The 49,748-nt window shown below is 62.2% G+C and carries 52 protein-coding genes; 27 read left to right on the forward strand and 25 right to left on the reverse strand.

The window, feature by feature from the left end:
- Positions 1 to 320: 320 nt before the first annotated feature.
- The 8 genes from hisD to ABN482_RS15150 all read right to left on the reverse strand — a co-directional run bounded on the left by hisD (position 321) and on the right by ABN482_RS15150 (position 6,270).
- A complete protein-coding gene (gene hisD / locus ABN482_RS15115) occupies positions 321 to 1,616 on the reverse strand; it encodes a histidinol dehydrogenase (protein WP_349504759.1) in 1,296 nt (431 codons plus the stop codon).
- Positions 1,617 to 1,644: 28 nt separating this feature from the next.
- On the reverse strand, positions 1,645 to 2,334 hold the full coding sequence (gene hisG, locus ABN482_RS15120; protein ID WP_109062859.1) for an ATP phosphoribosyltransferase: 690 nt from the start codon (positions 2,332 to 2,334) through the stop codon (positions 1,645 to 1,647).
- Positions 2,331 to 3,599 carry a UDP-N-acetylglucosamine 1-carboxyvinyltransferase gene (murA, locus tag ABN482_RS15125; RefSeq protein ID WP_349504760.1) on the reverse strand — a complete coding sequence of 423 codons (1,269 nt, stop codon included), beginning with the start codon at positions 3,597 to 3,599 and terminating at the stop codon, positions 2,331 to 2,333. The genes hisG and murA overlap by 4 nt, the downstream gene beginning before the upstream one ends.
- Positions 3,592 to 3,849, reverse strand: a complete 258-nt coding sequence (locus tag ABN482_RS15130) for a BolA family protein (protein ID WP_349504761.1) — start codon at positions 3,847 to 3,849, stop codon at positions 3,592 to 3,594. The genes murA and ABN482_RS15130 overlap by 8 nt, the downstream gene beginning before the upstream one ends.
- Before the next feature lie 9 nt (positions 3,850 to 3,858).
- Entirely contained in the window at positions 3,859 to 4,638 is a 780-nt protein-coding gene (locus ABN482_RS15135) for an ABC transporter permease (protein WP_349504762.1), read from the reverse strand.
- Positions 4,635 to 5,432 (reverse strand): ABC transporter ATP-binding protein, encoded by a 798-nt coding sequence (locus tag ABN482_RS15140; RefSeq protein WP_109062855.1) that lies wholly within the window; start codon positions 5,430 to 5,432, stop codon positions 4,635 to 4,637. Before ABN482_RS15140 ends, ABN482_RS15135 begins: the two co-directional genes overlap by 4 nt.
- A gap of 64 nt (positions 5,433 to 5,496) precedes the next feature.
- The gene (locus ABN482_RS15145) at positions 5,497 to 5,823 is read right to left on the reverse strand and encodes a TehB family protein (protein ID WP_349504763.1); all 327 of its coding nucleotides are present in this window, start codon (positions 5,821 to 5,823) and stop codon (positions 5,497 to 5,499) included.
- A gap of 42 nt (positions 5,824 to 5,865) precedes the next feature.
- The gene (locus tag ABN482_RS15150) at positions 5,866 to 6,270 is read right to left on the reverse strand and encodes a group III truncated hemoglobin (protein ID WP_349504764.1); all 405 of its coding nucleotides are present in this window, start codon (positions 6,268 to 6,270) and stop codon (positions 5,866 to 5,868) included.
- 102 nt (positions 6,271 to 6,372) lie between these two features.
- Between ABN482_RS15150 and ABN482_RS15155 the strand changes: the two genes are divergently transcribed.
- Positions 6,373 to 7,086: a Crp/Fnr family transcriptional regulator gene (locus tag ABN482_RS15155; RefSeq protein ID WP_349504765.1), complete on the forward strand. Its 714-nt coding sequence runs from the start codon at positions 6,373 to 6,375 to the stop codon at positions 7,084 to 7,086.
- 79 nt (positions 7,087 to 7,165) lie between these two features.
- Here the strand turns inward: ABN482_RS15155 and phnE (ABN482_RS15160) are convergent, their stop codons facing one another.
- The 4 genes from phnE (ABN482_RS15160) to phnD form a co-directional block, all read right to left on the reverse strand.
- Positions 7,166 to 7,963, reverse strand: coding sequence for a phosphonate ABC transporter, permease protein PhnE (gene phnE, locus ABN482_RS15160; RefSeq protein ID WP_349504766.1), 798 nt, complete (start codon positions 7,961 to 7,963; stop codon positions 7,166 to 7,168).
- Positions 7,960 to 8,784 carry a phosphonate ABC transporter, permease protein PhnE gene (gene phnE, locus ABN482_RS15165; protein WP_349504767.1) on the reverse strand — a complete coding sequence of 275 codons (825 nt, stop codon included), beginning with the start codon at positions 8,782 to 8,784 and terminating at the stop codon, positions 7,960 to 7,962. Before phnE (ABN482_RS15165) ends, phnE (ABN482_RS15160) begins: the two co-directional genes overlap by 4 nt.
- A gap of 73 nt (positions 8,785 to 8,857) precedes the next feature.
- The gene (gene phnC, locus ABN482_RS15170; protein WP_349504768.1) at positions 8,858 to 9,694 is read right to left on the reverse strand and encodes a phosphonate ABC transporter ATP-binding protein; all 837 of its coding nucleotides are present in this window, start codon (positions 9,692 to 9,694) and stop codon (positions 8,858 to 8,860) included.
- A gap of 31 nt (positions 9,695 to 9,725) precedes the next feature.
- Positions 9,726 to 10,682, reverse strand: a complete 957-nt coding sequence (phnD, locus tag ABN482_RS15175) for a phosphate/phosphite/phosphonate ABC transporter substrate-binding protein (RefSeq protein ID WP_349504769.1) — start codon at positions 10,680 to 10,682, stop codon at positions 9,726 to 9,728.
- 187 nt (positions 10,683 to 10,869) lie between these two features.
- Here phnD and ABN482_RS15180 point away from each other — a divergent pair, with 187 nt between their 5' ends.
- Positions 10,870 to 11,289 (forward strand): hypothetical protein, encoded by a 420-nt coding sequence (locus ABN482_RS15180; protein WP_349504770.1) that lies wholly within the window; start codon positions 10,870 to 10,872, stop codon positions 11,287 to 11,289.
- Positions 11,289 to 11,651, forward strand: a complete 363-nt coding sequence (locus ABN482_RS15185) for a hypothetical protein (protein WP_349504771.1) — start codon at positions 11,289 to 11,291, stop codon at positions 11,649 to 11,651. The genes ABN482_RS15180 and ABN482_RS15185 overlap by 1 nt, the downstream gene beginning before the upstream one ends.
- A gap of 18 nt (positions 11,652 to 11,669) precedes the next feature.
- Here ABN482_RS15185 and ABN482_RS15190 read toward each other — a convergent pair whose 3' ends face one another.
- Positions 11,670 to 12,071: a cupin domain-containing protein gene (locus tag ABN482_RS15190; RefSeq protein WP_349504772.1), complete on the reverse strand. Its 402-nt coding sequence runs from the start codon at positions 12,069 to 12,071 to the stop codon at positions 11,670 to 11,672.
- A 271-nt stretch (positions 12,072 to 12,342) separates the two neighbouring features.
- Between ABN482_RS15190 and sstT the strand changes: the two genes are divergently transcribed.
- The 5 genes from sstT (at position 12,343) to ABN482_RS15215 (ending at position 18,688) form a co-directional block, all read left to right on the forward strand.
- On the forward strand, positions 12,343 to 13,548 hold the full coding sequence (sstT, locus tag ABN482_RS15195; RefSeq protein WP_349504773.1) for a serine/threonine transporter SstT: 1,206 nt from the start codon (positions 12,343 to 12,345) through the stop codon (positions 13,546 to 13,548).
- A 153-nt stretch (positions 13,549 to 13,701) separates the two neighbouring features.
- Complete coding sequence (locus ABN482_RS15200; protein ID WP_349504774.1) at positions 13,702 to 15,654, forward strand: sigma-54-dependent Fis family transcriptional regulator; 1,953 nt, start codon at positions 13,702 to 13,704, stop codon at positions 15,652 to 15,654.
- A gap of 156 nt (positions 15,655 to 15,810) precedes the next feature.
- Positions 15,811 to 17,628, forward strand: a complete 1,818-nt coding sequence (locus ABN482_RS15205) for an NAD(P)-binding domain-containing protein (RefSeq protein ID WP_349504775.1) — start codon at positions 15,811 to 15,813, stop codon at positions 17,626 to 17,628.
- Between the two features lie 203 nt (positions 17,629 to 17,831).
- Positions 17,832 to 18,176, forward strand: a complete 345-nt coding sequence (locus ABN482_RS15210) for a hypothetical protein (protein ID WP_349504776.1) — start codon at positions 17,832 to 17,834, stop codon at positions 18,174 to 18,176.
- Positions 18,177 to 18,310: 134 nt separating this feature from the next.
- Positions 18,311 to 18,688, forward strand: a complete 378-nt coding sequence (locus ABN482_RS15215; RefSeq protein WP_349504777.1) for a DUF1622 domain-containing protein — start codon at positions 18,311 to 18,313, stop codon at positions 18,686 to 18,688.
- 33 nt (positions 18,689 to 18,721) lie between these two features.
- On the opposite strand, the gene ABN482_RS15220 is transcribed toward ABN482_RS15215, so the two are convergent.
- The 3 genes from ABN482_RS15220 to ggt all read right to left on the reverse strand — a co-directional run bounded on the left by ABN482_RS15220 (position 18,722) and on the right by ggt (position 22,368).
- Positions 18,722 to 19,843, reverse strand: coding sequence for a Fic family protein (locus tag ABN482_RS15220; protein ID WP_349504778.1), 1,122 nt, complete (start codon positions 19,841 to 19,843; stop codon positions 18,722 to 18,724).
- Positions 19,844 to 19,953: 110 nt separating this feature from the next.
- Positions 19,954 to 20,400: a hypothetical protein gene (locus ABN482_RS15225; protein ID WP_349504779.1), complete on the reverse strand. Its 447-nt coding sequence runs from the start codon at positions 20,398 to 20,400 to the stop codon at positions 19,954 to 19,956.
- 168 nt (positions 20,401 to 20,568) lie between these two features.
- Positions 20,569 to 22,368: a gamma-glutamyltransferase gene (gene ggt / locus ABN482_RS15230; RefSeq protein ID WP_349504780.1), complete on the reverse strand. Its 1,800-nt coding sequence runs from the start codon at positions 22,366 to 22,368 to the stop codon at positions 20,569 to 20,571.
- Between the two features lie 311 nt (positions 22,369 to 22,679).
- On the opposite strand from ggt, the gene ABN482_RS15235 reads away from it, so the two are divergent.
- From ABN482_RS15235 to ABN482_RS15265, 7 genes are read left to right on the forward strand one after another with little or no spacing between them, the layout of a single operon-like run.
- Entirely contained in the window at positions 22,680 to 23,354 is a 675-nt protein-coding gene (locus tag ABN482_RS15235) for an RraA family protein (RefSeq protein WP_349504781.1), read from the forward strand.
- A gap of 1 nt (position 23,355) precedes the next feature.
- A complete protein-coding gene (locus ABN482_RS15240; protein ID WP_349504782.1) occupies positions 23,356 to 24,558 on the forward strand; it encodes an aminotransferase class I/II-fold pyridoxal phosphate-dependent enzyme in 1,203 nt (400 codons plus the stop codon).
- 47 nt (positions 24,559 to 24,605) lie between these two features.
- Positions 24,606 to 25,427: an ABC transporter substrate-binding protein gene (locus tag ABN482_RS15245; protein ID WP_349504783.1), complete on the forward strand. Its 822-nt coding sequence runs from the start codon at positions 24,606 to 24,608 to the stop codon at positions 25,425 to 25,427.
- Between the two features lie 21 nt (positions 25,428 to 25,448).
- Entirely contained in the window at positions 25,449 to 26,132 is a 684-nt protein-coding gene (locus tag ABN482_RS15250; protein ID WP_349504784.1) for an amino acid ABC transporter permease, read from the forward strand.
- On the forward strand, positions 26,125 to 26,820 hold the full coding sequence (locus tag ABN482_RS15255) for an amino acid ABC transporter permease (RefSeq protein WP_349504785.1): 696 nt from the start codon (positions 26,125 to 26,127) through the stop codon (positions 26,818 to 26,820). The genes ABN482_RS15250 and ABN482_RS15255 overlap by 8 nt, the downstream gene beginning before the upstream one ends.
- Positions 26,821 to 26,842: 22 nt before the next feature.
- Entirely contained in the window at positions 26,843 to 27,571 is a 729-nt protein-coding gene (locus tag ABN482_RS15260) for an amino acid ABC transporter ATP-binding protein (RefSeq protein ID WP_109062831.1), read from the forward strand.
- A 51-nt stretch (positions 27,572 to 27,622) separates the two neighbouring features.
- Positions 27,623 to 28,540: a LysR family transcriptional regulator gene (locus tag ABN482_RS15265; RefSeq protein ID WP_109062953.1), complete on the forward strand. Its 918-nt coding sequence runs from the start codon at positions 27,623 to 27,625 to the stop codon at positions 28,538 to 28,540.
- A gap of 24 nt (positions 28,541 to 28,564) precedes the next feature.
- Here the strand turns inward: ABN482_RS15265 and asd are convergent, their stop codons facing one another.
- A complete protein-coding gene (gene asd / locus ABN482_RS15270; RefSeq protein WP_349504786.1) occupies positions 28,565 to 29,434 on the reverse strand; it encodes an archaetidylserine decarboxylase in 870 nt (289 codons plus the stop codon).
- A gap of 80 nt (positions 29,435 to 29,514) precedes the next feature.
- Between asd and ABN482_RS15275 the strand changes: the two genes are divergently transcribed.
- A complete protein-coding gene (locus ABN482_RS15275; protein WP_349504787.1) occupies positions 29,515 to 30,237 on the forward strand; it encodes a hypothetical protein in 723 nt (240 codons plus the stop codon).
- 6 nt (positions 30,238 to 30,243) lie between these two features.
- Here ABN482_RS15275 and ABN482_RS15280 read toward each other — a convergent pair whose 3' ends face one another.
- Entirely contained in the window at positions 30,244 to 31,428 is a 1,185-nt protein-coding gene (locus ABN482_RS15280; RefSeq protein WP_349504788.1) for a DNA cytosine methyltransferase, read from the reverse strand.
- Positions 31,429 to 31,547: 119 nt separating this feature from the next.
- Positions 31,548 to 32,180: a GIY-YIG nuclease family protein gene (locus tag ABN482_RS15285; RefSeq protein ID WP_349504789.1), complete on the reverse strand. Its 633-nt coding sequence runs from the start codon at positions 32,178 to 32,180 to the stop codon at positions 31,548 to 31,550.
- A 239-nt stretch (positions 32,181 to 32,419) separates the two neighbouring features.
- Between ABN482_RS15285 and queC the strand changes: the two genes are divergently transcribed.
- Positions 32,420 to 33,166 carry a 7-cyano-7-deazaguanine synthase QueC gene (gene queC, locus ABN482_RS15290; RefSeq protein ID WP_502877314.1) on the forward strand — a complete coding sequence of 249 codons (747 nt, stop codon included), beginning with the start codon at positions 32,420 to 32,422 and terminating at the stop codon, positions 33,164 to 33,166.
- On the opposite strand, the gene ABN482_RS15295 is transcribed toward queC, so the two are convergent.
- Positions 33,108 to 33,707 (reverse strand): LysE family translocator, encoded by a 600-nt coding sequence (locus tag ABN482_RS15295; RefSeq protein ID WP_109062821.1) that lies wholly within the window; start codon positions 33,705 to 33,707, stop codon positions 33,108 to 33,110. The genes queC and ABN482_RS15295 overlap by 59 nt on opposite strands.
- 117 nt (positions 33,708 to 33,824) lie before the next feature.
- Between ABN482_RS15295 and ABN482_RS15300 the strand changes: the two genes are divergently transcribed.
- The 3 genes from ABN482_RS15300 to ABN482_RS15310 all read left to right on the forward strand — a co-directional run bounded on the left by ABN482_RS15300 (position 33,825) and on the right by ABN482_RS15310 (position 37,269).
- A complete protein-coding gene (locus ABN482_RS15300; protein WP_502877316.1) occupies positions 33,825 to 35,237 on the forward strand; it encodes an aminotransferase-like domain-containing protein in 1,413 nt (470 codons plus the stop codon).
- A gap of 73 nt (positions 35,238 to 35,310) precedes the next feature.
- The gene (gene modD / locus ABN482_RS15305) at positions 35,311 to 36,183 is read left to right on the forward strand and encodes a ModD protein (RefSeq protein WP_349504791.1); all 873 of its coding nucleotides are present in this window, start codon (positions 35,311 to 35,313) and stop codon (positions 36,181 to 36,183) included.
- A gap of 90 nt (positions 36,184 to 36,273) precedes the next feature.
- The gene (locus tag ABN482_RS15310; RefSeq protein ID WP_349504792.1) at positions 36,274 to 37,269 is read left to right on the forward strand and encodes an Rpn family recombination-promoting nuclease/putative transposase; all 996 of its coding nucleotides are present in this window, start codon (positions 36,274 to 36,276) and stop codon (positions 37,267 to 37,269) included.
- 81 nt (positions 37,270 to 37,350) lie between these two features.
- Here the strand turns inward: ABN482_RS15310 and ABN482_RS15315 are convergent, their stop codons facing one another.
- The 5 genes from ABN482_RS15315 to ABN482_RS15335 all read right to left on the reverse strand — a co-directional run bounded on the left by ABN482_RS15315 (position 37,351) and on the right by ABN482_RS15335 (position 43,464).
- Positions 37,351 to 37,980, reverse strand: a complete 630-nt coding sequence (locus tag ABN482_RS15315; RefSeq protein WP_143859516.1) for a biliverdin-producing heme oxygenase — start codon at positions 37,978 to 37,980, stop codon at positions 37,351 to 37,353.
- Between the two features lie 140 nt (positions 37,981 to 38,120).
- The gene (locus ABN482_RS15320; RefSeq protein ID WP_349504793.1) at positions 38,121 to 39,425 is read right to left on the reverse strand and encodes a YncE family protein; all 1,305 of its coding nucleotides are present in this window, start codon (positions 39,423 to 39,425) and stop codon (positions 38,121 to 38,123) included.
- A 35-nt stretch (positions 39,426 to 39,460) separates the two neighbouring features.
- A complete protein-coding gene (locus tag ABN482_RS15325) occupies positions 39,461 to 41,824 on the reverse strand; it encodes a TonB-dependent receptor (protein ID WP_349504794.1) in 2,364 nt (787 codons plus the stop codon).
- Between the two features lie 108 nt (positions 41,825 to 41,932).
- Positions 41,933 to 42,940, reverse strand: a complete 1,008-nt coding sequence (locus ABN482_RS15330) for a FecR domain-containing protein (RefSeq protein WP_349504795.1) — start codon at positions 42,938 to 42,940, stop codon at positions 41,933 to 41,935.
- Positions 42,941 to 42,948: 8 nt separating this feature from the next.
- On the reverse strand, positions 42,949 to 43,464 hold the full coding sequence (locus ABN482_RS15335) for a sigma-70 family RNA polymerase sigma factor (RefSeq protein WP_349504796.1): 516 nt from the start codon (positions 43,462 to 43,464) through the stop codon (positions 42,949 to 42,951).
- 147 nt (positions 43,465 to 43,611) lie between these two features.
- Here ABN482_RS15335 and ABN482_RS15340 point away from each other — a divergent pair, with 147 nt between their 5' ends.
- The 7 genes from ABN482_RS15340 (at position 43,612) to ABN482_RS15370 (ending at position 49,580) form a co-directional block, all read left to right on the forward strand.
- On the forward strand, positions 43,612 to 44,523 hold the full coding sequence (locus ABN482_RS15340) for a heme/hemin ABC transporter substrate-binding protein (protein WP_349504797.1): 912 nt from the start codon (positions 43,612 to 43,614) through the stop codon (positions 44,521 to 44,523).
- The gene (locus tag ABN482_RS15345) at positions 44,520 to 45,557 is read left to right on the forward strand and encodes a FecCD family ABC transporter permease (RefSeq protein ID WP_502877315.1); all 1,038 of its coding nucleotides are present in this window, start codon (positions 44,520 to 44,522) and stop codon (positions 45,555 to 45,557) included. Before ABN482_RS15340 ends, ABN482_RS15345 begins: the two co-directional genes overlap by 4 nt.
- Entirely contained in the window at positions 45,554 to 46,351 is a 798-nt protein-coding gene (locus ABN482_RS15350) for a heme ABC transporter ATP-binding protein (protein WP_349504798.1), read from the forward strand. The genes ABN482_RS15345 and ABN482_RS15350 overlap by 4 nt, the downstream gene beginning before the upstream one ends.
- A 188-nt stretch (positions 46,352 to 46,539) precedes the next feature.
- The gene (locus ABN482_RS15355; RefSeq protein ID WP_109062816.1) at positions 46,540 to 47,208 is read left to right on the forward strand and encodes a response regulator transcription factor; all 669 of its coding nucleotides are present in this window, start codon (positions 46,540 to 46,542) and stop codon (positions 47,206 to 47,208) included.
- Positions 47,195 to 48,679: a sensor histidine kinase gene (locus ABN482_RS15360; protein ID WP_349504799.1), complete on the forward strand. Its 1,485-nt coding sequence runs from the start codon at positions 47,195 to 47,197 to the stop codon at positions 48,677 to 48,679. The genes ABN482_RS15355 and ABN482_RS15360 overlap by 14 nt, the downstream gene beginning before the upstream one ends.
- A gap of 123 nt (positions 48,680 to 48,802) precedes the next feature.
- Positions 48,803 to 49,009 carry a Flp family type IVb pilin gene (locus ABN482_RS15365; RefSeq protein ID WP_349504800.1) on the forward strand — a complete coding sequence of 69 codons (207 nt, stop codon included), beginning with the start codon at positions 48,803 to 48,805 and terminating at the stop codon, positions 49,007 to 49,009.
- A 19-nt stretch (positions 49,010 to 49,028) separates the two neighbouring features.
- Entirely contained in the window at positions 49,029 to 49,580 is a 552-nt protein-coding gene (locus tag ABN482_RS15370) for an A24 family peptidase (protein WP_349504801.1), read from the forward strand.
- The last annotated feature ends 168 nt before the right edge of the window (positions 49,581 to 49,748 follow it).

Below are 49,748 nucleotides of genomic sequence, written 5' to 3' on the forward strand. Positions count from 1 at the left end.
GTTAAGTGCACATTATGACGAAAAAGCCAAAAAATGAGAAATATGCTGCACTTCAAGAGGAAGTTCTCTCTCCCTCTTGTCCGCAGACTGCAACCGCAACCCGTACGCGCCTGAGGCGAGGCGGCATTTTGGTGGCACGCCGCAGCAATACAGCATAGACGGGAGCCTTCAGCGGGACCTGTCTGAACGAAGCGAAGCGCAGTGAGTTCGTCCCGTTGCCCGGCTATGCTGTATTGCTGCGGGTAGTCCGGCACCGTTCAGGCACCCGGACCGTGTCACAGATGCCGCCTCGCCTCAGGCGCGAACGGGCGTGTCAGCAGTCAGCACTTTACCCGATAGCGCGCACTGGCCGCATGCGCCTGCAATCCTTCTCCCAGCGCCAGCGTCTCTGCCAGCGGCCCCAGTGTCTGCGCGCCTGCCTGCGACACATGGATGATGCTGGAACGCTTCTGGAAGTCATAGACCCCCAGCGGCGATGAGAAGCGTGCCGTGCGTGCCGTAGGCAACACATGGTTGGGACCGGCGCAGTAGTCCCCCAGCGACTCGGAGCTGTGGCTGCCCATGAAGATCGCGCCGGCATGACGGATCAGGGCGGCCCAGCGTTCAGGCTGCTCGGTGGAGAGTTCCAGATGCTCTGGAGCGATGGTGTTGGCAATGTCGCAGGCTTCCTCCAGGTCGCGGACGTGAATCAGCGCTCCCCGGTCCTTGAGGCTGGCAGCGATGATGGCGGCGCGCGGCATGTCGGGCAGCAGCCGGGCAATGGCCTCGGCAACGGCGTCGAGATAGGCGGCATCCGGGCTGAGCAGGATGGCCTGGGCCAGTTCGTCGTGCTCGGCCTGCGAGAACAGGTCCATGGCAACCCAGTCGGGTGGCGTGGTGCCGTCGGCGATGATCAGGATCTCGCTGGGGCCGGCGATCATGTCGATGCCCACCGTACCGAAAACGCGGCGCTTGGCAGCGGCCACATAGGCATTGCCGGGGCCGGTGATCTTGTCCACCGCCGGGATGGAGGCTGTGCCGTAGGCCAGCGCACCGACGGCCTGGGCCCCGCCGATGGCCCAGACCCGGTCGATGCCGGCAACGGCTGCGGCAGCCAGCACGATGGGGTTGCGCACACCGCCGGGTGTCGGCGTGACCATCACGATTTCCGGCACACCAGCCACCTTGGCCGGGATGGCGTTCATCAGCAGCGAGGACGGATAGGCGGCCTTGCCACCTGGCACGTACAGGCCGACGCGATCCAGCGGCGTGACTTTCTGGCCCAGCACCGTGCCGTCGGCTTCGGTGTACTGCCAACTGTGCATGATCTGGTGCTCGTGATAGCTGCGGATGCGGGCAGCGGCGCGCTCCAGCGCATCGCGCTGATCGGCGGGCAGTGCGGTCAGCGCGGCTGCACAGTCGGCGGGCGGGATCTCGAGCGCCGCGATCGTGTCGGCCTCGACCCGGTCGAAACGACGGGTGTATTCCAGCAGGGCCGCATCGCCACGCTGCTGGATATCGGCCAGGATATCGGCCACGGCCTGTTCGATGGCAGCATCCTGCGAGGATTCGAAAGCCAGCAGGGTGCGCAGGCGGGTATCGAAGTCAGGGGCGGTGGTGTTCAGGCGGTGGATCATGATGGGTATGAAGCGAAAGTCTGGTGGATCAGGCCGTACCGGCATCGGCTGTCGATGCACGTTCGAAGGCATCCAGCAGCGGCTGCAGTCGTGCGCCGCGCGTCTTGAGTGCTGCGCGGTTGACGATCAGGCGCGAGGAGATCGGCATGATGTCCTCGACGGCCACCAGATTGTTGGCACGCAGGGTGCCGCCGGTCGAGACCAGATCGACGATGACATCCGAGAGGCCGACCAGCGGAGCCAGTTCCATCGAGCCGTAGAGCTTGATGATGTCGACGAAGACGCCCTTGGCAGCAAAGTGCTCGCGCGCCGCCTGGACGTACTTGGTGGCCACGCGCAGGCGTGCGCCCTGGTAGACGGCACCTGCGTAGTCGAAGTCGGCACGGCAGGCCACAGACAGCTTGCAACGGGCAATGTTCAGATCGATAGGCTGGTACAGGCCGCCGGGATGCTGGGCGGTATGCTCGATGAGCACATCGCGGCCGGCAATGCCGAAATCGGCGGCACCGTACTGGACATAGGTCGGCACATCGGAGGCCCGGACGATCAGCAGGCGCAGGCCGGGATCGCTGGTAGGCAGGATCAGCTTGCGCGAACTGTCGGGGCTTTCCGTGACATGGACACCTGCCGCTTCGAGCAGCGGCAGCGTGTCTTCGAAGATGCGGCCCTTGGACAGGGCCAGGGTCAGCGGGGCATCCGGGGTGAAATCGGGACTCATGCGGCTTCCTTGCCGGTGATGCGTTCGATGGCTGCGCCCAGGCTGCGCAGCTTGACTTCCATTTGCTCGTAGCCGCGATCCAGATGATAGATGCGGTCGATCAGAGTTTCGCCTTCGGCGGCCAGACCGGCGATCACCAGGCTGGCCGAGGCGCGCAGGTCGGTGGCCATGACGGCGGCACCCGATAGCGTCTCGACGCCTCGCACCACGGCGGTGTAGCCATCGATGTCGATGTCGGCACCGAGCCGGCACAGTTCCTGCACGTGCATGTAGCGGTTCTCGAAGATGTTTTCGACGATCAGTGCGGCACCGTCGGCCAGCGTGTTCAGCGCCATCAACTGGGCCTGCATGTCGGTGGCCACGCCGGGATATTCCTGGGTGCGCACATCGAAAGACTTGGGCCGCCGCTGCATCACGGCACGGATCCAGTCATCACCCACAGTCAGTTCCAGGCCGGCTTCGCGCAGTTTGTCGAGGGTCGCGCCCAGGTGTTCGGGGGTGACGTTGCGCAGGGTGATATCGCCGCGTGCTGCGCCCACGGCGCACAGGAAGCTGCCGGCCTCGATGCGGTCGGGGATCACGGTGTGTTCGGCACCATGCAGGGCTTCGACGCCATCGATCACGATACGATCGGTGCCGTGACCCTGGATGCGTGCCCCCATTTTGATGAGCAGTTCGGCCAGATCAATGATCTCGGGTTCGCGAGCGGCGTTTTCCAGCACGGTCTGGCCTTCGGCCAGGACAGCCGCCATCAGCAGGTTCTCGGTCCCGGTGACGGTCACCATGTCGGTGCGGACTACGGCCCCCTTGAGGCGGCTGGCGCGGGCCACGACGAAGCCGTGTTCGATCTGGATGTCGGCCCCCAGTGCCGCCAGACCCTTGATGTGCTGGTCGACGGGACGCTGCCCGATGGCGCAGCCGCCGGGCAGGCTGACCCGGGCCTCGCCAAAGCGTGCCAGCAGCGGGCCCAGCACCAGGATCGAGGCTCGCATGGTCTTGACCAGATCATAGGGGGCTTCGAGGCTGGTGACCTGATCGGCGCGCAGCTCGACCGTGCCGTCATCGAGACGCTGCGTGTGCACGCCCAACTGGTCCAGCAGCCGCAGTGAGGTGCGGATGTCGTTGAGGCGCGGCACGTTGTGCAGTCTGAGCGTATCGGCAGTCAGCAGGCTGGCGCACAGGATCGGCAGGGCCGAGTTCTTGGCACCGGAAATCGTGACTTCGCCGTGCAACGGGCGACCGCCAGTGATGAGGAGTTTATCCATTGAACTGCTCTTGGTATTCGGCTGGCGTGAGCGTGGTCATTGCCAGCGCGTGGATTTCGGCATTGCTGCCCTGGATGCGGTCGCCCAGGGCGGCATAGACCAGTTGGTGGCGGGCCACCGTGCGCTTGCCTTCGAAGGCCGTGCTGACGATCAGCGCCTGGAAATGTGCGCCATCGCCTTCGACCTGGACGTGGGTACAGGACAGGCCTGCTTCGATGTAGCTCTGGACTTTTTCGGGAGTGGGCAGCATGGCAGTGACTCAGTAGCGCAGTTTGTAGCCCCGCGCCATCAGGCGCAGCGTCAGGGCCGAAAGGACGGCAAAGACGCCAGCCGTGACGCCCAGGCTGTGCCAGGGCGAGACATCGGACTGTGCGAAGAAACCGTAGCGGAAACCGTCGATAGTATAGAAGATGGGGTTCCAGTGCGAGACGCTCTGCCAGAAGGGCGGCAGGGTATGAATGGAGAAAAAGACGCCTGACAGGAACGTGGCCGGCATGATCAGGAAATTCTGGAAGGCAGCAAGCTGGTCGAATTTCTCGGATACCAGCCCGGCCAGCAGGCCCAGCACGGCCATGATGCCGCAGGCCAGTACGGCAAAGATCACCATCCACAAGGGGCGGGCCAGCGGCAGATCGACGAAGGCCATGGCCACCAGTCCGACGCACAGCCCCACGATCAGGCCACGCAGGACGGCAGCCAGGACGTAGGCCCAGAAAATCTCGCGATGCGACAGCGGCGGCAGCAGCATGAAGACCAGATTGCCGGTGATCCGGCTCTGGATCAGTGATGAGGAAGGATTGGAGAAGGCATTCTGCAGGATGCTCATCATGATCAGGCCCGGCACCAGGAAGGTGGTGTAGGGAATGGTGCCATAGACCTGCAGGCGGCCTTCGAGAACCTGGGCAAAGACGGCCAGGTAGAGCAACACCGTGACCAGCGGGGCCACGATGGTTTGCAGGCCCACTTTCCAGAAGCGCAGGACTTCCTTGCGCAGCAGGGTCGGGAAGCCGGAGCCGGCGTCGAATTGCGGGGTAATCATGCGGGCAGCTCCATGGTTGCGCCGGTTTCATCGTGCATGATGCGCACGAAGGCTTCTTCCAGATCCTGGCTGCCGAGACGGGCCAGCAGCGAGGCGGTGCGGTCCAGGGCCACGATGCGGCCGGCCTTGAGCATGGCAATGCGGCCGCACAGCTCCTCGGCCTCTTCCAGGTAATGGGTGGTCAGCACGATGGTGTGGCCTTCACGGTTGAGGCGGCTGACGAAATCCCAGAGCGTGCGGCGCAGATCGACGTCAACCCCTGCCGTGGGTTCGTCCAGCACGATGACCGGTGGTCGGTGTACCAGGGCCTGGGCCACCAGCACGCGGCGTTTCATGCCCCCCGACAGCGCGCGCATGTTGGCTTCGGCCTTGTCGAGCAGGCCGAGGTTGGCCAGGATTTCGTCGATCCAGTCGTCGTTGCGGCGCAGGCCGAAATAGCCGGACTGGATGCGCAATGTTTCGCGTACGGTAAAAAAGGGATCGTAGACCAGCTCCTGAGGGACCACGCCCAGGGCGCGGCGTGCCTGCCGATACTGGCTCTGGACGTCATAGCCACAGACCGAGGCGCGGCCGCTGGTGGCGTGGGCCAGACCCGCCAGGATCGAAATCAGCGTGGTCTTGCCGGCACCATTGGGACCCAGCAGGCCGAAGAACTCACCGTGCTCGATATCCAGGCTGACGTCGCTGAGCGCGCGCAACCCGGGCGACAGCGGTGGCTTGCCCAGCAGGCGACGCAGCGCGGTGGTGTGTGCGGGATAGGTTTTGGAGATGGACTCTAGACGGACGGCAGACATGGCATGACCTGTGGCCCGCTTCGGCATTGAAGCGGGCAGGTCATTATAAGGTGATCGCCAGGGCCTAGGCGGATTCACCCTGGCGGGGCAGCCGGCAGAACTCGATATGGAACTGACCCGGCTCGATGAAGGCGACGCGATGGCGTACCTCAGGCGCGATGATGAGGGATTCGCCGGCGGCAAGCTCCACGCTGACATCCGGCGACTGTGCCAGTTGATAACGCAGTCGTCCGGCCTGGACCTGCAATCGTCCCCAGACGCCTGCTGCCGTGGCATGGTCTGTCTGGAGTGCTGTCGGCAGCGTGTCCGGCGTGAAGTCGGGCGAGCGGCTGTAGGGTTCTACGCCGGGGGGAAGCGTGAGCGGGAGGTCAGGATGTCGAGGATGCGTCATGCGAGGGTTCTGTCTCCATCATGATGATGCCGTTGGCATGGTTTATTGTACTGGGGAGGGCTCGCCCGGGTGCCTGGTGCCGTGGACACCCTGGTAATTGGCCCAGAGCTTGTTGGCGATCCGCCCGGCCATGGCCTCGACTTCATTGCGCATGGCGGTATTGTCGAGTTCGGCGGTGCACTGGTGGAAAATGGCCAGCCAGCGGCGGAACATGTCGGCAGTAAGGTCGGGCAGGGCCGCGTGCTTGGTCATGGGCGAGCCACTGAAGCGGCGGGTGCCGCGCAGCAGCGAGGACCAGAAATCGACCAGCAGGACGAGATGGGCGTCCCAATCATCGACGCTGGCCTCGAAAATCGGCCCCAAGGTTTCGTCGGCACGGATACGGCCGTAGAATTGATGCACCAGGCCGGTGATTTCCTGTTCGGTGCAGAGTGTCGGATCGGGCATGTGTTCTTGTATGGAATATATGTAAATTGTATGTATAAAACCGCTGGGCAATCAGGACGTCAGATACACTTCTGATCGTGGCAAATAAACTCACCGACGTAAATGACAAACATCAATCATGATATGGCGCAGGTCCATGCCCGGCAGTTGCTGGGGGCCTATGCGCTGTTCAAGGACTTCGAGCCTGCCGTGCTGGATGCCTTGCTGCAGCTTTCCCGCGTGGTACGGGCGAGCGCTGGCGACATCCTGTTTCGCGAGGGGGCACCCGCTTCGTCCTACCTGCTGGTGATGCAGGGCAAGGTCGAGATCCTGCGCTTCGGTGCCAATGGTGATGAAAAAATCTTCGGCTTGCTGGGCGAAGGTCAGGTCGCGGCCGACGCGGCCATGTTCATGCCGCACGGACGCTATCCGATGACGGCGCGGGCCCAGGGCAGTGCCCAGGTCTGCCTGCTGGGTCGGCAGCAATTGCACGAGTGCTGCCGGCGCTACCCGGATCTGGCCCTGCGCCTGCTTGCGCAGCTCAGCCAGCGGGTCTATCAGCGGGTCAACGAGGTCGATTGGGTCATCAGCAGTTCTGCCGCCCAGCGGCTGGCGGTGTACATGCTGAATCTGGCCGGGCCGGTCGGACGCGAGATCAACATGCCCGTCAACCAGCGGCAACTGGCGGCACGCCTGGGCATGCGCCCCGAAACGCTCAACCGGTTGTTTTCCAAGTGGCAGGAAGACGGCTGGATCTCAGGCCGCCAGCGCGACTGGACGCTGCTGGATGCAGAGGCGCTGCAGCAGGTGGCGGGGGACAGTCGCCGGCTGTTCTGATTGCCGGTGGTGCATAAATAGGTTGGCGGTACGACACCGCCTTCAAAGAGACGACTTGGCGTCGAGGCGACGCCGTGACTCAGATCAGCTTGCGTCGTACCTGCGCCGTTACCCACTCACTGACAATGACTGTGGCCAGGATGACCAGCAAGAGCAGCGTGACCTTGGGCCAGGCCAGCGTGCCCAGTGCGGCTTCCAGTTTGACCCCGATGCCACCTGCGCCGACCAGCCCCAGCACGGTGGATTCACGGATGTTGATGTCCCAGCGGAATACGCTGACACCGGCCAGCGTGGGCGCGATCTGCGGTACGACACCCCAGGCCATGACCTGGGCAGGCGATGCACCGGTGGACGCCAGAGCCTCGGTCTGTGCAGGATCGATTTCCTCGATGGCTTCGTAGATCAGCTTGCCGATGAAGCCGACCGAGCGTAGCGCGATGGCGATGATGCCGGCCAGCACGCCGGGGCCGAGGATGGCAACCAGCAGCAGGGCCCAGATCAGGGAGTTGATCGACCGCGAGGCCACGATGGCCAGCAGGGCCACGGGACGAACGAAGCGGACGCTGGGCGTGGTGTTGCGGGCGGCCAGGAAGGCTACGGGTATGGCGATGGCGGTGCCGATCAGCGTGCCGAGGGTGGCGATGTTGAGCGTCTCCCACAGGGGTAGCCAGAGTTCATTGATGAAACCCCAAGCCGGCGGCAGCATGCGGCTGCCGATATCGGCGAATTGCGCCGGTGCATCGCTTACGAAAGCCCAGATCGTGTCCTGGGTCATGACCTGGAAGGCCCAGGAGACGAAGGCCAGCGCCAGGACCCAGCCGGTGAATACGGCCAGGTTGGCGGATGAGGTGCGCTTGTGCCAGGTGGTGGTGGTCATTGGATCCTCTCACGCAACCAGCCCGACAGGTATTCCGCCAGCATGACGATGGCGATGATGACCAGGATCACGGCGGCTGCGGTATTGAATTCGTAGCGATCCATGGCTGTATTGAGAGTGGCACCGATGCCACCGGCACCGACGATACCGATGACGGCCGATTCCCGGAAATTGATGTCCAGGCGGTACAGCGACAGTCCGACCAGACGGGGCAGCACCTGCGACAGCACGGCGAAGTCCAGGACCTGCAGGGGGCTGGCACCGCTGGCGCGCAGGGCTTCCAGCTGGCCGTGGCTGATTTCCTCGATATCTTCGGCCAGCAGCTTGGCCATGAAGCCGATGGTGGCCAGGGTCAGTGTCAGGAAACCTGCAAACGGGCCGAAGCCGAACATGGCGACCAGGAAGATGGCCACGATGATTTCATTGAGTGTCCGGGCGGCGGCGATCATGGCCCGGCAGCACAGATAGACCGGCTTCGGGGCCAGATTGGCGGCTGCACCCACGGCGACCGGCAGGGACAGCAGCACGCCGACGGCAGTGGCCGTCACGGTCATTGTCAGGCTTTCCCGGAAGCCGATCACGATGTCGCCCCAGCGTGAACTGAAATCCGGTTGCGCGAAGGCGGCGACAAAACGCCAGCCGCGCATCAGCCCTTCGCTGACTCGGCTCCAGTTGACGTCGAGGGACGCCAGCGCCAGCATCAGGTACAGCAGCGTGCCCAGGATCAGGGTCCAGCGCAGCAATCGACTGCGGATGAAGGGCGGGCGCTGCCAGGGGGCCGATGATCCAGGCTTGCCGGCAAGGGAGGGAGAGGACGGCATACAGGGTAATCCGAGGACCTGTTGATGGAGACCTGCGACGCTGCTCAGGCCAGGTGACGCCGCAAGTCGGTGTTCAGGAGTTGGCAACAGCCAGCGCAGCCGTCGGTACCAGGGCCTCTGCGCGATGCGGACTGGCAGCGGCAGGTTCCATCCGCTGGGTCAGGGCGCTCCAGTCTTCGTCGCCATAGATGCGTGTCAGCGCCGATTCGTCCACGCCGGTGGCCGGGCCGTCGTAGACGATCTGGCCGCTGCGCAAGCCGATGATGCGGGGCAGGAATTCCGTGGCCAGCACGACGTCGTGGATGTTGATGATGGCCGCCAGTTGATGCTCCCGGCACAGTTCCAGCAGCAATCGCATGATCTGGCGCGACGTCTTCGGGTCCAGGCTGGCAGTGGGTTCGTCGATCAGCAACAGTCTGGGCTGCTGCATCAGGGCGCGGGCAATGCCGACGCGCTGGCGCTGGCCGCCGGACAGGGCATCGGCGCGCTTGTTTTCCATGCCCGCCAGTCCGACCCGTGCCAGCAGTTCGTAGGCCCGGCCGATGTCGGCCGCATCGAAGCGGCGAAACCAGCTGGCCCAGAAGGCGGTATAGCCCAGGCGCCCGGACAGCAGGTTTTCCATGACGGTCAGCCGTTCGAGCAGGGCGTATTCCTGGAAGATCATGCCGATCTCGCGACGGGCTGCCCGCAGTTGCCGGCCCGAGAGCTGGTTCATGTCGCGACCGAGAAAGGCGACTTGTCCGGCGCTGGGCGTGACCAGCCGGTTGATGCAGCGGATCAGGCTGGACTTGCCGGCACCCGACGGGCCGATCAGGCCGACGATCTCGCCGGGGGCGAGATCCAGGCTGATGCCCTTGAGCGCCCGGTCGCCTGTGGCATAGCGTTTTTCCAGTGCGTGGATGTGCAGCATGGCGCGTCTCCTTGTGCGGCGCGCGGGCCGGTTACTGGCAGGTGTATTCGATGCCCATGGCGCGATCGATGTCGCGCACGACCTGCCAGTGCTGCTGGTAGGAAATGGGCATGAACTTCTCTTGCGGTGGTTCGCTCTTGCCGAACTCCTGCAGCAGCTCGGAGCCGTTCCAGTCGAAGCTGAAGAAGGCCTCGCGGATCTTGGCCGCCAGTTCGGGCTTCAGGTTGTAGGCATGGCCGTAGCCGGTGGTGGGAAAGGTCTGCGAGGTGTAGATCACGCTCAGTTGTTCGGGCTGGACCACGCCTCGGCCTTCCATGCGCTGCTTGACCGAGTTGGCAATGGCGGCGGCCGGGTAGTCTTTGTTGGCAACGCCCAGGATGGAATTGTCGTGCTTGCCGGAGAAGACCGGTTCGTAGTCCGTGCCGGCTTCCATCTTGAACTCTTCGCGCAGCAGGGCCGAGGGAGCCTTGTAGCCGGAATTCGAGGTTTCGGACGTGAAGGCCAGTTTCTGGCCCCGGATATCCTCGACCTTTTCGATGCCGCTGCCCGGATAGGTGATGATTTCCATCTCGTAGCCGAAGCGATCGTCGTTGGAGGCCATCATGGCAAAGGGCACGAAGCCCGCGCAGTTCACGGCCAGGGGGTTGGAGCCGGTATTGAAGCCGGCCACATGCAGACGGCCGGCGCGCATGGCTTCAAGCTGGGCGGCATTCGACTGGACCGGGAAGAACTGGACCTTTTTGCCCGTGACCTGTGCCAGGTGTTGAAGGAAGCCGTCCCAGACCTTGGCGTACACAGCCGGATCCTCGACAGGCGTATAGGCAAACACCAGCGTGGCCGGATCGACCCACTGGGCCGGGTCGGTCGGCGCATCCGCCACCAGATCGCCATCGGCATCCTGGTAGCGTGCGTCCAGGGCGTGGGCCGGTGCAAGGGCGCACAGGCCGATGCCAGCGAGCAGGGCGTGGAACAGGGGCTTGAGGGACATGGTGGAACTCCCGCGTCAGGTCATGAAAATGATCGGAATCTGGGAGTCTATGGGGGGCAGATGACGTAAGTATGACTGCTGCTGGAGGCGTGAGTGACTGCGCGGGTAATACACTGGCTATAGGATATGTGTAGGGGTAGTCATGATTTCAAGATCTAGTTTCCTGGTGGACTGCACGGAGGGAGAAGTGCTGCGCGCCGAGCTGATCAACCTTGTCGGTGGATTTGATATTGAGTTCAGTATTTCGAATTTCGATTATTTTTCCGTGGCTGAATATCGGGATTATGTCGAGAAAAATCAATTTCCCGTGAACGACAATTCGGACGTGCTGGCCGTGATGGCAGAGGTGGAGTTTTTGCATGAGGTCTGTTTTCATGCCGGCTCGCAGTCTGTGGCCAGCCAGTATCTTCCTGCGCTGACGGGTCTGGTGGCGCAAATGCTGTCGAAACGCCTTGGCTGCAATGCCATCAGCAGTTTTGTGCCCTTGGCCAGTAGCGAGGATTTTCCTGTGTCGTATTTCTCGAGGGGCAAGGAAGTACGGGTTTTTTCGCGCCTGGATGCCGATGCCTGGCAGCGGGTTGAATGGGTCAGGGTGGATAGAGATTGATGGATATTGTGGATGGTCTGGTTTTTGACGATGCCGGCGGCGGTTCGGTAGTGTTCAACTATCGAACATGGGTCGAGATGCTGTGCGCAGTGATGTGTGACTATGCTGGCAAGAGTCGGCAGGAGAGTGAGTTGCTGGTGGCGTCGAGTGCAGTGGTGAAAAATGCGGCTGCCAGCCATATGTCGGTCGTGCTGTGCAGCCATGAGCTTGAATATCACTGGGCCATGCTGATCGCGTATGGCGAAAACTATTGGGCTCATGGAATAGACCCCACTGAGCCGGACGGCTATGTTGAGTGGGAGCAGGCGTACAGAAGGCGCAATGGACTGGCAGACGAGAGTTTTCTATATATTGACGCGTGAGTGATGCAGGCAAGGATATCAGTCAGGCTGGATGCTGGTGATCTGCAGCACGACCGGTTCGGCTCCGGTACGGGCAAAGTGCTTTTGCGAGACGGGATGGGTGAACACGCTGCCTGGGGGCAGTGTCTGCAGGCTGGCAGCGTCGAATTCGGTGCCAAAGCCGAGCTCCAGCGTGCCGCTGATGACCGTCACGATGAAATAGCCCTGGTCGGGGCCGTGGGGCTGCAGGTCCTGGTTCGGCGGTAGCGTGGCGCGGATCGTGCGGACATGATGTGCGGCATCTTCGTGCAGCACAACCCGCCCCTGCTGTGCGGCCAGTTCGGGTCCGGGCAGGGCAATATCGGCCGAGGACTGTGCCTGCGCGGCCGCTGCTGCTGCGCACAATGTACCGGCGATAATCCTGGCGAGGTGTCGGGTCATGATCTGCTCCTGAAAGATGTGTGAATGGTGATGGATGCCGATACCATCCTATCGTCTCAATTTTCAATTGAGAATGATATGCGTCAATAGTTGAGTTGCAGGACAGTCTGGAGCGAATCAGCGGCAGGTTGCTGTGGGCCTGTCGGGCCTGTCAGCGCAATTTCTTGCCATGGCTTGATCCAGTTCATGTGCATCGGGCGTGAGATGAGGCACATCCGGGTAAACTCGCGGTTTTGCCTCTTCTTCCATCCATCTTTCGGCATCCAATCCCATGTCCGCATCTTCTTCAACGCTACTGCGCATCCTCAACCGCGTGCCGCTGATTACCCAGATCGCCATTGGCCTGCTGCTGGCTGTGCTGCTGGCCTGGTTCAGTCCCGATACGGCACGGCAGTTCGGTTTCCTGGGCGACATCTTCGTGTCCGGCCTGCGCGCAGCAGCTCCCGTCCTGGTGCTGGTACTGGTGGTTTCGGCCATTGCCAACCAGCAGGCCGACCAGCCTACGCATATCCGGCCCATTCTGCTGCTGTACGTTATCGGTACTTTGGGGGCGTCGATGATCGGCGTAGGGGCCAGCTTCCTTTTTCCGTCGGGCATTACCCTGAGCGAAAGCACGCAAGCGCTGTCACCGCCGTCGGGTATCGTCGAGGTCGTCAAGAACCTGTTCATGAGCGCCATCACCAACCCGGTGCGAGCCCTGCTTGATGCCAATTTCATCGGTGTACTGGTCTGGGCGCTGGGTCTGGGCGTGGCCATGCGCCATGGCAGTGAAACGACACGCCTGGTGTGGGCCGATCTGGCGGCAGGCGTGTCGCTGATCGTGCGGGTGGTGATCCGCTTTGCGCCGCTGGGCATCTTTGGGCTGGTGTGCCATACGCTGTCCACCACGGGTTTTGGTGCGTTGCTCGAATATGCGCATCTGCTGGCCGTGCTGATTGGCAGCATGCTGCTGGTCACCTTCGGGCTGAATCCGTTGCTGGCGTTCTGGAAGATGCGTCGCAATCCGTATCCCATCGTCTGGCGCGCCGTGCGCGAAAGTGCAGTCACGGCGTTCTTCACGCGCAGCTCGGCCGCCAACATCCCCGTCAACCTGGAACTGTGCAAGCGCATGGGCCTGCACGAGGATACCTATTCGATCTCGATCCCTCTGGGTGCAACGGTCAACATGGCAGGTGCCGCCATCACCATCAGCGTGATGACGCTGGCCGCAGTGCATACGCTGGGCATTCCGGTCGATTTCCTGACGGCCATGCTGCTGTGCGTGGTGGCATCGATCGGTGCCTGCGGCGCTGCCGGTGTGGCGGGGGGGTCATTGCTGCTGATTCCGTTGGCCTGCAACATGTTCGGCATCCCCGATGACATCGCCATGCAGGTGGTGGCGGTTGGCTTCATCATCGGCGTGCTGCAGGATTCGTTCGAGACGGCACTGAACTCGCATACCGACGTGGTGTTCACGGCAGCCTGCGAACAGCGCTGATGTTGCATTCCCGGTACTGGCCATAGTTGAATCCCAAAGCGTTTGCTGCACCGCATCTCAAGGAAAACCTGCATGTACGGTCTGCCGCCATGACGGCACACTGGCATCCAGGCCATGCCCGGCCGGGCGCGCCTGTTTTCGGGATGAGGTCGGATGCAGTCTTCACATGTGGCGCATGTCCAAGAAATCGAGGCCGTTTGCCTGGGCAGCCTGTCGCAGCGCGATGCGGCAGTGGTGCACAGCTGGCGGCGGTGCATCGAACATCATCGGCTGGATCCGGCGCAGGCCTGCGAGGCCTATATCGTGCCGGATGCCCAGTTGCGCGAGCATCGCCAGCAGTCCGAGGCGCTGATCAATATTGCACGCTCCGGACTGGAGCGCCTGTACCAGCAGGTTGCAGGGCTGAACTACGTGCTGCTGCTGTCCGACAGCAAAGGAGTGGCGGTCGATTTCCTGGGGGCAGAGGGCCAGCGTGACGCCTTGCGGCAGGCCGGCCTTTATCTGGGCTCGGAGTGGTCGGAGCAGCGGGCCGGTACCTGTGCCGTGGGTGCCTGCCTCCAGACCGGCGAAGCCCTGACCATTCACCAGAGCGATCATTTCGATCATGTGCACACGCCGCTGTCCTGCACGGCGGCACCCATATACCACCACGACGGGGAACTGGCTGCCGTGCTGGACCTGTCCCTGTTGCAGTCCCCGCAGGCCAAGGCCAGCCAGGGGCTGGCCCTGCACCTGGCCAATGCCGCAACGCGACGCATCGAACTGGCCAATCTCATGGCCTGCCACCGACAGGAGTGGATTCTGTGCCTGTCGCTGTCGCCCGAATTCCTGGATATCGATCCGGAGGCCGCCGTGGCGATCGATGGCGCGGGGCGCATCAAAGGCATGACGCATACCGGTGCCCGCATCCTGGCGCGTGCTGCCGGCCTGGACTGGCGCAAGCCGGCAGGCCTGCTGGGACAGCAGATGACACGCTTCCTGCACCTGGGGGCAGACCAGTTGCCGACGCTGATGCGGTATCGCCCGGCGCAGGAGCGCGTCGTGATGGCGCGTGATGGCAGCGTGCTGTTTGCCCATGCGATCGAGCCCCGTCGCGCGCCGGCAGGCCGGGTTGCCGATGTAGGCAGGGTCGAGGCCGATGCCGCGCTGCCCCCTGCGTTGCAGGGATTGGCAGGGGGTGATGTCGCCATGCAGTCCATGCTGGCCAGGGCCGCACGGCTGGCGACGCGTGACCTGCCGGTGCTGCTCCAGGGCGAGACGGGGGCGGGCAAGGAGCGCCTGGCACGCGCCATCCATACTGCCAGCGGCAGGCAAGGGAATTTTGTCGCCATCAATTGCGCCGCATTGCCGGAAAGTCTGATCGAGAGTGAACTGTTCGGCTACCTGGCGGGCACTTATACGGGGGGCGCTGCGCGCGGCCGCGCCGGCCTGGTCGAGGCTGCAGATGGCGGCACCCTGTTCCTGGATGAAATCGGTGACATGCCGCTGGCGTTGCAGAGCCGGCTGCTGCGGGTGCTGGCCGAGTCGGAGGTCATGCCCCTGGGTGCGCGCAGCGGCAAGCCTGTGGATATCCGTGTGATCTCGGCAACACACCAGGACCTGGGTACGCGGGTGACGCAGGGACGATTCCGGGCTGACCTGCTGTATCGCCTGAACGCGGCGGTCCTGTCGCTGCCGGCGTTGCGGCAGCGCACGGATATCGAGTGGCTGGTGCAGCAGATACTGCAGCGGCACGGCGTCGATAGCGATGTGCCAAGCCTGTCTCCTGCCGCCTGGCAGGCGCTGCAGGTGCATGACTGGCCGGGCAACTTGCGAGAACTGGATAATGCACTGATGCTGGCGATTGCCCTGGCCGACGGGCCGTGCATTGAAGTCCATGACTTGCCCGAGGCCTTGTGCGCAGTGCGACCGGGGCTCTCGCCCGACAGCAATACGGGCGATGGGTCAGCAGAGGCTGCATGGCAACGCGTGTTGCAGTCCTGCGGTGGCAATGTCAGCGCCGCCGCGCGACGCCTCGGGATCAGCCGTTCCACACTGCATCGCCACATCCGTCGCGATGGGTTGTACAACGAGTGCACCAAGGGCGATACAGGTCGCGACACCTGATGCGACACGTGTGTCACGCGTGGCACAGGTTCATGCCGTGTTGGCCGGCCGGGCCCCAGTAGCATGGCCGATTTGCGGCTGGCATGTAATTTGCTTGGTTCTCCATGACCGGACAGCACGAAGTCCGGCATATTAAAAACGATACGGAGACACACCATGCAAAAACAGCAGGAAACGCCGCCGGCTGCACGCCAGCTCGATACCGTTCTCGAACAGTTGACCCAAGCGATGGCCCGCCATGCGCCAGAGGAAGCCGCAGCCCTGTTTGCCGATGACAGTTACTGGCGCGATCTGGTCATGTTCACCTGGAACATCCGCACACTGGAGGGGCGTGACCAGATACGTGAGATGCTGGCACAGCAACTGGAGGGCGTTGCGCCGGTCACGTTCAAGCGGGATGATACAGAGCCTGTCAGCGACGACGGGCAGGGTCTGGTCGAAGGCTGGCTGCGCATCGAGACGGCGCTGGCGCGTGGCTATGGACATATCCGCCTCAAGCATGGCCGGATCGGGACATTCCTCACGACCATGTCCGAGCTGAAGGGGCACGAGGAGCCCCTGGGCGTACGCCGCCCCATGGGGGCCGAACATGGCATCCGGCGTGGCCGCCAGACCTGGCAGGAGCGACGCCAGCAGGAACAGGCCGAACTCGGGACGACCCGCCAGCCCTATGTGCTGATCATCGGCGGCGGCCAGGGCGGCATCGCACTGGGCGCACGCCTGCGGCAACTCGACGTGCCCACCCTCATCATCGATCAGCATGCCCGGCCTGGCGACAGCTGGCGTCGGCGCTACAAGTCGCTGTGCCTGCACGATCCGGTCTGGTATGACCATCTGCCGTACATTCCCTTTCCCGAGAACTGGCCGGTGTTTGCACCCAAGGACAAGATCGGCGACTGGCTGGAAATGTACGTCAAGGTCATGGAGCTGAACTACTGGAGCAGCACCGTATGCAAGCGGGTGCGGTACGACGCATCCAGTCAGGCCTGGGAAGTCGAGATCGAGCGCGATGGCCAGACGCAGATCCTGCGGCCACAGCAACTGGTCTTTGCCACCGGCATGTCGGGCAAGCCGAACATTCCGAAAATCGCCGGACAGGATGTCTTCAAGGGCGAGCAGCAGCACTCTTCGCAGCACCCCGGCCCCGAAGCCTATGCCGGCAAGAAAGTGGTGGTGATCGGTGCCAACAATTCGGCCCATGACATCTGCGCGGCCCTGTGGGAGGCGGGCGCGGACGTGACCATGGTGCAGCGCTCGTCCACGCACATCGTGCGTTCAGATTCGCTGATGGAGATCGGCCTGGGCGATCTGTATTCCGAACGGGCGCTGGCGGCCGGTGTCACAACGCGCAAGGCCGATCTGCTGTTTGCCTCGCTGCCGTATCGCATCATGGCCGACTTCCAGATTCCGGTCTACGACAAGATCCGTGAGCGTGATGCCGACTTCTATCGCCAACTTGAGGCGGCTGGTTTCATGCTGGACTGGGGCGATGACGGCTCCGGCTTGTTCATGAAATACCTGCGCCGGGCATCCGGCTACTACATCGATGTTGGCGCGTGCCAGTTGATCATCGATGGCAGCATCAAGCTCAGGTCACGCACGGATATCAGCCATCTGACCGAGGATGCCGTGGTCCTGGCCGACGGCACGGCGCTGCCGGCCGATCTGGTGGTCTACGCCACCGGCTATGGTTCGATGAATGGCTGGGTGGCCGACCTGGCCGGACAGGAAATGGCCGACCGGGTTGGCAAGTGCTGGGGCCTGGGATCGGACACCACCAAGGATCCGGGGCCGTGGGAAGGGGAGCAGCGCAATATGTGGAAACCGACCCAGCAGCCGGCCCTGTGGTTCCATGGCGGGAACCTGCACCAGTCACGGCATTATTCCCAGTATCTGGCGCTGCAGCTCAAGGCGCGTGAGGCCGGGTTGCCGGTGCAGGTGTATGGGGCGCAGGAGGTGCATCACCTGAGGTGAGTCGGACGAAGGTAAACCATCCTGTCGGAAAGGGCAGGCTTATTGAGCGGTGCTGCCGGTAGGGTATCCGCTTAATGGCCTGCTCGGACCTGTTTGTTGTATTGATGAGATTAAACATAAACGGATCAGCCACTTCATGCAGAATAAGCATATGCGTGTGGATTGAAATGTTATTTACATGAGCGTGGTGTACAGTAAAAAGCTTGACAGCATTTCTGGATCGCAATAATTCAAAAAAAGTGATCTTGTGTGGTCTTTATGAGGACCTTGGTATGACGCAGCTTCAAAGCACCACGACCGTGCAGCTTCACGCCAGCATTTGGCATGTGTTGGAACTCGTTCGATTACGCCAAACGCCATGGCACAAGAAGCAGGCCATTTTCGACAAGCTTCAGTCACTCGGGCTGATCGAGGCCATCCCACAGAGAACGTTGACACCTTCGCCACACCCGGCTCTCATGATCGCTGTCCTGACAGACGATGGGCGCCAGGCACTTGAAATGCGGGCGGGTCAGCAGGCTGCCATCGGCAGGTTTTTGAGTGCTTGAGATGCTGTAGGTCAGGTTGCCGGGATAATGTGCGGCATTGCGGGCATTCTGAGTGCACCTACATGCGACTCCTGTAGACACACCGGGTCTACAGGTTCACACTCCTGCTATTCGATTCGCCTGGCACGCCCCTCATGCTCAAAAATTTTTATGAATTGTCTGTTTCGCTGCTTGAAATCTGCGGAACACTCGCGATCCTGATAGGATCGGCCGCAGCAACCTGGCAGTTTTTCAGGCAATCGCTGCGTGATGGCTACGCCAAGGCCTATCATCCCTTTCGGTCTTCGCTCGGACGCAGCATTCTGCTTGGCCTGGAGTTTCTCGTTGCCGCAGATATTCTCAATTCATTGGTCATTGCGCCCACACTCGACGATTTGCTGATTCTCGCGGGTCTGGTGCTGGTGCGCACTTTCCTGAGTATTTCCCTGGGTGTTGAAATCAATGGGCATTGGCCGTGGCAGGATACCCGGCTTGAGCGAGAGGAAAAGGCTGCGGCAAGCAAGCAGGCGTAAGTCTCGTGCTGTGCCGGTATTGAGGTTCCGATTTCAGGCGCAGAACCGGCGGATCTCGTAGTGGGTACTGCGCCCGCCGCCAGCGGCTTTTTGCAGGACAGCGTGGCGTAACAGCTCTGTGATGTCGCGCAGGGCGGTGTCCTGTGAGCATTTGGCGATGGCTGCCCACTTGCTGGTTGTCAGATTGCCTTCAAAACCATCCAGCAGTCGGTTCAGTACTTTGATCTGGCGTGTATTCATGGGGATGCTGGCGGCCCTTTGCCAGAACTTCGCTTTTGCCAGTACCTGATCCAGGCTGATGTGTGCCTGTTCCACTGCCTTGAGCAAGGCTGCCAGGAACCACTGCAGCCAGGTGGTCACATCCATGTCGCCTTTCTGGGTGTGTTCCAGAATGTCATAGTAGGCTTTGCGCTCTCGCTGAATCTGCGCCGAAAGGCTATAGAATCGCTGCAGACTGCCATCTGAACGTGTGATCAGCAGATCACCGATGGCACGGGCAATGCGACCATTGCCGTCATCGAACGGATGCAATGTGACACACCACAAGTGTCCCAGACCCGCTCGAATCAATGTAGGTTCGAAGGGCGTGCGTGCGTTGATCCAGTCCAGGAAATGTGCCATTTCAACGGCCAAACGATCAGCCGGTGGTGCTTCAAAATGCACCTTTTCTCGTCCAATAGCACCCGATACAACCTGCATGGGCCCGGTGGAGTCGTCTCGCCAACTGCCGATGCGGATACGGTTCATGCCGGAATAGCCGGCAGGAAACAAAGCAGCATGCCAGCTGAACAGGCGCTCTTGTGTCAGTGCAGTGGTTGCATTGCGGGTGGCATCCAGCACCATGTCCACGACGCCCTCGATATGGCGATCAACAGGGGCCAAGGCACCGATGTCTACGCCCAGTCGACGCGCAACAGAGGATCGAACGGAGGCGACGTTTAACGCTTCCCCCTCAATGGCGCTGGTTTGGACAACATCTTCCGTGAGCGCGGCCAGGCTGGCTTCTGCCTGTAGGCCCATGCCGACATCGGTGAGGCGGCCCAACAGGTGGCCCTGGGCGCGGCTGACCGCTGCCATGGGCTCTGCCAGGACAGAAAGATCGTATTGCCAGTCAGGCCAGTGCGGCGATTGCCAGATATATTCACCGTATTTCATGCGGTGATTGTGAGGCGGATTTGCCGGGCTGTCAATGAGATGCCATGGCAGGATTGTTCAGGAAGATAGGAGTAATTTTCGGCGGACTTTAGTTGGTATGTTTCGTAAAACTATGGTCGTGGATTCGTTGCCGCGTGATTCAGATAAAAATCCAGATATTTTTTCGGACGCTCCCGAAATGCCCGTTTTTTGCCATAACGATAGGCATCATGAAAATACGCATATGCCTCTTCATTCTGGCCCAGTTCGTGGCAGACCATGCCCAGGTCAATAAGCGGGGCAGTATCGATGTCCGAGCTTCTGGTTTTCAGGGAGATTTCTGCCCATTTTTTGGCTTCGGCATAGGCGGCGCACTCAAAATGGACACTGTAGAGGCATGAGGCGATCCAGCTGGCAATTTCCCAATCCAGTTGGGGAGCAGGCAGCAAGTCCCATGCGGCCTGATATTTCTGTTGCGCTGCCTGGTGATCTTTATTTGTCTGGAGAATATTGCCCTCCTCGACAACGGACACAATGGAGTCTTCCAGTTTCGGGTTGAGATCGGAAAGCACTTTCATGATGGATAGACTTTGAGTACGGGCGCAAGAAACAAGTTTCCTGGCATGCCTGTGATGTCGACACGATGGAAGGAGTCAGGCAGGCCGACCAGGGAAGTGAGTCTCGATTATCTCAAATCCTGGCCCGTACCTGCCGAGGGATTTTAAGTCCCCCGGCCTTCCCACCCTTTAAAACCCCAGCGTCAATCCATCCGGATTGCGCGGATCCGAATACCCATACAGCTTCCCATCCCGCACCATGATCGTCTGGGTACGCCCCATGGCGGGTTTCACCGCCAGCTTGTGCCCACGCTGCTCCAGCAGCGCCATCGTATCCGGGCTCAGGCCCTTCTCGACCCGCAGTTCATCCGGCAGCCACTGGTGGTGGATGCGCGGCACCGAGGCGGCTTCGGCCGGGTTCATGTTGAAATCGATCACGTTGACTACGGTCTGCAGCACCGTGGTGATGATGCGCGAGCCGCCCGGGCTGCCGGTGACGAGGAAAGGCTGGCCGTCTTTCAGCACCAGTGTCGGCGTCATGGATGACAGCGGCCGCTTGCCCGGGGCGATGGCATTGGCTTCGCCGCCGATCAGGCCGTAGGTGTTGGCTACGCCCGGCTTGGCAGAGAAATCGTCCATCTCGTTGTTGAGCAGGATGCCGGTGCCGGGTACCACGATGCCGGTGCCGAAGTTGGTGTTCAGCGTGTAGGTCACGGCGACGGCATTGCCGTGCTGGTCGATGGTCGAATAATGTGTGGTCTGGTCGCTTTCATAGGCTTGTGGCTGGCCGGCGCGTATTTCGCTGGCGGGGCGGGCCCGGTCGGTGATCGACAGCGCGAGGTTGTCGGCATAGGCCTGGGAAAGCAGGCCGCTCAGCGGGATGTTCACGAAATCGGGATCACCCAGGAATTCGGCACGATCCGCATAGGCCAGCTTCATGCTTTCGGCCATGTAGTGCAGGCTTTGCGCACTGTTCTGGCCCCACTCGGCCAGGGGCCAGCGTTCCAGGATGTTGAGCATCTGCACCAGGTGCGCGCCGCCTGACGATGGCGGCGGCATGGTGGCGATCTGGTAGCCGCGATAGGTGCCTTCGACCGGCTTGCGCTCGATGGATTGATAGCCCTGCAGGTCCTGCCGGGTGATGGCACCGGGCCAGGCCGCCATTTCCTGAGCAATCTTCCGGGCGATTTCGCCTTCGTAGAAAGCGGCAGGGCCTTGTTGCGCGATCAGTGTCAGCGAACGGGCCAGATCTTTCTGGACCAGTCGGTCGCCGGCCTTGAGCGGTGCACCGTCGCGCCAGAAGATGGCACGGGTGGCAGGCCACTTGCCCATGTTGTCCTTTTCACGCTGCAGGCCATTGGCCAGGCTGTTGCTGACAATGAAGCCTTCATCGGCCAGGCGGATGGCGGGCGCGATCAGTTGCGCCCAGGGCAGCGAGCCCCATTTTGCGTGGGCATGCGCCATGCCGGCGACGGTACCCGGCACACCCACGGCATAGTGCGTGTAGAGCGACTTGCCATCGATCACGTTGCCATCCTGGCCCAGGTACATGTCGCGGCTGGCCTGGCTGGGGGCCATTTCCCGGAAATCCAGCGCGATGTTCTGGCCCGTTTTGGCGTCATGCAGCACCATGAAACCGCCACCGCCGATGTTGCCGGCATTGGGCAGCGTGACTGCCAGTGCGAACCCGACCGCCACGGCAGCATCGACGGCATTGCCACCGGCCTGCAGCACTGCCAGACCGACCATGGATGCCAGGTTCTGCTCGGTGGCGACCATGCCCTGTGTGCCCGTGACCGGGTGGAAGATTTCCAGCCCGGATTCGTAGGCAGCTGCTGCAGCGAGGGCCGCTGCGGATTGCTGGAAGGAGGGCTGTTCCTGGCCGGTCTGCTGGGCCGAGGTCGAGGTGGTCGTGCCGCAGGCGGCCAGCAGTACGCTGGTCAGTGCAAGGCCAAGCAGGGGGAGGGTTCTGGCGGTGCCATGTGTCATTGGTCTGTCTCCTTGAAACGGGCGGGATACGGCCCAGGTGCCACTCTAGCCTGTTCCTTCGTGGCAGGACATTGGCGCAATCCCTTGTGATGTGATGACAGGGAGGCGGGCTACGCCTGGCTCGATCTCTGCAAAATGCATGTCGGTTCAGCCTGGGCACAGTGAATAATTCGAGCGCTATTTTCCTGATAGGGTAAACACTAACAGGAAAAAATCTCCTGATGCGGATGGAATTTATATCGTTTTGAGGAAGGCCGCATGCTGCCGTGTAATAGCCCTGACCCCATACCCAAGCGGTGTTTCAGAGACTCATGGATACGATCGGATTCCGAATTTTCCCCAGCCCCGCGGCTGAACAGGATGCCAGCCTGCTCGATGCCTTCGAGCAGATCGGCGTGGCACAGATCAGCGATTGCATGCAACGCCTGTACGGCGCGGTCGGGCTGCGGCCCTATCATGTGGCCGGCAAGCGCATCGTCGGCTTTGCCGTGACCGTCAAGGTCCGGCCGGGCGACAACCTGATGATCCACAAGGCGATCTCAATGGCAGCGGAAGGCCAGATCATCGTCGTCGATGGCAAGGGGGAGCTCAGCAATGCGCTGGTGGGTGAGCTGATGATGCTCGATGCCCGCCGCCGCGGGGTGCGTGGCTTCGTCATCGATGGCGCGGTGCGCGATTCTGACGTGTTTGCCGAACATGATTTTGGCTGCTTCGCACGTGGCGTGTCGCATCTCGGGCCGTACAAGGACGGTCCGGGTGAGGTCAACGTGCCCGTCAGCATCGGCGGCATGGTGGTCCAGCCCGGCGACATCATCGTCGGCGATGCCGATGGTGTGGTGGCGATTCCCTACGCTCAGGCTCGGGCGGTGCTGGCCCAGGCGCAGGCCAAGGAGGCCGCCGAGGCCGAGTCCAAGCGCAAGATTGCAGCCGGGAACTATCCCAAGCCCTGGCTGGACAAGACGATTGCAGAAAAAACAGGAGCCTGACATGTCCATCATTGCGGACCGGATCAAACGTATCAAGCTGTCGCCCAGCGTGGCGGCACGCGGCATCATTGCGGAACTGCGCGAGCAGGGCCGCAGCATCATCGACCTGACCATCGGCGAGCCCGACTTCTCGACGCCGGCGCATATCTGCGAGGCGGCCAAGCGCGCCATCGACAACGGTCAGACCAAGTATCCGCCCGCGCAGGGCGTGGCCGCGCTGCGCAAGGCGATTGCCGCCCGGCTGCAGATGGAAAACGGTATCGATTATCCGATCGGGCAGATCATCGTCAGCACCGGTGGCAAGCAGGTTCTGTTCAATGCCCTGGCGGCCACCCTCAATGAGGGCGACGAGGTGATCGTGCCGTCCCCCTATTGGGTGTCGTATCCCGACATGGTGCTCGTCAACGGTGGCGAGCCGGTGATTGCGCAGACCGATCTGGCTTCAGGGTATAAACTCACCCCGGAAGTGCTTGAGGCGGCCATCACGCCCCGGACCAAATGGCTGATCTTCAACGCGCCCAGCAACCCGACGGGTGCCGTTTACTCGGCGGAGGAATTGCGGGCGCTGGCCGATGTGCTGGTGCGTCATCCGCACGTCTGGGTGATGACCGACGATATGTATGCGCGCCTGAGCTTCATCGACAGGGCACCCAGCTATATCCTGGCCGTGGCTCCCGAGCTGGCGGATCGAACCTTGCTGGTCAACGGGGTGTCCAAGGCCTATGCCATGACAGGCTGGCGCATCGGCTACGGTGCCGGCCCGGCCGGGCTGGTCGGGGCGATGGCGATCCTGCAGTCGCAGAGCACGTCCGGTGCATCCTCGATCAGCCAGGCGGCTGCGCTGGAGGCGCTGACCGGTCCCCAGGGCTGCGTGGACGAGTTCGCGGCCATTTTCCGCGAACGTTGCGAGGTCGCCTGCGACTTGCTGGCCTCGGTGCCCGGCCTGACCCTGATCCGCCCGGAAGGTGCGTTCTACGCCTTCCCGGATTGCGCTGCCCTGATCGGCAAGTGCACGCCGGACGGCGCGGTCATCCGCAACGACGAGGACCTGTGCCTGTTCTTCCTGCGGGATGCCGGCGTGGCGGTGATCAGTGGCACCGCGTATGGCGCACCGGGCACGTTCCGCCTGTCCTTTGCGGCTTCGCTGGACGATATCCGCGCCGGTTGCCTGGGAATCCGGGCGGCCTGCGAAAAGCTGGTCTGAATTTATTCGCGCACCTGAACGTGCGCGTCATCCAAGGGGAAAAAACCATGAAATCCAAAATCACCGCATCTGTCTGCCTGTCGTTGGCCGCACTGGTCTCGGCAGCCCCGGCCCATGCCGACCAACTGGCCGATATCGCTGCACGCGGCACGCTGCTCTGCGGCACCCTGGGGACGTCGCAGCCGTTCAGCTTCCAGGATGCCGCAACCCGTACCCTGGTTGGCTACGACGTGGATGTCTGCAAGCTGGTGGCCGACAAGCTGGGCGTGGACGTCGAATACAAGTTGCTGTCGGTGGCGGCCCGCGTGCCCGAGCTCAACGAAAGTCGCGTCGATATCCTGGCCGCCAACCTGGGCCATTCGCCGGCGCGGGCCGAGCAGATCGCCTTCAGTCACGCCTACTACGTCAGCCCGCAGAAGCTGCTGGTGCGCGAGGACTCGGGCCTGGAGACCGTCGAGCAGGTCAACGGCCGTCGTGTGGGAGCGACCAAGGGATCGAGCTCAGAACGCGAGGTCAAGCGCATTCTCGACAAGTCTTCCGTGATCGGCTACGCCGACAGCTCGGCCACCTACCTGGCCCTGCAGCAGAAGAAGATCGATGCCCAGGTTGCTTCCGAACTGGTGCTGGTGCGCCTGCTGCTGCAATCGCCGCCGACGGCACCGGTCGCCATCGTGCGCGAGCCGGTCTTCATGGAGTACTGGGGCCTGGGCATGCGCAAGGATGAACCGACCTTCGTGGCCCGCGTCAACGAGATCCTCGACGAGGCCGAACAGGATGGCACGGCTGCGGCACTGTTCGAAAAGTGGTTCGGTGCCGAAACACCCTACAAGCTGGAGCGCAGCTTCAAGATCGCACCGATCGCCGAGTGATCGTTTCGTCCGGGATGCCAAATGCTTGAATCCGTCTACCTGTGGCAATTGCTCAATGGCATGGCCACCACGCTGACGCTGTTCTCGGTGGCCTGGGTCATGGCGTTCTCGCTTGCCATGGTCCTGGTCGTCGTGCGCACGCTAGATCTGCGGATTTGCCGCTGGATTGTCGATGCCTTCGTCGAATACCACCGCAATGTGCCGCTGATGGTGCAGGTGCTGTTCTGGTATTTCGGCATGCCGGAGCTGTTGCCGGAAGGGTTCCGCAGCTGGCTCTATGCCCACAATGCCGAGCTGTCGCTGGCAGCAATCGCGCTGGCGCTCGGTTCTTCGGCCTATATCGCGGAAGATATCCGCAGCGGCCTGCGTGCCATTCCGGGCACGCAGTTCGAGGCGGCCCGCGCACTGGGCTCGAGCTATCTGCAGACGATGCGCTACATCATCGTGCCGCAGGCGTTGCGCATTTCGACCGGTCCGCTGATCAGTCGCGCGCTGCTGCTGTTCAAGAACACCAGCGTGGCCATGGCCATCGGTGTGGTCGAGCTGACCTACCAGGCTCGCGAGATCGAAAATGAAACCTATCGCACCTTCGAAACCTTTGGCGCAGCGACCGTGCTGTACCTGTGCGGGTCCTTCCTCATCATGCTGATCGGCATGCGCATCCAGGCACGCTTTGCCCTGAACAGGGGGGCTGGCCATGCTTGATATCCTGCAACAATACTGGCCGATGCTGCTGGTCGGCCAGTATCCCAATGGTCCGCTCGGCGGACTGGCCATGACGCTGATCCTGGCCGTGTGCGGCCTGTCGCTGTCGTTCCCGCTGGCGGTATTGCTGGCCGTGGCCCGCACCAGCCCGTATCGCTGGGTGGCCCGCATCAGCGGCTACACGGTCAACATGATCCGGGGCATGCCGCTGCTGATGCTGATCTTCTGGGCCTATTTCGTGCTGCCCAAGGTGACAGGCCATTCCATCAGCGGATTCTGGACGCTGGTCTGCGCCCTTGTGGTCTACGAGAGCGCCTACCTGTCCGAGGTGATCCGCGCCGGCATCGAGGCCATTCCCAAGGGACAGATCGAGGCATCCCGCTCGCTGGGCGTGGGCTACTGGACCACGCTGCGCAAGGTGATCCTGCCGCAGGCGCTGTTCAACGTGCTGCCGGGCATGACCAGCCAGTTCGTCTCGACCATCAAGGAAACGTCGCTGGGATACGTCATCAGCGTGAACGAGCTGACCTTCGCCGCGAACCAGATCAACAACATGGTGCTGACGCAGCCGCTGCAGGTGTTCGGCATCCTGGCGATCATGTATTTCATCGTCTGCTTCAGCCTGAGTCGTGCAGTCGGCTGGCTGGATCGGAAAATACGCCGCGTGCGGCAGATGAGCCCAGCCTGAATCTTTCGGAAAGAACGCTCCCATGATCAAATTCGACAAAGTCAACAAGTGGTACGGTGACCATCACGTCCTGACCGATATCGACCTGCATGTCCGCAAGGGCGAGGTCATGGTGGTCTGCGGGCCGTCCGGTTCGGGCAAGTCCACGATGATCCGCACCATCAATCGCCTCGAGGAAATCCAGAAAGGCACCATCCTGGTTGATGGCCAGGACATTCATGCCAAAGGGGTGAATCTGAATCACCTGCGCGGGGGCATCGGTTTCGTGTTCCAGCAGTTCAACCTGTTTCCGCACATGAGCGTGCTGCAGAACATCATGTATTCACCCGTGCATGTGCGCAAGCAAGGCAAGCAGGAAACCCGCGATCTGGCGATGAGCCTGCTGGAACGGGTGGGACTGGCCCACAAGGCCGAGGCCTATCCGGGCTCGCTGTCGGGCGGCCAGCAGCAGCGCGTGGCGATTGCCCGGGCGCTGGCGCTCAAGCCGCCGGTCATGCTGTTCGACGAGCCGACCAGTGCCCTCGATCCGGAAATGGTCGGTGAGGTGCTGCAGGTCATGAAGGCGCTGGCGCGCGACGGCATGACGATGGTCTGCGTGACCCACGAAATGGGTTTTGCCCGCGAAGTGGCCGACCGGGTCGTGTTCATGGACGCCGGACAGATCATCGAAGTGGCAGCACCCGATGAATTCTTCGGTAACCCGAGGCATCCCCGGGCGCAGAAGTTCCTGGCCGATGTACGGGCGCATTGACCTGCGCAGTGTGCTATGTTGACGCGATCGCACTACACCTCGACCGCGGCCATGTTCACACTGAAGCAAATGGAGGCTTTTCACTGGAGTGCCGTGCTGGGCAGTTTCAATGCCGCCTCCAAGCGCCTGTTCGCCACGCAGTCGGCGATTGCCAAGCGGGTGGCCGAACTGGAAACCTTTGCGGGCGCGCCGCTGTTCGAGCGTGACACCCGCAAGCTGGTCCTGACCCAGCAGGGACGCCGCCTGTTCGAGCTGTCCAGCCAGTTGCTGGTGCTGAACAACAACATCGTGCGCGAAATGGCCGATACCTCGCGCTTCGAAGGCACCGTGCGCCTGGGCGTGACGGAACTCAGCGGCGTGACCTGGCTGGCGCGCCTGATCGGCGAGGCCGGCCGCCGCTATCCCAATATCCAGTTGCTGCCCGAGATCGATGGCGGCATTACGCTGTACGAGCGGCTGATGAACGGCAGCCTGGACTTGGCCGTGATGCCGGGGCCGTTCTGGAGCTACGAATACGAGAGCGTCCCCCTGGAGGCGATCGTCAATGTCTGGATGGCCAGCCCGGATCTGGACATCGACTTCGAGGCGGATCTGACCCCGCAGGATCTGGTGCCGTTTCCGGTGATTACCCAGCCGACCAATTCGGCGCTGTCGCACCTGTACGATGCCTGGTTCACCGAGCAGGGCATTACGCTCAAGCGCGTGCTGACCTGCAACAGCCTCGACATGATGGCGCGCCTGACCATCATGCGGCAGGGCATCAGCCACTTGCCGCGCGGTTACTTCAGCCCGCTGGTCGAGCGCGGGGTGCTGCGCGCCCTGAAAGTCTCGCCGGAACTGCCCCGTGTGCAGTATTACGCGGTCTTCAAGCGGGACCTGATCAGCCACCAGGTGTCACTGGTGGTGGACATGATCCGGGAGACCTGCAACTTCGAGATGCACGATACGCTGCTGGCGTTCATGCACTGAGGGTGCGCTGACCTCAATGTGGTGTCAGGCCCGTTCGGCCGAGCGGTGTGCCGCCGTCAATTGTCCCAGTCGCTCCCCGTACTGTACTTTCTGCTGGGGGCCCAGTGCGTCCAGTTCGGCCATGCCGTCCGGGAACAGCACGATCACGGTCGAGCCCATATTGAAACGGGCCATTTCGGCGAAACGGTCGATTTCGATGGTGTCGTCGTCGTAGTCGCGCTGCTGGATGGCGCGGGCATAGGGCGGAATGGTCAGGCCGCCCCATACGGTCGTGACCGAAGATACCAGCATGGCTCCGACCATCACGACCACGAAGGGGCCGTGGCCGCTCTCGAAATGGCAGACCAGACGTTCATTGCGGGCAAACAGGCGCGGCACGGCATCGACCGTGGCGGGTGAGACGCTGAACAGCTTGCCCGGCACATGCACGGTACGCACCAGGCGACCGCCCAGCGGCATGTGCACGCGATGGTAGTCGGAGGGGGACAGGTAGATCGTGACGAAATGGCCGTTGCGGTAAGGGTCTGCGGCCTGGGCATCGCCGCCCAGCAGTTCGTCGACGCTGTAGTCGTGACCCTTGGCCTGGAATATACGCCCGGCATCGATGCGCCCGACCTGGCTGATGCGCCCGTCGGCTGGACAGAGCAGGGCATTGCAGTCGGGATCGGCCTGGCGGGCATCGGGGCGCAGCGTGCGCGTGAAAAAGGCGTTGAAGTGCGGATAGGCTTCGGGGTTGGGCTCGGCTGCCAGCGACAGGTCGACGTTGAACTTGCGAATGACATGCTGGATGGCCCATCGCTTCCAGGGGCCGAAGGTCCAGCGTGCCAGCGCGTAGGTCAGCCGGGTCAGCGTTTTCTGGGGCGCCAGGTACTGGAGCAGTATATTAAGATTCAAACGATTACCTTTTTGTGTTGCGCGGCGCGTCAGAAGCGGCGACAGTGCATATTTTGCAAACCCATCCTTCGGGAGCATGCATGAAGCATTATTTGCTGGCGGCGCTGGGCCTGGCGCTGTGCGGCCTGGCCCAGGCGGCGGGGACGGCGCATTACCGTCTTCAGGAGAGCGATTCGTCCGGGCGGCCGGTGCAGTTGAGACTGGAATATACAGATACGATGCTGCGGATGCAAACCGACCCGCAGCAGCGCGGCTATGGCCTGGTGCGGGCCGACGGGACGTATGGTGTGTTTGACCTCAACGGACGCCAGATGGTGGCCGATGCAGCCCAACTCGGGCAGTGGTTGCGGTTGCTGTCGGTCGACCCCGGCAAGTTCCTGCAGGTGGGCAGCGGCCCGGCTGCCGTTGCCGAGTTCGTCAGCCTGGACGATCTCGGCCGTCGTGAGTCGGTAGCCGGGGTCGATGGTCGCGTATATCGACTGACCTATCTCAACCCGCAGGGCGAGGAACGCCGGGTCGAGGCCGTGCTGACCCAGGATGCTGAAGTCGTGTCCTACACTCGGCGCTTTATCGAGGCGGCACGGCGTCTGCAGCAATCGCTCGGCCAGCCCGTGCCGGCCGGTACGGTCGCTCTGGCCGACGAGGTGCTGGCGCGCGGCCTGGGCATGCTGCGGGTCGACAATCTCATGACACTGTCCAGGCTGGACCGGACGGCCCCACAGGCTTCACGTTTCGAATTGCCGGCCCAGCCGATGCAATTGCCCGACGTGCTGGGGCTGGCGGAACGGTTGCGCAAGCAGTAAAAAGAGTCAGGCCGCGCGCAGTGACGTGTCATGCGAGGCGTTTTGCTGTGTCTCGGTTGCTGCGTGGCGTGCGCTCAGAGCCAGCGGTTCCAGAATGTGCCTGGCGAGATGGGAGACGACTGGAACGACGACACCATCTCCGGTGAGATGGTATGCCTCGTTGTATTTGTCGGGAAGTTGGTAGGACTCCGGGATGCCCATGAGCCGCGCAGTTTCCCTGGCGGATATCAGACGTGAGCGGATCTGTTTGCCCTGGATGATCATCACGATCTGGCGAGATGAGCCACCAGACGGGGTGCGCAGGCAGCCGGAAATGCCGTCAAAGCGGATTTCAGCGCGCTGCGTGCCCAGGCGGGTGCGCTTGTAGAGGGTGCCGACCTGGCGCGCGCCCGTCCTGGCCGCTTCGTGGACCTTGGCGAGATTGGCGGCAGTCATCATGTCCAGAAGCTGCTGCGTTTGCGTGGTGCTGTGCAAGGCGACCGATGTCGGGGCATCTTCGATCAGCTCTTCCAGGTGTGGCACAGCCCCTTCCGGCATCGGTAGTTTCCACCATACCCAGGACTTGCGGACACCCACGGGCAAGGCTTCGACGACATCTTGAAGCTGCCTGCGATGCCATGCCGGGTTGGGGGTTCGGGTTGTGACGCCCCTGGGCATGGGGACGGTTTTTTGCACTGCGATGATAAAAAGCCTGGGACGGGATTGGGGCACGAAATGTGCCGCGTCGACTTCCAGGGCTCCTACGCGGTAGCCTGCTTTTGCAAGGCATTCGATGAGTGTGGTGAGGTCCTTGCCTCGGTGCGATGTGACAAGACCCGACACGTTCTCCAGCGCGATGATCGGCGGCATCCGTTGCTCGGCCTTTAGGCGGGTCAGCAAATCCCAGAACGCCCAGAATACGCCGGATCGGCTGCCGGCCAGTCCTTTCCCATTGCCTGCCAGGCTGAGATCCTGGCATGGAAAAGAGCCCCATGCCAGCATGGCCTGTCCTGGCAATTGCGCTGGCTGAACCCTGGCCACATCACCGATATGCAAGGCATCATCCCCAAAGTTGGCGGCATATGAAGCCCCTTTTTTGGGATCGAAGTCATTTGCGAACAGGCAGTTCCATTGCTTGCCCAAACCCATCCTGGCCATGCCGCCACCGGCAAAGAATTCATAAAAATCAAATTGTTGTGGCTGGTTGGTCATGTTTGATATCCATGGGGCAAGCGTGGCTGGCCTGATATGTTCAAACCACTGTTATTGTATACAGTCGTCTGGTGGGTGCCAAGGGCATCTTTCATCATGAAACCGGGCCTGACAGGCGGTCAGCCTTCATCGCCATCGCCACCTGATGTATCCAGGTTGGCCGGTGCGCCGCGGACACGTCTTTCGGCCAGATCGGCCAAGCGACGAGCCTGGGTCAGCAAGGTGTGGCGCAGGCCTGTCTGCACCTTGCGTTCAGCGATGACTTTGGCAAGTCGGGCGATGGTTGCGGCGCGTCGGGCCAGTCGCAGATCGGGATGGTCTCTCAGGCGGCTCACTTCGTCAGAGACGACTTTTGCGTGGTACGACGCAGGCAGATCGATGGGATGATCAGGCGAGAGGGGAGGCTTCTCGTTCAGGATGGCTCCGAATCTGGACTGTCGGATGAGATGCATGTAGGCAGCATGTTCCATGGCATTCAAGCGTGCTTTCGCTGTCTTGACGTCGGTCCGGTCAATCTCGACGCCCTCTACGTCTGTCAGTGGCCAGACCTCGATGTAGCAGACTTCGTAGGGGTCCAGTACCGACATGGCCACGGCGTCGGTACGCTGGTTCGTCAGGTGTCTGCGGATACGCGTGCTGAGCTGTTCGTTCGTCTGGCCTACATAAATAGGTTCGTGGTCATAATCGTAGAACGCGTAAACCCCCCATTTGTAATGACCGATGATGCGTTTTTCGTTGAGAAAAGGATCCATCCAGGTGTGCCGCAGGAAGTGTTCGAGTTGATCCCGGAGCTCCTGGGTCTCAAATGGCAATCCGTGTTCTGAGGTATCGGGCAGGAGGCTGCGTTGGGCGAGATCTGTCACTGTATGTCGGGTCACTGTTGTTTTCAGGGGGAAAGATCCGTGAGGGATTCACCCACCGGGTAGCATGGATCATTCTGGTCGGCGTGGCTGTCAGTCAGGGGCCGCCACCACTTACTATAATCCCGCACATGATGACATCGCGCGCACTGGTTCTCTTCTCGGGTGGACAGGACTCCACGACATGCCTGGCCTGGGCGCTGGATCGCTACGACCACGTCGAAACGATCGGCTTCGACTATGGGCAGCGCCATCGTGTCGAGCTTGAATGCCGGCAGACGGTGCTGCAGGCCCTGCGCGACGAGTTTCCGCAGTGGGCCGACAAGCTGGGCGAGGATCACATGCTGGACATGTCGGTGCTCGGCCATATCAGCGATACGGCCCTGACACAGGACAAGGCCATCGAATTCGAGCAGGGCGGGCTGCCCAATACTTTCGTGCCGGGGCGCAACCTGATGTTCTTCAATTTTGCCGCCGCTGTGGCCTGGCGGCGCGGGCTCGAGGTGCTGATAGGGGGCATGTGCGAAACCGACTACTCAGGCTATCCGGACTGTCGCGACAATACGCTCAAGGCCCTGCAGGTCGCGCTCAGCCTCGGGCTGGATGCCCGCATGGTGATCGAGACGCCACTGATGTGGCTCGACAAGCGGGAAACCTGGCAACTGGCCCGGACGCTGGGTGGCGAGGCATTGGTGCAACTGGTGTGCGAGTCAACCCATACCTGCTATATGGGTGATCGCAGCCACCGGCATGCCTGGGGCTATGGCTGCGGCGAGTGCCCGGCCTGTGCCTTGCGGGCATCGGGCCATGCCGCGTTCGTCAGTTCCGCAGCATCGGATATAGCGACGCCACCAGCAGCAGAGCCATCAGCACATTGAAAGCCCGCACGACGCCGGGCTGGCGTAACCAGCGCCGCAGTGCCATGCCGAACAGCGTCCAGACCGAGATGCTGGGCAGGTTGACCAGGCCGCAGAGCAGTGCCGATAGCAACAGGTTGGTCAGGAAGTCCTGCTGCGGCACATAGACGGCGATCACACCCAGTGCCATGGTCCAGGCCTTGGGGTTGACCCACTGGAACAGGGCTGCCTGGATAAAGCTGAACGGCCTTCCGCTGTGTTCGGCCGTGGTGACCGGACCTGCCGTGGCGATACGCCAGGCCAGGTACAGCAGGTAGACGGCACTCAGTATCTTCAGGATGTCATGCAGGACCGGCCAGGTCTGGAACAGTGTGCCCAGCCCCAGTCCGGTGACGACCAGCATGATCATGAATCCCCCGCTGATGCCGAGCATGTGCGGTACGCTGCGCCTGAATCCGTAGTTCAGGCCGGAGCTGGCCAGCATGATGTTGTTCGGGCCGGGCGTAATGGACGAGGCGAAGGCAAAAAGTGCCATCGGCAGAAAAATGGGCAGGCTGTTCATGCTGCTCACTATAGCCAGGATGTGCGGTACAGTACCGGTACAATTTTCCGGATAAATTGATTACTGTACTGGAGCAAAGGCATGAAAAGTCTCTTGGTGGATGCTTTCGAGCCCCCTCTGCGGGACAGCGACCAGACACTGACCGAGCAGATCGTGGCCATGCTGATGCGCAAGATCACCCTGCTGGGACTGCGGCCCGGCAGCCGCCTGCCGTCCATCCGCCGTTTGGCCGAACATCTTGAAGTCAGTCGTTTCACGATCGTCGAGGCGTATGAGCAACTGGTCGGCCAGGGGTGGCTGCAGGCGCGCCAGGGCGCAGGCTATTTCGTCAGTGGCCGGCCTGCCCCGCAGGACCAGGGTGCACTCGATACCCGCCTGACCGCCGGGCAGGGGACCGAACCGGCGGCTGCGACGCTGGATGTGGCATGGCTGCTGAAAAGCACCCTGCGCGATGTCGGTGGCGGTTTCGTGCCGGGATCATCGGCGCTGCTGCCGCAGCAGTGGCTGGACGCGGATATGCTGGCAGCCGCCGTGCGCAGCACGGGCCGTGGTTCCTGCTCGTCCCTGCTGGGTTATGGCCCGCCGCAGGGTTATCTGCCGTTGCGTGTATCCATGGCGGATGCCCTGCAGCGGCTGGGCATTCCTGCGCATCCCGAACAGAATCTGCTGCTGACGGCTGGCGTGACGCATGCGGTTGACCTGGTCCTGCGTGCCCTGACGCAGCCGGGTGACTGTGTCCTGGTCGAGGATCCGGCCTGGTTTCTTGTATTCGGGCGGTTGGCGGCTGCCGGGGTCCGTGTGCTGGGGGTGCCACGCGGGCCGGATGGCCCGGATGTGGCCGTGCTGGAGCAACTGGCCCGGGAGCATCGCCCGCGGCTGTTCATCATCAACAGTGCGATCCACAATCCGACCGGCTACAGCCTGTCGGCGCGGTCTGCCTATGCGGTGCTGAAACTGGCCGAGCAATACGATTTCAGGATTTTCGAGGACGATACCTATGGCGATCTGCATCCTGGGGGCGCGATACGTCTGGCGGCGCTGGATGGCCTGCAGCGGGTCGTACATGCCGGCGGGTTTGCCAAGACACTGGCGGCGGGCATGCGGGTTGCCTACCTGGCTGCGGCCCCCGAGCTGGTGTCAACACTGACAGACCTGAAGCTGCTGTCCGGCCTGACGACGCCGGAACTCAATGAGCGCATCATCCAGAAGATCGTATCGTCCGGCGACTACCAGCGCCATGTCCAGCGCGTGCGCCAGCAGGTCGATGCGGCCCGCCACGAAAGCCTGCGGCTGTTCGGCCGGCTGGGCTTGCGGATCGATCCGGAGCCGGTGGGCGGCATGTTCCTGTGGCTGGACTGCGGGCAGGACAGCGAGCAACTGGCGCGCCGGGCCGCTGCCGACGGGCTGCTGCTGGCTCCCGGCCGTCTGTTCTCGCCAACACAGGCACCGGATACGCATATCCGCTTCTCGGTATCGATCACACAAAGCCCGCAGACTTGGAAAAAGGTGGCCGCCTTGCTGGCGGGGTAATGCAGCGCAGTCTGGTACATCGCTATGTTTGATAAAATATAGCGTTATATAGACGATATCGATGTGGTGCCTCATGAATGCGCAAACAACGACGCATGTGCTGTTCGGTACGGATGAACTGGATGGCTGGTTGCGTGAGGATATCGGCTATTTCGACCTGACCAGCGCGGTACTGGAGATCGGCGATCGGCCGGCACGCATTGCCTGGAAAGCGCGTGGTCCTGTGGTGGCGGCCTGTACCGAGGAGATCGTGCGCCTGCTTGCGCAGCGGCAGGTCGTCCAGATACGGCATGCCGCCAGTGGTAAGGTGCTGCAGGCCGGGGATGCCCTGATCGAGGCAGAAGGGCCGGCGCAGGCCCTGCTCGATGTCTGGAAAGTGGGACAGAACCTGCTGGAATATGCCTGTGGCGTCGCGACGCGCACACATGAACTGGTGCGTGCCGTACACGCAGTCGATCCACGTGTGGGGGTGCTGACGACGCGCAAGCATCCTCCTGGCCTGCGGCGTGTGGCGATCAAGGCTACGCGTGCCGGTGGGGCGTGGCCACATCGACTGGGCCTGTCGGAAACCGTCGTGGTCTTTCCGCAGCATCGTGCCTTGCTGCCGGAAGGCGGCTGGGCCTCGATCCGCGAGACGCTGACACGCAATGCACCAGGGCTGGCGGAAAAGAAGATCGTGATCGAGGCGGCAACACTTGAAGAGGCCGAGTTGGCCGTGCAGGCGGGTGCCGATGTCATCCAGTTCGACAAGGTGATGCCTGAACAACTGGCACCGTGGTGCACACATCTGCGCAATCGCTGGCCACACCTGAAAATTCTGGCTGCTGGCGGCATCCGGCATGACAACGCCACCGGCTATGCGGCCAGTGGCGTGGATGCGCTGGTGACCAGTAGCCTGTACTACGGAGCTCCGGCCGATATTGGCGTGACGCTGACACCGGGATAAATGTGCCCAGTGTGACAATTTTGCCAAATTTTCAATGGCATGATCACCGGGTAGATTGTCTGTATTGCCATGCAGACAGGATGCATCGATATGCCGGATACCCGCTCGTCACAGACAGCCTCTGAGTTGCTTTTTCATACGGTTGCGCCTGCGGGGCTTGTCGACCGGATATTGCCTTCCCCGGGGCTGCGCCTGACCAACGACCTGGTATTCAAAGCACTGTTCAGCCGCCATCTGCATCTGCTGTCGGATCTGATCAATGCGGTGTTGCAGTGGCCCGAGCCGATCACGGTGGTACAGGTACTGAACCCTGACATCCTGCCACAGCACATCAACGGCAAGCGGATTGTCATGGATATTCTGGTTCGCGATGCCACCGAGGCTGTGTTCATTATTGAAATGCAGGTGCGGCGCGAAGAGCCATGGCCGGAACGCAATGTGTATTACCTGGCGCGGGGCCTGTCGGAGCAATTACAGGCCGGTCAGAGCTACGATGGTCTGCGGCCGGTCATTGGGATCAGTCTGCTGGCACATGATCTTTTTCCTGATCATCCACGACAGGCGCTCTGGCGGCTGGCGCTGCGCGATGAGCAGACGCCGGCCATCTGCTTCAAGGAAGCATTGCAACTGCATATAATGGAGTTGCCCAAGGCCGAACGTCTGGGCGGTCTGCCGCCTGATCTACGGGCCTGGATCACTTGCCTGCTGCACAACCTGGACGAGGCTGCCATGAACCAGATCACACATCCCCCAGTGCAGGAAGCCCTGCAACATCTGCGGACCCTGTCTGCCGATGAAAAACTGCGCTGGGCTGCGTTGCAGCACGACATTGCCATGCTGGACGAGCGCACCGCCTTGAGCCGCGCCACCCGCAAGGGGGAGCAGGCAGGCTTGGAGCAAGGTCTGGAGCAAGGCCGCCAAGTGGCTCGGGCTACACTCAACGAGCTGTTGCTGCGTAAATTCAGCAGCATACCCGCCTGGGCCCAGGATCGTATCTCTACTGCAGATCTGAACACGATTCAGCACTGGACACTCAATATTCTGGACGCAGACCGGATCGAGGCGGTTTTCTGCCCGGCAGCCTGATGCACACGGATCGGTGCCTTATGGTCAGTTCGTTCATGCCTCTGGGATGCGCGTGCGCAGAGGCATGAACGGCAGGTTGATTCAGCTCGCCAGTTCGGGCTCGGCTTCGGGCAGCACGCAGCAGGTTTCGACATAGGCATCGACTTGGCGGAAGGCAGCCTGGGCACCGGCATCGGTACGGGCTTCACCGTCGGCATCCAGTTCGATGGCATTGAACTGCTCCAGGAATCCATGCCAGTTGGGCGCGCGACCATCCGGGTGCGGGGCCAGGTGATGTGCGCCGAAGTTGCCGTCCAGGCCGAGCTTGGCTGCCAGCTTGTACAGGAATGCCGCGCCCAGGTTGGAGCCTTCTTCGGTGTACAGCCAGCCCAGCGCCGTGGCGATATCGACGTCCTTGCCTGCTTCGAAGACGGGCGGTACCGATAGCGCGGGAATCTCGATACCCAGGTCGCGCATGTCCTGTTCGACCTGCTGCAGGCGGCGGCGTTGTTGCAGGCCTGGCAGCAGGCGATTCAGTTCGGGGTGATCGAACAGCGCATCGACATCGCGATGAAAGCGGTATTGCATCTGCAGGAAGGCGGCATAGTGCTCGCGGCTTTCGAACGGGTGGAAGCTGCTCAGGCGGTTGTCGAGGGCATCGTGCGTGCCGTGGGTCAGTGCCTTCAGGCGCTTGGCGCGGGTCAGGACGGTATCGGTCGTGGTCTGGGTCATGGCAGGCCTGCTTGAAAAAGGATGGCGAGTGAGAACGGCTCCTATCCTAGTGCAGGACCTTGCCACGACGATACCTGCAGGTCATTAAGATTGATTAAGGCGTCCTTGCCAGATGGGCAGGCAAGGACGTTGTCGCGCGCTCAGAACTGAATGCGCACGACGTTCTCGGGCTTGCCGGCCTTGGCGCTGTCGCCGTCGTTCTTGACCGTGACATAGAGAATGTTGTCGGTAGCGTCGAGCGCCAGGCTGTTTGGGTGGGGCGGCAGGGGCAGCGTTTGCAGTGGCTGGTAGGCCTCGGTATCGTAGATCGTGACCGAGCCTTGCGCCGAATCGGGCCGTACGCCACCACGATTGGTGACGTAGAGCCGGTTGCGCTGCGTGTCGAGGTTCAGGCCGATGGGTACTTCGTCGGTGGGCATGACAGCCAGTGTCTTGCCGCTGTCGGCATCCAGCACGAACACGCGGTGGCCGGGGCTGCGATGGGCATATTCACGCTCCAGGTGGTTGTTGCGCCATTCGTCACGGTCGATGCCCTGGTCGACACCGAACAGGCGGTTGGTCGCAGGATCGTAGGCCAGGTTCAGCAATTGATCGGCCTCGACCTCGAGCGTGCCGGTGATATCCAGCGTACGGCTGTCGAGCGTGATGATCTGGCCCTGCATGTTCGAGACGAAGATGCGGTGCCGGGCCGGGTCTGCGACGATGCCGACGGCGTTGTAGCCGAAACCGGGGAGGATTTTCTCCAATTCCAGCGTCTTGGTATCGACCACGAACAGGACACTGTCGATGCCCAGCCCCAGTCCGGGGGCAAACAGGCGATGCTGGCCGGCATCGATGGCGAGTTCGCGCAGCTTGTAGGGAAAGTCGTCAACCACGTTCCATTTCTTGAGCTGTTCGAGCAGGAAGTCGCGGCGCGTCTGCGACAGGCCGTGCTCCTGGTACAGCTGTTCGAAATTCACCTTCTGCATGACGGGAATGCGCTTGATGAGCTGGTTGCCCTGCGTGTCGATCACGCTGATCGCGCCGTTGAATCCCTGGGTCAGGTAGAGGCGGTTTGCGGCATCATCCAGGGCGACACCAAAGCCCTTGCCGTCGAGCGGCACTTCGGCCTGGATGTCGAGACTGTCGGGAGCCAGGCGCAGCAGCCGTGAGCGGCTTTCATCCTGCCAGTCCGGTGCCGATACAAAAAGGGCGTTTTCACGTGGGCTGTAGGCCAGCTCGACCACTGCAGAGGCCGTGGGGCGGGACAGGATCTGATGTGCAGTGATGGGTGTGTGGGGCGTGACGACGGCAGCCGTGCGCATCTGTGCGTTGTCCTCCGTGATACCGGACTCGCTTTGTTGTCGAGGCTGCTGCTGTGCGCGGGTGTCGGCCTGGGCATAGGGGGTGATCAGCATCAGGCTGGCGGCGATCAGGGTCAGGGTGAAATGTCGGGTGGTGTGCATGGTGATCATGTCCTCGGTGAGTGTCCGAAATTGCATCAGAAACTGAATTCGGCCGTGATGCCGACCAGCCTGGGGCGTTGTACGAAAGGTGTGGTCGGGTCGTTGTTGGTAATGAAGGTTGGCCGGTCGGCGTCGAACAGGTTCTGCGCGAACAGTGCGACACGGCCGCCCTTGAAGGCGTAGGCAAGTTGCAGGTTGGCAGTCCAGTGCGAGGCGATCCGGCCCAGGGCGTCGTTGTCGTACTGGGAGTAGTAGCTGTCGTTGAACTGGACGTCGCCACTGATCTCGAAGCCGCCGCCGAAGCGGTATTTGAGTCCGGCATTGAACGAGTAGTCCGGGGCGCGTGCCAGCCGGTTGCCCTCGATGCCGCTGTCGGCGAATTCCGTGATCTTCGTGCGCAGCAGGCCCAGCGTGCCGAAGGCTTCCAGTTCGGGTACGGGCATCCAGCGCACGCCGAGTTCTGCGCCATAGGTGCGTGCCTTGTCGGCATTGCGGATCACCGAGGAGTTGGGCCCCAGGTAATAGGGCAACTGCATGTCTGTGTATTCGTTCAGGAACAGGTTGGCCGTCAGCTCCAGCGTATCGTCCAGGAAGTGCTGGCGGCTGTACAGCTCATAGTTCCAGACGTATTCGGGGTCGAATGTATAGCTGACGATGGGCGCGCCGAAGGTGATGCCTGCGCCGCCGGCGTTATAGCCGCGCGTGATCATGGCCCCCAGGGTCAGGTCGTGGTCGGGTTTCCAGGCGAGGTCGAACTTGGGCAGGAGTGCCGAGTAGGTCTTGTCGAGGTCGATGCGTACTGCGCTGCTGCCGCCGTGTCGCTTGTGGTGTTCCTGCTCGAAGCGTGTCGCCAGCGTCAGGTCGAGCTGTGAGGTCAGTGCGAATGTGGCTTCGCCGAAAATGGCACGCGTCTCGGTTTCGTCGCGGAAGCTGCTGCCATTGAACAGATTGACGTATTCGTCCTGTGTGCCCCGGAAGTAGCGGATACCGGCCAGGCCGTGTATGTCACCGCCGGGCAGATCGAAGCGCAGCAACGGTTCGAGCTGGAATTCGTGGCCGTCGATGCGGGCGTGCGGCAGGGTATCGACCATCAGCCGTTCGTTGGAAAAATCGGTATATACCAGCTTGTTTTCGAGGCGAATGGTATCGGATGCGTTCCAGCCCAGGTCCCAGATGCCGCTGGTGGACTTGGTGGTGAAAACCGGTCGGCGCGGGTCGAAGCGCGCGCTGACGTAGCCGGGTGGAGGATTGGTCGCTTCGCCCTGCGGCGTGCGGCTGTCGATATGGTTGAGCGTCAGCATCGATGACAGGCCGGGCAGTCCGGAGGGTTCGAACAGCAGCTTGGCGCGGGTCGTGGTCGTTTCGATGCGGCGCGGATCGCCCACCGGATCGTAGGAAATCAGGTCGACGAAGCTCTTGCGCTCCTGGCGATCCACACTCAGGCGGAACGCCAGCGTGTCATCCACGATGGGGCCGGAGAGCATGGCCGCCGTTTGCCAACTGTGCTGATTGCCCTTCATGCCCTTGACCGCGCTTTCCCAGGCCCAGGATGGATTTTTGGTGCTCATCACGATGGCACCGGCAATGGCGTTGCGGCCCTGGATGTGGCTTTGCGGGCCGCGAAAGACCTCGACCTGTTCCACGTCCCACAAGGACTGGGTGCCGAAGGCGAATTCATTGTAGGTCGACGAGCGGCCATCCACTGACATGTTCAGGCGGGGGCGGGTGCCCGCCAGGAAGGCGGCTGCGCCCTGCAGCGGGCCGGACCCATCGACGCCGCGGATGGTGGGCAGGTTGTTGCCGATGCCCAGGTCGACCACGTTGGGTGTGCGCTTGAGCACGTCCGAGACGCTGGTGGCGTTGGGCAGGCCGGCCAGGGTCGCGGCATCGTAGATGGCGACGCTGGAGCTGGTATCGAAAATGGAGCGGCTGACCTTTTCTCCGGTCACGATGATGTCCGGCAGCGTGGTGTGCGCGCGTGCCTCGGTCGTGGTCGTCATCTGGGGAATGCGGCGCAACCTGAAACCGCTGCTGGGTGCGTTGGGTACGGCTTGCAGGGAAGTACCTTCCAGCAACTGCGACAGCCCTCCCTCCAGGGTATGGTGGCCATGCAGGCCCCGTGTCTGCTGGTGATCGGTCAGGGCCGGGTCGGCCACGATGGTGGTACGGCTGGCCTGGCCGAACAGGATGAGGGCCTGGTTGAGGGGGCCGGGAGCGATGTCGAAATCGATCTGCTGCGCGGCAACTGCCTGTGCCTGTACCTGGGTAGGCATACCGGCCAGTGCCAGCATGCTGACGGCCGGCCATGCGGCGAGCGCCATCTGCAGCAGTGCGCGGGCTGTCGTGTACCGATGCATGGTGCTGAGATTGTTACTGCGAAAACGATCATATTTGATCATGAGGTCGATTCCTGTTTGCTGTCCGTTGCCGGGACCTGTATGAAGGCCCTCTATAAGGTCTAACGAATGGCGCTCGGGAATCTGCCGGGCTTTTACAAATTAATGTCTTCAGGCTGCTTCCAGCGTGACCCAATAGCGTGTCCGGTAGCGCAGGTGCAACTGCAGTCCGAGCGCAAGGGCCTGGAGTGCCTGGTCGGTATCGGCCAGCATGAAGGTGCCCGTGACGAGACGCCCGGCAAGCTCCGGCGCACAGTCGAGGACGCCGGGACGGTAACGGCCCAGTTCTGCAAGAAAGGTATCCAGCCGCATCCGGTCCGCCACCAGCATGCCCTGCATCCAGGCGGTGGAGGTTGAGGCAGCCGGTTCGGACTGGGCGACCTGGTTCCGAGAAAAAAGCGTCTGCCGGCCTGCAGGCAAGTCAACGCTGCTGTCACTGGCCTGATGCGGCGTGATCCGCACCATGCCATCAGTGACCGTGACCAGCGTGTGCAGATTGTCCGGCAGCGGATAGCGGACGACGAAACGCGTGCCGATGGGACGCACCTGTCCATCGCGGGTTGCAACCAGGGTCGTCAGGGCGTGTGGTTCAGATCCGCTGGTGATGGCGATTTCTCCGTGGTACAGCGTCAGCACGCGCTGCAGCCCGTCGGTATCGATATCGATGGCAGTCCGGGTATTCAGGATGATCCGGGTGCCATCGTCGAATGCCAGTTCGCGCTGCTCACCGCTGCTGGTACGGTAGTCGGCCAGCCAGCCGGGTACGGGTGTGCGATGTCGGCCGGCCCAGCCCAGCAGCAGGGCACCGCTGGCTGTGGCTGTCCATTTGAGCAGCTTGCGCCGGTCCTGGCTTTCGACTGTCTGGTGCAGGGTCTGGCTGACGATGGTGGGCGAAATGCGTTCCTGGCGTGTGATGCCCAGGTCCTGATGCAGGCCGGCAAATCGCTGCCAGGCCCGCTCGTGATCGGGATGTGCCTGTCGCCAGTGTTGCCAGGCGGCCAGGGTGGCATCGTCGGCTGGTTGCTCCAGGGTGACCAGCCAATGCGCGGCCTGCGCCACGATGGCGGGAGGCAGCGCCGCGGACTGCGTATCGACCGGGCCGAAGAGAGGACGTGACATGTGGCTGCCTACCCGTAGATGGCGGCGTAGCAGTGTTGCCAGGCCTTGAGCATGTCCTTCTGCACGATGTTGACGCTGATTTCCAGCTGGGCGGCGATATCCTGATAGCTGGCACCATCGATCTGGGCCAGCATGAAGATGCGCCGCATCCGCGACGGCATGGCATCAAGCATGGTGCATACCGCAGCCAGGGCTTCCAGCATCAGGGCCGTGGTTTCCGGGGATGGGGCCAGGACTTCGGGCTGGCAGGCCAGGCTGTCCAGGTAAGCCTGTTCGAGTGTGCGCCGGCGGAACTGGTCGATGGTCAGGCGCTGGGCGATGGTCGCCAGATAGCCACGCGGCTCGATCGGCACCTTGGCGATGCCGGTGCGCATGACGCGCTCGAAGGTGTCGTGTGCCAGATCCAGCGCATGCTGGTGATCGCCAGACAGCCTCCGACGCAGGAATTGCACCAGCCAGCCATGATGCTGGCGATAGAGTGCGGAGACCGTGTCGGGGGCAATGTCGGGCTTGGGCGACAGCATATGCAATGCAATGGCGACGGAAATGATAATTGGCCTCGATTCTACTACTGAACGTGTCAACCTTAATAAAACTTAATCCACATTCTGCAGACCCTTGCGCATAATTGGTTTTCATTTTCAGTGGACAGCAGCGAGGGTGAGCTCCACATGCAACACATACGCAGAAAACTCCTGGCGCTGGCCGGGTTGATGGTGGCACCGATGATGGCGCGGGCGTTTCCTGGCATGCGGGCCGACCACGGGGGTGGTGCAGCCGTTTCCGGTGCGTCCGCGCCGGAGGGCCGGGCCCGGGTGGTCAGCCTGGGCGGAGGGATTACCGAGATCGTCTATGCGCTGGGGGCCGGCAGCAGGCTGGTGGGCGTGGATGTATCCAGTGTCTATCCGGCGGAGACGGCTTCCCTTGCGCACGTCGGCTATTACCGCAATGTGCCGGTGGAAGGGGTAGCCGCCTTGCGTCCGGCGCTGGTGCTGGCTTCCGATCAGTCGGGGCCGGATGGTGCGCTGGAGCAACTGCGCAGCCTGGGGATCCGCGTCGAAGTACTGCCGGATCAGCCCGATCTGCCGACCTTGCAGGCGCGCATCGAGCAGGCGGCACGGGCACTGGATCGTGCCGAAGCGGGTCAGGCATTGGTGGCACGTCTGCAGGGGGAACTGTCGCAGTTGTCGGGTGACGGCCATGAACTGCCGCAGCGCGCCCTATCCCTGGTTGCGCATACCAGCACGCTGCTCATGGCCGGCGAGGGGACTGCCGCCCATGCCACGCTGGCGCTGGCGGGTTTTCGAAATGCGATACCTGGGCAGCAAGGCTACAAGCCGGTCACTGCAGAAGCCATGGCGGCTGCAGCACCGGATATGCTGGTGGTGACGGAAATGACCGTACAGGCACAGGGCGGCATGCAGCGCATGCTGGCGCTGCCCGCACTGGCGGCAACACCCGCGGTGCGCGAAGGACGGGTTGTCGTGATGGCCGATGACCTTTATCTGACCTTCGGTCCGCGCCTGCCGCAGGCAGTCGCACAGTTGCGGCAGGCGCTGGTGCGCATGCCTGCCGATACATGATGCTGGCGGCGACCTCGGCCAGCGGCACTGGGCAGGATGGGCGGCAGCGTTTTCTGGGCTGCATGAGCGCCATGCTTGCCTTGCTCGGCGGGGTGGTCGTCATGTCCGTGCTCAGTGGCGCTTATACGATCACGCCGGGCAGCGCCTTGCGTATTCTGACGGGCGCGGCCAATGCCGAGATGGCGCTGGACAGCCGTATCCTGCTGGATATCCGTTTGCCTCGCATCGTGCTTGGGCTGGTTGTCGGGGCTGGTCTGGCGCTGGCCGGGGCTGTGATGCAGGCGCTGTTTCGCAACCCCCTGGCAGATCCGGGGCTGATCGGCATTTCCTCGGGGGCGGCACTGGGGGCCGTGGCTGCGATCGTGCTGGGTGGTGGTGCTTTCATGACCCTGGTGCCTGCTGCCTTCGCGGGTAGCCTTCTGGCGACATTCTGCGCATATTTGCTGGGGCGGCGTACGGCGGGCGTGGCGGGCCTGTTGCTGGCTGGTATCGCGATCAATGCGGTCTGCGCCAGTGCGATCGGCCTGTTCAGCTTCGTGGCCGATGACAGTCAGTTGCGCAGCCTGACGTTCTGGACCATGGGCAGCCTGGCACAGGGTAACTGGTCGGTGCTGGCGCTGCTGGCTCCCTGGACGGTGTTCTTCGGCTGGTTGTTGTGCCGCCAATGGCGGGCACTCAATGCGCTGCTGCTGGGAGAGCGCGAGGCCATGCATCTGGGGTTTGAATTGCACCGGATCAGGCGGCGTCTGATTTTCATGGTGGCGCTGCTGGTCGGACCGCTGGTTGCGGCGACCGGTGTGATCGGTTTTGTTGGTCTGGTGGTGCCGCATATCCTGCGCATGTTGCTGGGTGCGGATCACCGCTGGTTGCTCGCAGCCAGCATGCTGGGCGGTGCGATTGCCCTGGCGCTGGCCGACAGTCTGGCGCGGGTGTTGCTGGCACCTGCGGAGTTGCCTGTCGGGATCGTGACGAGTCTGGTGGGTGCGCCGTTCTTTCTCTGGTTGCTGGTCAGGGCCGACAGGCGGGATGGATGATGGCCAATTCGCTGCAGCTTGAGCATATTCGCGCATCGCGCCAGAGTCGTCCCGTATTGGGCGATGTGTCGCTGCAACTGGTACCGGGCGAGGTGCTGGGCGTGCTGGGTGCCAATGGTGCGGGCAAATCTACGTTACTGGCTGTCATGGCGGGCGAGCTGGCCGCGGATGCGGGCCGCGCGTTGCTTGACGATGTGCCGCTAAGCAGCTTGCCGGCGGTGCGGCAGGCTCGCAGCCGGGCTGTTTTGCCGCAGCAGGCTGCGCGAGGATTCGATATGCCGGTCGCGACGATTGCGGGCATGGGAGGGTATCCCTTTCCGGAGGTCGCGCCGGCCCGCCTGAGTGCGGTTGTCGAGGAAGCCTTGCAGCAGGTGGGGCTGGCGCATGCCGGCCAGCGATCCTATGCCGCCCTGTCCGGTGGCGAGCAGCAGCGGGTGCAGTTTGCGCGGGCATGGGTTCAGACGGCCCTGGCCGTGGCAGCACAGGGCCATGCCTATCTGCTGCTGGATGAACCGGTTTCCAGCCTGGATCCTCGTCACCAGAATGCCCTGCTTGCGACGGCATCCTGTCTGGCACGGCAAAAACAGGTGGGCGTCCTGGCTGTGCTGCACGATCTGAATCTGGCCGCGGCCTGGTGTGACCGGCTGGCGTTGTTGTCAGGCGGTGTGTTGTTGGCATGTGGCAGGCCAGAGGAGGTCTTGATGCCGGATCTGCTGACGCAGGCTTATGGAGAACGACCTGACGTGCTGGAGCATCCGCTGGTGCCTGGGCGGCCGCTGGTCCTTTTTGCATGAGGTGATTAACCATTTGTGAGGCGTGGTATCAACCAATTGTAATAATAATGGTAATGGTTCTTATTGGTAAATATAATCGCCTCCCGCCCTGTTGTGGCTGGTTCGCATGCATGCGGCCAGGCCTGTTCTGTGGCGGCGATAGCGGTTGCGCCTGGTTGCGCCCATGACTGCTGTCGGGGGGAGTAGAGATGAGAGTTCTGGTCGTAGAAGATGATAGCAAGGTGAGTTACTGGCTGGGCAGCAAGCTGCAGACATCAGGGTATCAATGTACGCTGGTGGACAACGGTGAAGATGCGCTGGCTGCCATCGAGCGCGAGGCGTTCGATGTGATCATCCTCGACCGCATGCTGCCCCGGCTCGATGGCATCCAGGTGTTGCAGCGCCTCAAGGGGCGGCGGCATCCTCCCATCATCATCCTGTCTGCCGTCGATCAGCCTGATGATCGGGTCGAGGGTCTGCGCGCCGGAGCGGATGACTATCTTGGCAAGCCCTTCGATTTTTCCGAGCTGCTGGCCCGCATCGAGGTGCTGGTGCGTCGCATGGGCGGCCAGGTGGATGAGGAGCTTGTCCTGTATGCCGCCGATCTGCGCATGGATGTGCTGCGTCGTGAAGTGCGCCGGGGCGATGCGGTTCTGGACCTGACCGACAAGGAATTCAAGCTGCTGCAGGTACTGCTCGAGCACAGTGGCCGCGTGGTGACGCGCAGCATGCTGTTGCAGCGGGTCTGGGGCTACGAATTCGATCCGCAGACCAACCTGATCGACGTACATATGTCCAAGCTGCGTGCCAAGCTGGACAAGGGATTCGAGGCTGCACTCCTGCGTACGATAAGGTCGGTCGGCTATGTCCTCGGATGAGGTGGCGGCCGGCCCGGCAAGGACTTTCGCGCAGACGATAAGATCGCTGTGCGAGACCAGCTATTTCCGGCAGGCCTCCAGCATTGCCTTCATCTTCCTGCTGGTCACGCTGATGACTACCATCTGGAGTCGCTCCCTGATCGAGAACGTGCTCTACAACCATGTGCGCGAGATGGTGCTGTCCGATATCCGGGCGCAGCATGCGCTGGGCATGGACAGTGCGGCCCAGGTACGCTCGGCGCTCTATACGCGGGACTACCTGGAATATCGCACCGAGCGCAAGGTGCTGTTGCTGGGCCCCTATCAGCGGGTCGAATATGGCGATCCGGCGCTGCTGTCGGTGATTGGCTGTCTGGACATGGGGTGTCATGGCTGGCGGCATGTCGAATGGACCGATGCAGAGGGCAATCATGCCGAGCTGCTGGGGCTGGTGGTGCCGCTGGCCGATGGCAGCGTGTACTTCAGCAGCTACGATATCCAGCCCATGATGGAGCGGGTCGGCATCTTGCCGCTGACCGCCGGGGCCAGCCTGTTCATCGTGCTGCTGTTCAGCACCGGGATCAGCGTTGCCTTCGGGGCCGATAGCCTGAAACGCGTGGATACGATACGCAGCGTGCTGCGACGCTATGTGGCGGGCGACAGTGCCGTGCGTACACCGGTCGGCCAGCGGCGCGACGAGATCGACCGGCTGGGCGAGAATATCAACCAGGCGCTGGCGCGGATCAACCGCATGATGGAAGAGGTCAAGAGCGCCAGCAGTCACATTGCCCACGAACTGGGCACACCCTTGACGCGCCTGCAGAACCGGCTGAGCTCGGCTGCCGAACTGACGGGCGATGTGGCCGTGCAGCAGGAAATCGCCCTGGCGGCAGAAGAAGCCGAGCGCATCCAGAAACTGTCCCGTGCCATCCTGCGGATTGGCGAGATCGAGTCCGGGCGTTGCCTGCGTCAGTTCGAATACCTGGATGCCGGAGCACTGCTGACCGAACTGGCTGACTACTACCAGCCGCTGGCCGAGTTGCGCGGCAATGCACTGACGGTCTCGGCACCACCAGGCAGCAAGGTCTATGGCGACAGGGCGCTGCTGATGCAGGCCATGTCCAACCTGCTCGACAATGCGCTCAAGTATGCTGCGCCGGGAACGCCGGTCACGATGTTCGTGCGTGCCGCAGGTGATCTGATCGAGCTGGGGGTGGCCGATCGCGGCCCTGGGATTCCAGCGGACCAGCGCGAAAGTACGCTGTTGCGGTTCAGCCGGCTGCGGCAGACTTCCAGCGTGCCCGGCTATGGCCTGGGGCTGGCGCTGGTGCAGGCGATTGCCAAGTTGCATGGTGGCGAATTGGCTTTTGCCGACAACGAGTGCGCGGGCGTGGGCCAGCGGCCGGGTGTTGATGACGTCGGCATACAGGTGCTGTTGCGGCTTGAGCGGCACCATGTGCTTGAGGGGAGTTCCGGGGCTGCGCACGCCTGATTTTCGTGATTGCGAATGGCTTTCATTAAGCAAACTTAATGGAGGCTTCATTGTAAAAAATAGCAGCAAAGATAGAATTGATTTTTATTTAGTTGCTCGCTATTTTTTACGGGATTCATCCAGATGGCCTCCAAGCTCAAACAGTTCCTGAACGACGAAAGCGGCGTGACCGCGATCGAATACGGCATCCTGGCCGCTGCAATGGCTGCCGCTGTCGCTGTGATCTTCGGCAACGATGGTGCTTTCATCAGCGCATTGCGCGGCAAGTTCGAGGATATCGCCGGCGACATCTCCGGTGCCGGCGAAGACGTCAAGAAATCCGCCAACTGATCGGTCGGGGCATTTCGTCATGCCAATGCTGCCTGGTGCTCAATGGCTGCTGATGACGGCGTTGGCGTGGGTGGTCATGTCTGATCTGCTCTATCGGCGCATTCCCAACCGGCTGGTCTTGCTGCTGTTGGCGGTCTGGTTGCTGCATCCCTTGCTGGCACTGTTCGGAACGGGGCCGTGGGCCGATGGCATCGAGTGGGGCGCATGGGTGGGCTGGCCGTTGCTGGCTGCCGCGCTGGTCCTGGTGTTTGGCTATGGCCTGTTTCTGATCAAGCGTGTTGGAGCAGGCGATGTCAAGCTCATGGCCGTATTGATGTTGTGGGCAGGCAGTCACGGGCTGATTTTCCTGATGGTGACATCCCTGGCGGGTGGTGTGCTGGCCTTGGCACTGCCTTTGCTGAACATGATCGAGCTGACTTTGGCTCACGGCATGGTGCGCCTGGGCGCGCGGCTTCCGGGCCGCAACCCGCCATTGCCTCTTATCCTGGGCAATGACCGGCCTGCCGGTATTCCATATGGCCTGGCCATTGCTGCCGGTGCCGCCTGTACCTTCGGGTTGATGGCGCGCTGAATACGCCTTGCCCACTCCTGTCGCGGTTTCGTTGTATCTGAACATGAAAACTTCTTCCGTTTTGTTGCTGGCTGGTGCCTTGGTCCTGGCTGCTACTTCTGCCCTGGTGGCGCGTGCGCTGATGCGTCCGCCGCCGCCCGAGATTGTCGTCAAGGAAGTGCAGGTCGA

Origin of the sequence: Corticimicrobacter sp. (genome assembly GCF_040137905.1) — a bacterium.
In the GTDB taxonomy this organism is placed as follows: Bacteria; Pseudomonadota; Gammaproteobacteria; order Burkholderiales; family Burkholderiaceae_B; genus Corticimicrobacter.

Excerpts from the sequence above, each read along its gene's own strand:
- hisD (WP_349504759.1), bottom strand. The coding sequence starts at position 1,616 with ATGATCCACCGCCTGAACACCACCGCCCCTGACTTCGATACCCGCCTG.
- hisG (WP_109062859.1), bottom strand. The coding sequence starts at position 2,334 with ATGAGTCCCGATTTCACCCCGGATGCCCCGCTGACCCTGGCCCTGTCC.
- murA (WP_349504760.1), bottom strand. The coding sequence starts at position 3,599 with ATGGATAAACTCCTCATCACTGGCGGTCGCCCGTTGCACGGCGAAGTC.
- ABN482_RS15130 (WP_349504761.1), bottom strand. The coding sequence starts at position 3,849 with ATGCTGCCCACTCCCGAAAAAGTCCAGAGCTACATCGAAGCAGGCCTG.
- ABN482_RS15135 (WP_349504762.1), bottom strand. The coding sequence starts at position 4,638 with ATGATTACCCCGCAATTCGACGCCGGCTCCGGCTTCCCGACCCTGCTG.
- ABN482_RS15140 (WP_109062855.1), bottom strand. The coding sequence starts at position 5,432 with ATGTCTGCCGTCCGTCTAGAGTCCATCTCCAAAACCTATCCCGCACAC.
- ABN482_RS15145 (WP_349504763.1), bottom strand. The coding sequence starts at position 5,823 with ATGACGCATCCTCGACATCCTGACCTCCCGCTCACGCTTCCCCCCGGC.
- ABN482_RS15150 (WP_349504764.1), bottom strand. The coding sequence starts at position 6,270 with ATGCCCGATCCGACACTCTGCACCGAACAGGAAATCACCGGCCTGGTG.
- ABN482_RS15155 (WP_349504765.1), top strand. The coding sequence starts at position 6,373 with ATGACAAACATCAATCATGATATGGCGCAGGTCCATGCCCGGCAGTTG.
- phnE (WP_349504766.1), bottom strand. The coding sequence starts at position 7,963 with ATGACCACCACCACCTGGCACAAGCGCACCTCATCCGCCAACCTGGCC.
- phnE (WP_349504767.1), bottom strand. The coding sequence starts at position 8,784 with ATGCCGTCCTCTCCCTCCCTTGCCGGCAAGCCTGGATCATCGGCCCCC.
- phnC (WP_349504768.1), bottom strand. The coding sequence starts at position 9,694 with ATGCTGCACATCCACGCACTGGAAAAACGCTATGCCACAGGCGACCGG.
- phnD (WP_349504769.1), bottom strand. The coding sequence starts at position 10,682 with ATGTCCCTCAAGCCCCTGTTCCACGCCCTGCTCGCTGGCATCGGCCTG.
- ABN482_RS15185 (WP_349504771.1), top strand. The coding sequence starts at position 11,289 with ATGGATATTGTGGATGGTCTGGTTTTTGACGATGCCGGCGGCGGTTCG.
- ABN482_RS15190 (WP_349504772.1), bottom strand. The coding sequence starts at position 12,071 with ATGACCCGACACCTCGCCAGGATTATCGCCGGTACATTGTGCGCAGCA.
- sstT (WP_349504773.1), top strand. The coding sequence starts at position 12,343 with ATGTCCGCATCTTCTTCAACGCTACTGCGCATCCTCAACCGCGTGCCG.
- ABN482_RS15200 (WP_349504774.1), top strand. The coding sequence starts at position 13,702 with ATGCAGTCTTCACATGTGGCGCATGTCCAAGAAATCGAGGCCGTTTGC.
- ABN482_RS15205 (WP_349504775.1), top strand. The coding sequence starts at position 15,811 with ATGCAAAAACAGCAGGAAACGCCGCCGGCTGCACGCCAGCTCGATACC.
- ABN482_RS15215 (WP_349504777.1), top strand. The coding sequence starts at position 18,311 with ATGCTCAAAAATTTTTATGAATTGTCTGTTTCGCTGCTTGAAATCTGC.
- ABN482_RS15220 (WP_349504778.1), bottom strand. The coding sequence starts at position 19,843 with ATGAAATACGGTGAATATATCTGGCAATCGCCGCACTGGCCTGACTGG.
- ABN482_RS15225 (WP_349504779.1), bottom strand. The coding sequence starts at position 20,400 with ATGAAAGTGCTTTCCGATCTCAACCCGAAACTGGAAGACTCCATTGTG.
- ggt (WP_349504780.1), bottom strand. The coding sequence starts at position 22,368 with ATGACACATGGCACCGCCAGAACCCTCCCCCTGCTTGGCCTTGCACTG.
- ABN482_RS15235 (WP_349504781.1), top strand. The coding sequence starts at position 22,680 with ATGGATACGATCGGATTCCGAATTTTCCCCAGCCCCGCGGCTGAACAG.
- ABN482_RS15240 (WP_349504782.1), top strand. The coding sequence starts at position 23,356 with ATGTCCATCATTGCGGACCGGATCAAACGTATCAAGCTGTCGCCCAGC.
- ABN482_RS15245 (WP_349504783.1), top strand. The coding sequence starts at position 24,606 with ATGAAATCCAAAATCACCGCATCTGTCTGCCTGTCGTTGGCCGCACTG.
- ABN482_RS15250 (WP_349504784.1), top strand. The coding sequence starts at position 25,449 with ATGCTTGAATCCGTCTACCTGTGGCAATTGCTCAATGGCATGGCCACC.
- ABN482_RS15255 (WP_349504785.1), top strand. The coding sequence starts at position 26,125 with ATGCTTGATATCCTGCAACAATACTGGCCGATGCTGCTGGTCGGCCAG.
- ABN482_RS15260 (WP_109062831.1), top strand. The coding sequence starts at position 26,843 with ATGATCAAATTCGACAAAGTCAACAAGTGGTACGGTGACCATCACGTC.
- ABN482_RS15265 (WP_109062953.1), top strand. The coding sequence starts at position 27,623 with ATGTTCACACTGAAGCAAATGGAGGCTTTTCACTGGAGTGCCGTGCTG.
- ABN482_RS15275 (WP_349504787.1), top strand. The coding sequence starts at position 29,515 with ATGAAGCATTATTTGCTGGCGGCGCTGGGCCTGGCGCTGTGCGGCCTG.
- ABN482_RS15280 (WP_349504788.1), bottom strand. The coding sequence starts at position 31,428 with ATGACCAACCAGCCACAACAATTTGATTTTTATGAATTCTTTGCCGGT.
- ABN482_RS15285 (WP_349504789.1), bottom strand. The coding sequence starts at position 32,180 with ATGGATCCTTTTCTCAACGAAAAACGCATCATCGGTCATTACAAATGG.
- queC (WP_502877314.1), top strand. The coding sequence starts at position 32,420 with ATGATGACATCGCGCGCACTGGTTCTCTTCTCGGGTGGACAGGACTCC.
- ABN482_RS15295 (WP_109062821.1), bottom strand. The coding sequence starts at position 33,707 with ATGAACAGCCTGCCCATTTTTCTGCCGATGGCACTTTTTGCCTTCGCC.
- modD (WP_349504791.1), top strand. The coding sequence starts at position 35,311 with ATGAATGCGCAAACAACGACGCATGTGCTGTTCGGTACGGATGAACTG.
- ABN482_RS15310 (WP_349504792.1), top strand. The coding sequence starts at position 36,274 with ATGCCGGATACCCGCTCGTCACAGACAGCCTCTGAGTTGCTTTTTCAT.
- ABN482_RS15315 (WP_143859516.1), bottom strand. The coding sequence starts at position 37,980 with ATGACCCAGACCACGACCGATACCGTCCTGACCCGCGCCAAGCGCCTG.
- ABN482_RS15320 (WP_349504793.1), bottom strand. The coding sequence starts at position 39,425 with ATGCACACCACCCGACATTTCACCCTGACCCTGATCGCCGCCAGCCTG.
- ABN482_RS15325 (WP_349504794.1), bottom strand. The coding sequence starts at position 41,824 with ATGATCAAATATGATCGTTTTCGCAGTAACAATCTCAGCACCATGCAT.
- ABN482_RS15330 (WP_349504795.1), bottom strand. The coding sequence starts at position 42,940 with ATGTCACGTCCTCTCTTCGGCCCGGTCGATACGCAGTCCGCGGCGCTG.
- ABN482_RS15335 (WP_349504796.1), bottom strand. The coding sequence starts at position 43,464 with ATGCTGTCGCCCAAGCCCGACATTGCCCCCGACACGGTCTCCGCACTC.
- ABN482_RS15340 (WP_349504797.1), top strand. The coding sequence starts at position 43,612 with ATGCAACACATACGCAGAAAACTCCTGGCGCTGGCCGGGTTGATGGTG.
- ABN482_RS15345 (WP_502877315.1), top strand. The coding sequence starts at position 44,520 with ATGATGCTGGCGGCGACCTCGGCCAGCGGCACTGGGCAGGATGGGCGG.
- ABN482_RS15350 (WP_349504798.1), top strand. The coding sequence starts at position 45,554 with ATGATGGCCAATTCGCTGCAGCTTGAGCATATTCGCGCATCGCGCCAG.
- ABN482_RS15355 (WP_109062816.1), top strand. The coding sequence starts at position 46,540 with ATGAGAGTTCTGGTCGTAGAAGATGATAGCAAGGTGAGTTACTGGCTG.
- ABN482_RS15360 (WP_349504799.1), top strand. The coding sequence starts at position 47,195 with ATGTCCTCGGATGAGGTGGCGGCCGGCCCGGCAAGGACTTTCGCGCAG.
- ABN482_RS15365 (WP_349504800.1), top strand. The coding sequence starts at position 48,803 with ATGGCCTCCAAGCTCAAACAGTTCCTGAACGACGAAAGCGGCGTGACC.
- ABN482_RS15370 (WP_349504801.1), top strand. The coding sequence starts at position 49,029 with ATGCCAATGCTGCCTGGTGCTCAATGGCTGCTGATGACGGCGTTGGCG.